Annotated in this window: 51 protein-coding genes and 1 pseudogene (2 of these 52 cut by a window edge); 32 read left to right on the top strand and 20 right to left on the bottom strand. The window is 69.3% G+C overall.

Annotation, left to right across the window (positions count from 1 at the left end):
- Positions 1-820: the 3' portion of a dual-specificity RNA methyltransferase RlmN gene (rlmN, locus tag ACZ60M_RS02920; RefSeq protein WP_465414087.1), read on the top strand. It extends 329 nt beyond the left edge of the window; only the last 820 of its 1149 coding nucleotides appear in the window; its start codon lies off the left edge, out of view; the stop codon is at positions 818-820.
- A 21-nt stretch (positions 821-841) separates the two neighbouring features.
- A pseudogene (locus tag ACZ60M_RS02925) lies at positions 842-1168 on the top strand (DivIVA domain-containing protein); the annotation flags it as partial.
- 1877 nt (positions 1169-3045) lie between these two features.
- On the opposite strand, the gene ACZ60M_RS02930 reads toward ACZ60M_RS02925, so the two are convergent.
- A complete protein-coding gene (locus ACZ60M_RS02930; protein ID WP_465414089.1) occupies positions 3046-3264 on the bottom strand; it encodes a hypothetical protein in 219 nt (72 codons plus the stop codon).
- Positions 3265-3393: 129 nt separating this feature from the next.
- Here ACZ60M_RS02930 and ACZ60M_RS02935 point away from each other — a divergent pair, with 129 nt between their 5' ends.
- Positions 3394-4950, top strand: coding sequence for a Rieske 2Fe-2S domain-containing protein (locus tag ACZ60M_RS02935; protein WP_465414091.1), 1557 nt, complete (start codon positions 3394-3396; stop codon positions 4948-4950).
- Positions 4951-5035: 85 nt separating this feature from the next.
- Here the strand turns inward: ACZ60M_RS02935 and ACZ60M_RS02940 are convergent, their stop codons facing one another.
- Positions 5036-5806, bottom strand: coding sequence for a TetR/AcrR family transcriptional regulator (locus ACZ60M_RS02940; RefSeq protein WP_465414093.1), 771 nt, complete (start codon positions 5804-5806; stop codon positions 5036-5038).
- A gap of 156 nt (positions 5807-5962) precedes the next feature.
- Between ACZ60M_RS02940 and ACZ60M_RS02945 the strand changes: the two genes are divergently transcribed.
- From ACZ60M_RS02945 to map, 10 genes are all read left to right on the top strand, one after another.
- Entirely contained in the window at positions 5963-8128 is a 2166-nt protein-coding gene (locus ACZ60M_RS02945) for an MMPL family transporter (protein ID WP_465414095.1), read from the top strand.
- A 217-nt stretch (positions 8129-8345) separates the two neighbouring features.
- Positions 8346-9347 (top strand): carbohydrate ABC transporter permease, encoded by a 1002-nt coding sequence (locus ACZ60M_RS02950; protein WP_465414097.1) that lies wholly within the window; start codon positions 8346-8348, stop codon positions 9345-9347.
- Positions 9331-10224, top strand: coding sequence for a carbohydrate ABC transporter permease (locus tag ACZ60M_RS02955; protein ID WP_465414099.1), 894 nt, complete (start codon positions 9331-9333; stop codon positions 10222-10224). The genes ACZ60M_RS02950 and ACZ60M_RS02955 overlap by 17 nt, the downstream gene beginning before the upstream one ends.
- Before the next feature lie 42 nt (positions 10225-10266).
- Complete coding sequence (locus tag ACZ60M_RS02960) at positions 10267-11574, top strand: ABC transporter substrate-binding protein (protein WP_465414101.1); 1308 nt, start codon at positions 10267-10269, stop codon at positions 11572-11574.
- Between the two features lie 187 nt (positions 11575-11761).
- Positions 11762-12607 carry a formyltetrahydrofolate deformylase gene (gene purU, locus ACZ60M_RS02965; protein WP_465414103.1) on the top strand — a complete coding sequence of 282 codons (846 nt, stop codon included), beginning with the start codon at positions 11762-11764 and terminating at the stop codon, positions 12605-12607.
- Between the two features lie 6 nt (positions 12608-12613).
- Positions 12614-13828 carry a 1-deoxy-D-xylulose-5-phosphate reductoisomerase gene (gene dxr / locus ACZ60M_RS02970; RefSeq protein ID WP_465414104.1) on the top strand — a complete coding sequence of 405 codons (1215 nt, stop codon included), beginning with the start codon at positions 12614-12616 and terminating at the stop codon, positions 13826-13828.
- A 15-nt stretch (positions 13829-13843) separates the two neighbouring features.
- Complete coding sequence (locus ACZ60M_RS02975; RefSeq protein ID WP_465414213.1) at positions 13844-15106, top strand: M50 family metallopeptidase; 1263 nt, start codon at positions 13844-13846, stop codon at positions 15104-15106.
- A 28-nt stretch (positions 15107-15134) separates the two neighbouring features.
- Positions 15135-16316, top strand: coding sequence for a flavodoxin-dependent (E)-4-hydroxy-3-methylbut-2-enyl-diphosphate synthase (gene ispG / locus ACZ60M_RS02980; protein WP_465414106.1), 1182 nt, complete (start codon positions 15135-15137; stop codon positions 16314-16316).
- Between the two features lie 227 nt (positions 16317-16543).
- The gene (locus tag ACZ60M_RS02985) at positions 16544-17074 is read left to right on the top strand and encodes a hypothetical protein (RefSeq protein ID WP_465414108.1); all 531 of its coding nucleotides are present in this window, start codon (positions 16544-16546) and stop codon (positions 17072-17074) included.
- A 404-nt stretch (positions 17075-17478) separates the two neighbouring features.
- Positions 17479-18375: a type I methionyl aminopeptidase gene (map, locus tag ACZ60M_RS02990; RefSeq protein ID WP_465414110.1), complete on the top strand. Its 897-nt coding sequence runs from the start codon at positions 17479-17481 to the stop codon at positions 18373-18375.
- A gap of 178 nt (positions 18376-18553) precedes the next feature.
- Here map and ACZ60M_RS02995 read toward each other — a convergent pair whose 3' ends face one another.
- From ACZ60M_RS02995 to ACZ60M_RS03015, 5 genes are all read right to left on the bottom strand, one after another.
- Positions 18554-21388: an FtsX-like permease family protein gene (locus ACZ60M_RS02995; protein WP_465414112.1), complete on the bottom strand. Its 2835-nt coding sequence runs from the start codon at positions 21386-21388 to the stop codon at positions 18554-18556.
- 13 nt (positions 21389-21401) lie between these two features.
- On the bottom strand, positions 21402-22124 hold the full coding sequence (locus tag ACZ60M_RS03000) for an ABC transporter ATP-binding protein (RefSeq protein WP_465414114.1): 723 nt from the start codon (positions 22122-22124) through the stop codon (positions 21402-21404).
- Between the two features lie 19 nt (positions 22125-22143).
- Entirely contained in the window at positions 22144-22737 is a 594-nt protein-coding gene (locus ACZ60M_RS03005; RefSeq protein WP_465414116.1) for a PadR family transcriptional regulator, read from the bottom strand.
- Between the two features lie 116 nt (positions 22738-22853).
- Complete coding sequence (locus tag ACZ60M_RS03010; protein ID WP_465414118.1) at positions 22854-23267, bottom strand: DUF4439 domain-containing protein; 414 nt, start codon at positions 23265-23267, stop codon at positions 22854-22856.
- Positions 23264-23659 carry a hypothetical protein gene (locus ACZ60M_RS03015; protein WP_465414120.1) on the bottom strand — a complete coding sequence of 132 codons (396 nt, stop codon included), beginning with the start codon at positions 23657-23659 and terminating at the stop codon, positions 23264-23266. The genes ACZ60M_RS03010 and ACZ60M_RS03015 overlap by 4 nt, the downstream gene beginning before the upstream one ends.
- A gap of 82 nt (positions 23660-23741) precedes the next feature.
- On the opposite strand from ACZ60M_RS03015, the gene rimP reads away from it, so the two are divergent.
- From rimP to ACZ60M_RS03040, 5 genes are all read left to right on the top strand, one after another.
- Positions 23742-24203, top strand: coding sequence for a ribosome maturation factor RimP (rimP, locus tag ACZ60M_RS03020; RefSeq protein ID WP_465414122.1), 462 nt, complete (start codon positions 23742-23744; stop codon positions 24201-24203).
- A gap of 74 nt (positions 24204-24277) precedes the next feature.
- Positions 24278-25312 carry a transcription termination factor NusA gene (gene nusA / locus ACZ60M_RS03025; protein ID WP_465414124.1) on the top strand — a complete coding sequence of 345 codons (1035 nt, stop codon included), beginning with the start codon at positions 24278-24280 and terminating at the stop codon, positions 25310-25312.
- Between the two features lies 1 nt (position 25313).
- The gene (locus ACZ60M_RS03030) at positions 25314-25661 is read left to right on the top strand and encodes a YlxR family protein (RefSeq protein WP_465414215.1); all 348 of its coding nucleotides are present in this window, start codon (positions 25314-25316) and stop codon (positions 25659-25661) included.
- Positions 25662-25741: 80 nt separating this feature from the next.
- Entirely contained in the window at positions 25742-28672 is a 2931-nt protein-coding gene (gene infB / locus ACZ60M_RS03035) for a translation initiation factor IF-2 (protein ID WP_465414126.1), read from the top strand.
- A complete protein-coding gene (locus tag ACZ60M_RS03040) occupies positions 28672-30102 on the top strand; it encodes a DUF7782 domain-containing protein (RefSeq protein ID WP_465414128.1) in 1431 nt (476 codons plus the stop codon). Before infB ends, ACZ60M_RS03040 begins: the two co-directional genes overlap by 1 nt.
- Positions 30103-30153: 51 nt before the next feature.
- Here the strand turns inward: ACZ60M_RS03040 and ACZ60M_RS03045 are convergent, their stop codons facing one another.
- The 4 genes from ACZ60M_RS03045 to ACZ60M_RS03060 form a co-directional block, all read right to left on the bottom strand.
- Complete coding sequence (locus ACZ60M_RS03045) at positions 30154-30627, bottom strand: GNAT family N-acetyltransferase (RefSeq protein ID WP_465414130.1); 474 nt, start codon at positions 30625-30627, stop codon at positions 30154-30156.
- A complete protein-coding gene (locus ACZ60M_RS03050; protein WP_465414132.1) occupies positions 30624-31271 on the bottom strand; it encodes a response regulator in 648 nt (215 codons plus the stop codon). Before ACZ60M_RS03050 ends, ACZ60M_RS03045 begins: the two co-directional genes overlap by 4 nt.
- Positions 31272-31331: 60 nt before the next feature.
- Positions 31332-32597 (bottom strand): sensor histidine kinase, encoded by a 1266-nt coding sequence (locus ACZ60M_RS03055; RefSeq protein WP_465414134.1) that lies wholly within the window; start codon positions 32595-32597, stop codon positions 31332-31334.
- 91 nt (positions 32598-32688) lie between these two features.
- Entirely contained in the window at positions 32689-33219 is a 531-nt protein-coding gene (locus ACZ60M_RS03060) for a DUF6069 family protein (protein ID WP_465414136.1), read from the bottom strand.
- A 155-nt stretch (positions 33220-33374) separates the two neighbouring features.
- Here ACZ60M_RS03060 and ACZ60M_RS03065 point away from each other — a divergent pair, with 155 nt between their 5' ends.
- The 4 genes from ACZ60M_RS03065 to truB all read left to right on the top strand — a co-directional run bounded on the left by ACZ60M_RS03065 (position 33375) and on the right by truB (position 36705).
- Positions 33375-33671, top strand: coding sequence for a DUF503 domain-containing protein (locus ACZ60M_RS03065; RefSeq protein ID WP_465414138.1), 297 nt, complete (start codon positions 33375-33377; stop codon positions 33669-33671).
- Between the two features lie 122 nt (positions 33672-33793).
- Positions 33794-34243 (top strand): 30S ribosome-binding factor RbfA, encoded by a 450-nt coding sequence (gene rbfA / locus ACZ60M_RS03070; protein WP_465414139.1) that lies wholly within the window; start codon positions 33794-33796, stop codon positions 34241-34243.
- Positions 34240-35562 carry an MATE family efflux transporter gene (locus ACZ60M_RS03075; protein WP_465414141.1) on the top strand — a complete coding sequence of 441 codons (1323 nt, stop codon included), beginning with the start codon at positions 34240-34242 and terminating at the stop codon, positions 35560-35562. The genes rbfA and ACZ60M_RS03075 overlap by 4 nt, the downstream gene beginning before the upstream one ends.
- Before the next feature lie 216 nt (positions 35563-35778).
- Positions 35779-36705: a tRNA pseudouridine(55) synthase TruB gene (gene truB, locus ACZ60M_RS03080; RefSeq protein WP_465414143.1), complete on the top strand. Its 927-nt coding sequence runs from the start codon at positions 35779-35781 to the stop codon at positions 36703-36705.
- A gap of 168 nt (positions 36706-36873) precedes the next feature.
- Here the strand turns inward: truB and ACZ60M_RS03085 are convergent, their stop codons facing one another.
- On the bottom strand, positions 36874-37758 hold the full coding sequence (locus ACZ60M_RS03085) for a helix-turn-helix domain-containing protein (RefSeq protein WP_465414145.1): 885 nt from the start codon (positions 37756-37758) through the stop codon (positions 36874-36876).
- 102 nt (positions 37759-37860) lie between these two features.
- Here ACZ60M_RS03085 and ACZ60M_RS03090 point away from each other — a divergent pair, with 102 nt between their 5' ends.
- A complete protein-coding gene (locus ACZ60M_RS03090) occupies positions 37861-38508 on the top strand; it encodes a mycothiol-dependent nitroreductase Rv2466c family protein (protein ID WP_465414147.1) in 648 nt (215 codons plus the stop codon).
- A gap of 201 nt (positions 38509-38709) precedes the next feature.
- Here ACZ60M_RS03090 and ACZ60M_RS03095 read toward each other — a convergent pair whose 3' ends face one another.
- The gene (locus ACZ60M_RS03095; protein ID WP_465414149.1) at positions 38710-39222 is read right to left on the bottom strand and encodes a DUF3145 domain-containing protein; all 513 of its coding nucleotides are present in this window, start codon (positions 39220-39222) and stop codon (positions 38710-38712) included.
- Positions 39223-39615: 393 nt separating this feature from the next.
- Between ACZ60M_RS03095 and ACZ60M_RS03100 the strand changes: the two genes are divergently transcribed.
- The gene (locus ACZ60M_RS03100; protein ID WP_465414151.1) at positions 39616-39963 is read left to right on the top strand and encodes a hypothetical protein; all 348 of its coding nucleotides are present in this window, start codon (positions 39616-39618) and stop codon (positions 39961-39963) included.
- Positions 39964-40172: 209 nt separating this feature from the next.
- Here ACZ60M_RS03100 and ACZ60M_RS03105 read toward each other — a convergent pair whose 3' ends face one another.
- The 3 genes from ACZ60M_RS03105 to ACZ60M_RS03115 all read right to left on the bottom strand — a co-directional run bounded on the left by ACZ60M_RS03105 (position 40173) and on the right by ACZ60M_RS03115 (position 46178).
- Positions 40173-42023 carry a protein kinase domain-containing protein gene (locus tag ACZ60M_RS03105; RefSeq protein WP_465414152.1) on the bottom strand — a complete coding sequence of 617 codons (1851 nt, stop codon included), beginning with the start codon at positions 42021-42023 and terminating at the stop codon, positions 40173-40175.
- A 67-nt stretch (positions 42024-42090) separates the two neighbouring features.
- Positions 42091-44685, bottom strand: coding sequence for a trehalose-phosphatase (gene otsB / locus ACZ60M_RS03110; protein WP_465414154.1), 2595 nt, complete (start codon positions 44683-44685; stop codon positions 42091-42093).
- Positions 44686-44747: 62 nt separating this feature from the next.
- Complete coding sequence (locus ACZ60M_RS03115) at positions 44748-46178, bottom strand: alpha,alpha-trehalose-phosphate synthase (UDP-forming) (RefSeq protein WP_465414156.1); 1431 nt, start codon at positions 46176-46178, stop codon at positions 44748-44750.
- 162 nt (positions 46179-46340) lie between these two features.
- On the opposite strand from ACZ60M_RS03115, the gene ettA reads away from it, so the two are divergent.
- From ettA to ACZ60M_RS03140, 5 genes are all read left to right on the top strand, one after another.
- Positions 46341-48020: an energy-dependent translational throttle protein EttA gene (ettA, locus tag ACZ60M_RS03120; RefSeq protein ID WP_465414157.1), complete on the top strand. Its 1680-nt coding sequence runs from the start codon at positions 46341-46343 to the stop codon at positions 48018-48020.
- A 2-nt stretch (positions 48021-48022) separates the two neighbouring features.
- A complete protein-coding gene (locus tag ACZ60M_RS03125; RefSeq protein ID WP_465414158.1) occupies positions 48023-48424 on the top strand; it encodes an acyl-CoA thioesterase in 402 nt (133 codons plus the stop codon).
- A 21-nt stretch (positions 48425-48445) separates the two neighbouring features.
- Complete coding sequence (locus ACZ60M_RS03130; protein WP_465414159.1) at positions 48446-49006, top strand: DUF8185 domain-containing protein; 561 nt, start codon at positions 48446-48448, stop codon at positions 49004-49006.
- A 342-nt stretch (positions 49007-49348) separates the two neighbouring features.
- Positions 49349-50146: a type III secretion system chaperone family protein gene (locus ACZ60M_RS03135; RefSeq protein WP_465414160.1), complete on the top strand. Its 798-nt coding sequence runs from the start codon at positions 49349-49351 to the stop codon at positions 50144-50146.
- Positions 50147-50282: 136 nt separating this feature from the next.
- Positions 50283-51125: a hypothetical protein gene (locus ACZ60M_RS03140; protein ID WP_465414161.1), complete on the top strand. Its 843-nt coding sequence runs from the start codon at positions 50283-50285 to the stop codon at positions 51123-51125.
- A 111-nt stretch (positions 51126-51236) separates the two neighbouring features.
- Here the strand turns inward: ACZ60M_RS03140 and ACZ60M_RS03145 are convergent, their stop codons facing one another.
- A complete protein-coding gene (locus tag ACZ60M_RS03145) occupies positions 51237-51665 on the bottom strand; it encodes a globin (protein WP_465414162.1) in 429 nt (142 codons plus the stop codon).
- 92 nt (positions 51666-51757) lie between these two features.
- Positions 51758-52795, bottom strand: coding sequence for a mechanosensitive ion channel family protein (locus ACZ60M_RS03150; protein WP_465414163.1), 1038 nt, complete (start codon positions 52793-52795; stop codon positions 51758-51760).
- 293 nt (positions 52796-53088) lie between these two features.
- Between ACZ60M_RS03150 and ACZ60M_RS03155 the strand changes: the two genes are divergently transcribed.
- The 3 genes from ACZ60M_RS03155 to ACZ60M_RS03165 all read left to right on the top strand — a co-directional run bounded on the left by ACZ60M_RS03155 (position 53089) and on the right by ACZ60M_RS03165 (position 54537).
- A complete protein-coding gene (locus ACZ60M_RS03155; protein WP_465414217.1) occupies positions 53089-53610 on the top strand; it encodes an HNH endonuclease in 522 nt (173 codons plus the stop codon).
- 245 nt (positions 53611-53855) lie between these two features.
- Positions 53856-54116, top strand: coding sequence for an aa3-type cytochrome oxidase subunit CtaJ (gene ctaJ / locus ACZ60M_RS03160; RefSeq protein ID WP_392960576.1), 261 nt, complete (start codon positions 53856-53858; stop codon positions 54114-54116).
- Positions 54103-54537, top strand: coding sequence for a DUF5130 family protein (locus tag ACZ60M_RS03165; protein ID WP_465414166.1), 435 nt, complete (start codon positions 54103-54105; stop codon positions 54535-54537). Before ctaJ ends, ACZ60M_RS03165 begins: the two co-directional genes overlap by 14 nt.
- Before the next feature lie 54 nt (positions 54538-54591).
- On the opposite strand, the gene ACZ60M_RS03170 is transcribed toward ACZ60M_RS03165, so the two are convergent.
- The gene (locus tag ACZ60M_RS03170) at positions 54592-55524 is read right to left on the bottom strand and encodes a hypothetical protein (RefSeq protein WP_465414168.1); all 933 of its coding nucleotides are present in this window, start codon (positions 55522-55524) and stop codon (positions 54592-54594) included.
- Positions 55525-55679: 155 nt separating this feature from the next.
- On the bottom strand, positions 55680-57391 hold the 3' portion of the coding sequence (gene pepN / locus ACZ60M_RS03175) for an aminopeptidase N (protein ID WP_465414170.1). The gene runs 829 nt beyond the window's last position; the window shows 1712 of its 2541 coding nt (coding positions 830-2541); the start codon falls outside the window, past its right edge; the stop codon is at positions 55680-55682.

Genomic DNA, 57391 nt, shown 5'->3' on the forward strand with positions numbered 1-57391 from the left:
CATGGCCTACCCGGACCGGGTGACCGCGTGCGTGTCCTCCCAGGCCGGGTGCGGCATGGCCTGCCCGTTCTGCGCCACCGGCCAGGGCGGCCTCGACCGCAACCTCACGACTGCCGAGATCGTCGACCAGGTCGTCGCCGCCGCGCGGATCGCCGAGGAGAACGGCCTCGGGCGGCTCTCGAACATCGTGTTCATGGGTATGGGCGAGCCGCTCGCGAACTGGGCCCGCCTCAAGAGCGCCCTGCACCTCATCACCAAGCCCGTGCCCGACGGCATCGGCATCTCGGCCCGGAACGTCACCGTCTCCACGGTCGGGCTCGTGCCCACCATCAAGAAGCTCGCGGAGGAGGGCCTGCCGGTGCGCCTGGCGGTCTCGCTCCACGCGCCCGACGACGAGCTGCGCGACGAGCTCGTCCCGATCAACACCCGCTGGAAGGTCGCCGAAGTGCTCGACGCGGCCTGGGAGTACGCTCGGGTGACGAAACGTCGTGTTTCGATCGAGTACGCGATGATCAGGGACGTCAACGACCAGCCTTGGCGGGCGGACCTCCTCGGGAAGCTCCTCGCGGGCAAACTCGTGCACGTCAACCTGATTCCATTGAACCCGACTCCGGGAAGCCGCTGGGACGCCAGTCCCAAGCCGGTCGAGGCGGAGTTCGTACGGCGGCTGCGGGCCGCGGGTGTGTCCACGACGGTGCGCGATACGCGCGGCCAAGAGATCGACGGCGCCTGCGGGCAGCTGGCCGCTTCGGTCCGGGAGGCCGGCACGCCCGGCCAAGCCGGCGCGAAGCCGCTCGGCGCCACCGGCGCCGAGGATTAGGCGGAGAAGGGTGGCTTGGTAGTGGCGAGTCATGGTGACCGGTTCCGGCGCCGGGCGTTGAGCCGGGGCTACAAGGTCGACGAGGTCGACGCGTTCCTCGACCGCGTCGAGGCGACCCTCGCCGGGGAGCCGGTGGGCAGCCCCGTCTCGGCCGACGAGGTCGACGACGTCGTCTTCAGGGTCCGCTTCGGCGGCTACGACGAGTGGCAGGTGGACGTCTACCTCGACCGGGTCGCACGCCAGCTCGCCGAACTCGAGGAGCGCGGCGTCCTCGGCACCGCCCCCGCCCCCGACTACGGGAAGGCCGAGGTCGCTTCGGCCCCCGCCCCGCCGATGCAGGCGGCACCCGGGTCGCGACGCGCCCCCGAACCCCAGGCCACGCAGGTCATCCCCGCTGCGACGCAAGCGATCCCCGCACACGAGGTGATGGCCGCCCGCGAGATGGCGCCCCCGCCTCCCGCCCCCGAACCGGTCGGCCGCGGACGCGGCGCCGCGCGCGGCCCGGCTCCCGTCCCCGACAATGAGGGCTTCGGCGACCTGCGCGGCGGTGACGACGAAGGCTTCGGCTTCCTTGCCGGTCCCCCCGGCGACGACTATGACGACCCGTTCGCGAAGCGCGGTGGCAACCAGGACTTCGGCCGCGGCGGCCAGGACTTCGGTCCCGGCCAGGGCGATTTCGGCCGCGGCGGCCAAGGCGACTTCGGTCCGCCGCCCCGCGACGACTTCAGCCAGGACTTCGGTCCCGGCCAGGGCGACTTCGGCGGCCGGGGTGCCAACGGCAGCAACGGCTTCGGCCCGCGCGGCGGCGCCCCCGAACCGGCCTTCGGCAACGAGTACGGCGCTCCCGCACCCGAACCGGCGTTCGGCAACGAGTACGGGGCCCCTCGCGGTCCCGAGCCGGTCCGCAACGACTTCGCGCCGCCCACGCAGGCGGTGCCCCGCGCCGGGATGCCGATGCACGACGGCCCGCAGGCCGGTCCGATCCCGCACGGCGCCACCGAGCAGCTGCCGCTCCAGTCCGACCCGCGCCGAGGCGGCTTCGGCCCCAACGACGTCCCGGGCGGACCGTTCGGCCAGAACGACGGCTACGGCCCCGGCGACGGCGGCGGCGGCGGTTTTGGCCAGCAGGGCGCTCCCAACGATGCGCCCGGCGGCTACGGCCAGAACGAGGGCGTCTACGGGCAGGGCCGCCGGTCCGCCCCCGACCCCGCCCCCGGGTTCGGCGCGGCCTACAACGACGACGAGTTCAGCGACACCGGGAGCCGCCGCGGCATGCCGCAGCAGCCCCCGATGCAGCAGCCGCCCATGCAGGGCGGCCACCAGGGCCCGCCGTCCGGCGCGATGCCCCGGGCCGACCGCTACGGCCAGCCCGAACCCGAGCCGATGCCGCCCGCGGCACCGACCCAGGCGATCCCGCAGAACCTCGTGAACGGCATGGGCCAGAACCCGATGGGCCGCCCCGAGCCGCAGCAGGCCGACCCGTACGGCGCCGCCCCGCGCGGCCGCGACTACGGGCAGCCGCAGGGCGGTTTCGGCCAGCCCGAGGACACCGGCTACGGCCGCCGCGCGGCCGCACCGAGCCCGCCCATGCAGCAGCAGGGCTTCGACCGCGGCCCGCAGCACGAGCCGACGGGCGGCTTCGGCGGCCCCGCCGGACCGCCTCCGGGCCCCGCCGACGGCGGATTCGTGCCGCCCGCGCCGCCGCCGGTCGACCCGAGCGGGTTCGGCCAGCAGCAGGGCGCCCCGCGCGGCGCCGCCACGCCGCCGGACTTCGGCCGCCGCAACCCGTACGAGGGCCGCGGCGCGTTCGAGGCCCCCGGCCGCCACGGCCGCGAGGAGATGACGACCGAGATGCGGGCGTCCGACTCCCCGTTCACCCCGGACGACGTGCAGCGCCTCGAGCAGATGCGCCGGGCCTTCCAGCCGCGCCGCTTCGGCTCCGGCTACGACCCCAGCCAGGTGGACCAGATGTTCGACGCGGTCTCCGCGGCGATGACCGGGCGCAACCCGGTCCCGCTTTCGGACCGCGAGCTCGACACGAGCCAGTTCTCCCTGGTCCAGGGCGGGTACTTCGAGGCCGAAGTGGACTCGGCGCTGCGCGAGGTGCGCGAGATGTTCGCCCGCCGCGGCATGATGCATTAAGACGAGCGAAAGGGGCGGGTCCGCGATGGCGGACCCGCCCCTTCGACGTTCGGTGCCGGAGCCGCACGGCTCCGGGCGGGGGCCTAGCGCAGGCCGGTCTTGCGCATCCAGGCGTCGGTGACGATGACGGCCAGGAGCACCACGACGGTGATGCCGATGAAGACGTCCTCGATCCAGCCCTGGTGGTTGCCGAACAGGTACGCCAGGTTGATGACGATGGCGACGCTCAGCGCGGTGTACAGGGCCTTGCGGCTGGTGGGCTTGCGCTGCGCGGGCGAGAGCACCTGCTCTTCTGCGGCCATGTGGCTTCCTCCGACCTATTCGTGGTTCAGGCACAGTCTCGCACGCCACAAGGACGAACGTCCCAGCCCCGCCGGAGCTGTGACTTGTAGAGTTGAGGCGTCGTCGTCCTCCTGTCCGGAAGGGTCACTGTGCGAATCACCGGTACTGGCCACGCCAGCATGTTCATCGAGACCGCCGCGGGGTCGATCCTGTGCGATCCCTGGGTGAACCCCGCCTACTTCGCCTCCTGGTTCCCCTTCCCCGACAACTCGCAGCTCGACTGGGACACGCTCGGCCAGGCCGACTACCTGTACGTCTCGCACCTGCACCGCGACCACTTCGACGAGGAGAACCTCTCGGAGCACATCAGCAAGGACACGACGGTCCTGCTGCCCGAGTACCCGACCTCCGAGCTCGAGAACGAGCTGCGGGCCCTGGGCTTCCACAAGTTCATCAAGACCGTCTCCGAGGAGATCGTGGAGCTCCCCGGCGGCGTCAAGGTCATGATCCAGGCGCTCACGAGCCCCACGGACGGCCCGATCGGCGACTCGTCGCTGTGGGTCGAGGACGCCGACGGCACCCGCATGCTCAACCAGAACGACGCGCGCCCCACGGACATGAGCGTGTTCCTGCAGCACGGCAAGATCCACGCCCACCTGCTGCAGTTCTCGGGCGCGATCTGGTTCCCGATGGTCTACGAGCTGCCCGACAACGCCAAGCGCGCCTTCGGGAAGCAGAAGCGCGAGCGCGGCTTCGACCGCTCGCTGCGCTACATCGACGACGTTATGGGCGACTGGGTCTTCCCGATCGCGGGCCCGCCCTGCTTCCTCGACGACTCGCTGTACCAGTTCAACGACGTGTTCGGCGACGAGGGCAACATCTTCCCCGACCAGATGGCCTATGTGGACTGGCTGGAGGAGCAGGGGCGCAAGCAGAACATCATCCTGCTGCCCGGTTCCGTGGCCGAGGTCAGCGCCGACGGCTCGGCTTCCGTGGTGCACCCCGTCGAGGACCTGCGGGAGTGGTTCGACAACAAGAAGCAGCACCTCGACGAGTACAAGGAGCGGATGCAGCCGCGCCTCGAAGCGGAGAAGGCCTCCTGGTCCCACCCGGAGATCGACGTCCTCGAGACCCTGCGCGAGCGCATCGAGCCGCTGATGGTCTCGGCCGAGCACATCGCCACCGGCATCGGCGGCCCCGTCCGCTTCGACCTCACCGCACCGGACTCGGACCAGGTGGTCGAATCGATCGTGTTCGACTTCCTCGAGCGCAAGATCTACCCCGACGACGGCGCGAAGGTCCGCTACCGCTTCCGCACCGAGCGGCGCCTCATCGAGCACCTGCTGCACATCCGCGAGGTCGACTGGGTCAACTCGCTGTTCCTCTCGTGCCGCTTCACGGCCGCGCGCATCGGCCAGTACAACGAGTACGTGTACGCGTTCTTCAAGTGCCTCTCCGAGGAGCGCCTGCAGTACGCCGAGGGCTGGTACGCCGAGCAGCGCCCCGACGACGAGGACATCACGGTGCAGGGCTGGCAGTTCCAGCGCCGCTGCCCGCACCTCAAGGCCGACCTGTCGGTGTTCGGCAAGGTCGAGGACGGGGTCCTGACCTGCCAGATGCACGGCTGGAAGTGGAACCTCAAGTCCGGCAAGTGCATGACGAGCGTCGGGCACGACATCCGAAGCGCTCGCGCTGAGGATGAGTGAGCAGAGCCGTTCCTGCCCTGCCGAAGGGGCCGTCTCCTAATCGATCGGAGAGGCCCGGACCGCAAGGGTCCGGGCCTTTCGCGTCTCAGCCGTCGATGCCGAAGTCGCGCATCATGGCCATGATCTGGGTCTTGTAGAACTCGTCGATGTTGTCCCGCACGGGCAGGTTCCCGAAGGCCTCCATGACGACCAGGCCGAAGACCCGCACCCAGGCCGAGGTGAACGTGAACACCCACGAGAGCGGGATCGGCTCGCCGACGATGAACCCGGCGCACTTCTCGGTGAGCTCGGCCTTGAGCTCGTCGGAGATGTCGGGCAGTTCAAGGGGCCCGGCGGCCTGGATCGCGCCGCTCTCGGTGAGGCGGTAGAACGCCGCCATCTCGCGCCCGCACAGCTGCGAGTGCTCCATGGACTTCTGGAGCACCGGGTCGGCCACCTCCAGGACCCCGTTCTCGATGCGGCCGCCGACGGACATGGCGTTGTGGTCCTCGGGGAAGGAGATCATGAGCTCGAACTCGCGGCGGTTGCCCACCGCCCAGTCGCGGAAGGCCCACACCCAGGCCTTCATCCGTTCGAGGTGGGCCTCTGGCGGCGATGCGTCCATCGCCTTGCGGGTTTCGGCGATAAGTTCGTCGTAGAGGTCGCAGCACAGCTCCATCAGGAGCGCGTCGAGGCTGTCGAAGTAGCGGTAGAGCGCTGCAGCCGTGACGCCGACGTCCCGGGCGATGGCCCGCAGGGAGATGCCGCTGGGGCCGTGCTGGAGCAGTTGGCTCCTGGCGCTCGCCTTGATCTCGGCGATCGTCTCGGCGCGCATCCGTTCGCGACGGGACGGGCTTCCCGCGGTGTTCGAAGTCACTGCTCTCCTCAGGCTACAACTTAGTTAACGGTGTTGACTCGACTATGGGCGTTTATTAAAGTGAACACCGTTAGCTAACTAATCAACGCTCACCATCCTACCGCCGGACGCCCCTCGTGCACCAGCGGTCAATGCCTCACCTTTTTGGAGAAGCACATGTACTCCCTGCTAGGCAGAGCGGTCATCAAGGCCCGCTGGTTCGTAGTCGCCGGGATCGCGGCCGTGTTCGCGATCGGCGCGACCTGGGGTCTCGGCGTGTTCGACGAGTTCACCGACGGAGGATACGTCTCCCAGGACTCCCGGTCCGTCACCGACGCCGAGGCGATCGAGGAGGAGTTCGGCTCCACCGGCGCCGACGTGGTGGTCCTGTACGAGTCCGACGCGCTCACCGTGGACGACCCGGCCTTCGCCGAAGCCGTCCAGGGAGCCGTCGCCGACATCGACGCGATCGCCGAGGTCGAGAGCGTCACCTCCTACTACGACACGCAGCTGCCCGCGTTCGTCTCCGAGGACGGGCACGCGACCTACGCGGCCGTCTCGCTCGCGGGCGCCTCCGACGAGGCGCTGGCCGAGGTCTACGAGACGATCGAGGACGATCTGCGGGACGCGGGGGACACCGGCGACCTCACGGTCTCGCTCGGCGGCGGAGCCGCGATCTTCGCCGACCTCAACGAGCAGGTGCAGCACGACCTGGAGATCGCCGAGATGATCTCGATGCCGCTCCTGCTGCTCATCATGATCGTGGTCTTCGGCGCCCTCGTGGCCGCCTCGCTGCCGCTGCTCATCGGCGGCATGTCGATCCTCGGCGGCTTCGCGATCACCCGCGTCATCACCGAGTTCACCGACGTCTCGGTCTTCGCGGCCAACGTCATCACCATCATCGGCCTCGGCATGTCGATCGACTACTCGCTCTTCGTCCTGCGCCGGTTCCGTGAAGAGCTCGCCGCCGGGCGCGACAAGCGCAGCGCCGTCCTGAACACCGTCGCGACCGCCGGGCGCACCGTCATGGTCTCGGGCGTCATCATCGTCCTGTCGATGGGCGGCCTGCTCCTGGTCGAGGTGCCGTTCCTGCACGGCATCGCGTACGGCGTCATGTCGGCCGTCGGCGTCGCGATGCTCTCGGCGCTGGTGGCCCTGCCCGCGCTCCTGTACCTGCTCGGCCACCGCGTCGACAACGGCCGGCTGCCTTGGCGCAAGCACAAGGAGCCCAAGACCGACACCGGGTTCTGGCACGGCCTCGCGGCCGGCGTGATGCGCCGCCCGGTGCTGGTGCTGCTGCCGGTCCTGGCGTTCATGGCGCTGCTCGCCAGCCCGATCCTGGGCGTCCAGTTCGGCGGCGTCGACGAGCGCGACATGCCGAAGGACGCCGAGTCCCGCGTCGTCACCGAGACGATCGCCGCCGACTTCCCGGGCGGGGACGAGGAACGGTTCCAGGTCATGGTCACCGGTGGCCAAGAAGCGGCCGCCGAAGCCACTGAGGCACTGCTGGACCTCGACAACGTCGACGACGTCGTGCCCGCCGCCCAGCCGACCTCCGACGCGTTCCTGTTCGACGTCCTCTACGACCTCGACCCGTTCAGCGCCGATGCCCGCGCCCTCATCGAGGACGCCCGCGCCATCGACGTGGAGGGCGCCGACCTGTACGTGACCGGCGGCGCCTCCGACCGGGTCGACATGCTCGACGCGATCGGCGACGGCCTGCCCTACATGCTCGGGTACATCGTCATCGTCACCATGATCGTGCTCTTCCTGGCCTTCGGCTCGATCGTGCTGCCGGTCAAGGCCGTCCTGATGAACGCCGTGTCGCTCGGTGCGGCCCTGGGCATCGTGGTGTGGATCTTCCAGGAGGGCCACCTGTCCGGCCCGTTGGGCTTCACGCCCTCGGGCTTCATCGACCCGTCGAACCTGCTGCTCATGATCGCGCTGCTCTTCGCCCTCGCCACCGACTACGAGGTCTTCCTGCTCTCGCGGGTGCGCGAGGAGTGGGACAAGGGCGCGGACAACCGCACGGCGGTGCTGCGCGGCATGCAGTCCACCGGCTCGATCATCACCGCCGCGGCGCTGATCCTCATCGTGGTGGTGGGCGCGTTCGCCTTCAGCGGCATCACGTTCATGAAGATGATCGGCCTGGGCATGGCGATCGCGATCTTCCTGGACGCGACCGTGGTGCGGATGCTGCTCGTGCCCGCCACGATGCGCCTGCTGGGCCGCGCCAACTGGTGGGTCCCGGGTCCGCTCGGCAAGCTGTACTCCAAGTACGGCATCAAGGAGAGCGACGACTCGGTTGCCCCCGTTGAGAAGCGGCCGCACGCGCACGTCTGATTCCGAACCATCCACTAGGGAACCCACGGCCCGTCCGGCTTTCGCCGGGCGGGCCGACTTCTGTTGCAGGAGTTGCGAAAGTACTTTACGGGAACGTTCCCACTCCGCGGCCTGAAAGATATCCAGGAATTTAAGTTGAAGCATTGACAAGAGGCAAGCGGTTGCATAGCCTGATGTGATCTAGGAGCCAACCCCCTCCGAAAGGTCCCAAAACCTTATGACCGACAACGATGTCGCTGTGGTGCGCCCGAAGCAGCGCAGCTCGGGAGCACCCCCCGGGCCCGCCGTTTCCGCACCCCCGCCGAGCCCCGAACGGGCCCGCCGGAGGACCGGCACGTCCATCCGCTCCCGCGAGCGGTGGGCCGCGCTGGGATTCCTCTCGCCCTGGCTGATCGGCCTCCTGGCCATCACCATCGGGCCCATGATCGCCTCGTTCTACCTCTCGTTCACCGACTACAGCCTCGGCTACGGCGAATGGGTCGGCGGTGAGAACTACGCGCGCATGCTCGACGACCCGCGCCTGGCCAACGCCATCAAGGTCACCGCCGTCTACACCTTCGTGTCGGTGCCCCTCCAGCTCGCCGCCGCGCTCCTCCTCGCGATCGTCCTCGACCGCGGCCTTCGCGGCATGGCGTTCTACCGCTCGATCTTCTACCTGCCCTCGCTGCTCGGCGGCTCCGTCGCCATCGCGATCATGTGGCGCCAGGTCTTCGGCACCGAAGGCCTCGTCAACCAGGTCCTCGCCATCTTCGGCATCCAGGGCGAAGGCTGGGTCTCCCACCCCGACTACGCCCTCGGCACCCTGATCATCCTGCACGTGTGGACCTTCGGCTCACCGATGATCATCTTCCTCGCGGGCCTGCGGCAGATCCCGACCATGTACTACGAGGCCGCCAAGATCGACGGCGCCGGCGTCCTGCAGCGGTTCAAGAGCGTCACCCTGCCGCTCCTGACCCCCATCATCTTCTTCAACCTCATCCTGCAGATCATCAACTCGTTCCAGTCCTTCACGCAGGCGTTCATCATCTCCAGCGGCAAGGGCGGCCCGGCCGACTCCACGATGTTCCTCACGCTGTACCTCTACGACCAGGGCTTCACCCAGTTCGACATGGGGTACGCCTCGGCCATCGCCTGGCTCCTGCTGGCCATCATCGCGATCTTCACCGCGCTCAACTTCCTGATGTCGAAATTCTGGGTGTTCTATGGCGACAATGACTGAGACTCCGACCCCCGCGCCGCCCCGGCCGCGCGCCAAGCAGGGCACCGCCACCGTCGGGCTCAAGCGCTTCGTCTTCCACCTGGTGCTCATCGCCGCCTCGATGGTCATGATCTACCCGCTGCTGTGGATGCTCTCGGCCAGCCTCAAGCCGCTCGACGAGATCTTCGCCGACCCCGGTCTGATACCCACGACCTGGGAGTGGGGCAACTACGCCGAGGGCTGGACCACCCTGTCGAGTCCGTTCGAGAAGTACATCTGGAACTCCACGCTCATCGTCGCCGGATCGATCCTCGGCAACCTGGTGTCCTGCTCCATGGCCGCCTACGCCTTCGCGCGGCTGCGGTTCCCCATGCGCGGCATGCTCTTCGCGATCATGCTCGGCACCATCATGCTGCCGATCCACGTGGTGATCATCCCGCAGTACATCCTGTTCAACAACCTCGGCTGGGTCGACACCTTCTGGCCCCTCATCGTGCCGAAGCTCCTGGCGACCGACGCGTTCTTCGTCTTCCTCATGGTCCAGTTCATCCGCGGCCTCCCCAAGGAACTCGACGAGGCCGCCGCGATCGACGGCTGCGGCTACTGGGGCACCTACTTCCGCGTCATCATGCCCCTGTGCATGCCCGCGCTGGCCACCACCGCGATCTTCACGTTCATCTGGACCTGGAACGACTTCTACTCGCAGCTGATCTACCTGAACGACCCCGACCTCCACACCGTGCCGCTCGCTCTGCGGATGTTCATGGACTCGACGGGCACCACCAACTGGGGTGCGCTCTTCGCGATGTCTATTGTGGCTCTTGGCCCGATCTTCGGGTTCTTCCTCGCCGGCCAGCGCTACCTCGTCCGGGGTATCGCCACCACCGGCATCAAGTAAACCGGCAACCAACCCTCACAAAGTCCTGAAAGGACACTGACGATGAAGTCAACCAACCCCTCGGGCGTGTCTCGGAGAACGCTCGCCAAGGCCGGGATCTTCGGCGCCGCCACCGCACCCCTCCTCGCGGCCTGCGGCAACGGCGGCGGCGGAGCCGAAAAGGGCGACGGCGAACTGGACTTCTGGTGGTGGGGCTCCGACCCCCGCCACGAGTACACCCAGAAGATCGTCGACGCCTTCCTCGCCAAGAACGACGGCATCACGATCAAGCCCAGCCCCAACGAGTTCGACTCCTACTGGGACGCCCTCAACGTCGCGGTCTCGGGCAACAACGCGCCGGACGTCCTCCAGCAGGACGAGCGCTACCTGCGCGATTACGCCGACAAGAACGCCCTCCTGGCGATCGAGGACCTCGACATCGACACGTCGAAGATCGACGCGGGGACGCTCGCCACCGGCCAGTTCGACGGCAAGACCTACGGCATCCCCACCGGCGTCAACGCGCTGGCGCTCCTCGTCAACCCGGCCCTCGTCGCGGAGGCGGGCGTCGCCATGCCCGACGACAAGACGTGGACCTGGGCCGACTTCATGCAGTTCACCACCGACATCTCCGCGTCGGGCAAGGCGATCGGCAACTCGGCCATCACGTTCCCGAACGAGTCGCTGTTCAACGTCTTCGCCCGCCAGCGCGGCGAGTCGCTCTACACCGACGACGGCAAGCTCGGCTTCACCGAGCCGACCATGAACGCCTGGTGGCAGATGGTCCTCGACATGCGCGACTCCGGGGCCATCCCGGACGCCAGCTCGATCGTCGAGTCGTTCGCGGCGGGCCAGGACCAGGCCCCGCTCGCGACCGGCGCCGGCGCCACCGAGTTCTACTGGACGAACCAGATCGGCGCGCTCCAGAAGGTGCTTGGCTCCGACCTGGTGCTGCTGCGCGTCCCCGGCGAGTCCGAGGGCACCCAGCCGGGCCTGTACCTGAAGTCGGCCATGTACTGGTCGGTCTCGCGCACGGTCTCCGACAAGGCGGCCGCGAGCAAGCTCGTGGACTTCCTGCTCAACAGCGACGAGTCGCTCGACCTCATGCTCGGCGACCGGGGCCTGCCCTCGAACACCGCGCAGCGCGAGCGCATCCTGCCGATGCTCCCGCCGGACCAGAAGCTCGGCGCCGACTACATCGCCGCGCTCACCCCGGACCTGGGCGAGGGCCCGGTCGTGCCGCCGATCGGCTCGGGCACCGCCGCCGACATCATGGTCGGCGTGTTCGAGACGCTGATCTTCGACGACACCTCGGTGGAGGACTCCACCAAGGCGTTCATGGAGCAGCTGAGCGCGGAAATCGGCGCCTAGAGTGAGTTGACAGTCACTCTGAGCGAGTTACAATAAAGGTCGAAGGGCGAACCCGCAAGAGTCCGCCCTTCCTCCTTGCCCGGAGTCTCCCGCGGAGCGGCCGGGGCGAAAAGCGACACCCTGTGACAACCCGTCCGTGACGGAAGTCGATTGTCGCCCGCCCCGACCGCTCCGTATCATTGGTAGGATGACCAGCCAGTTCGTGCTCACGCTCTCGTGCCCCGACCGCCTCGGCATCGTGTACGCCGTCTCGGGTTTCCTCACCCGCCGCGACGCCAACATCGAGGACTCCCAGCAGTTCTCCGAGCACGCGTCGGGACGCTTCTTCATGCGCGTCGAGTTCAACACCGCGTCGCAGCGCGACGAGCTGGCCGTGGGCTTCGCCGACATCGCCCGCGAGTTCGACATGGACTGGCAGCTCCACGACCGCGCCGTCAAGCGCCGCGTCCTCATCATGGCCTCCAAGCAGGGCCACTGCCTCAACGACCTGCTCTACCGCTTCCGCATCGGCGCCCTCCACGGCGAAGCGGCCGCCGTCGTCTCCAACCACCCCGACTGGGCCGACCTCGCCGCCTCCTCGGGCGTGCCCTTCCACTACCTGCCCGTAGGCCCCGCGGGCAAGGCCGCGCAGGAGCAGCAGATCCTCGACCTCATCGAGGAAGAGCGCATCGACACCGTCGTGCTCGCCCGCTACATGCAGATCCTCTCCTCCGACTTCTGCGCGAAGCTCCCGGGCAAGATCCTCAACATCCACCACTCGTTCCTGCCGAGCTTCAAGGGCGCCAAGCCCTACCACCAGGCCCACGCCCGCGGCGTCAAGCTCATCGGCGCGACCTGCCACTACGTCACCGCCGACCTCGACGAAGGCCCCATCATCGACCAGGAGGTCGCCCGCGTCGACCACGCCCACAGCCCCGACGAGCTGGTGGCCGCCGGACGCGACCTCGAATCGACCTGCCTCGCCCGCGGCCTGGCCGCCCACCTGGACGACCGCGTCATCATCAACGGCACCAAGACCGTCGTATTCCGGTAGCGCATAATGGCGCGCGTGACTGACCAACGCGAGATCGTGCTCCTGGGGTCCACGGGCTCCATCGGCACGCAGGCCATCGACATCGTCCGCGCCAACCGCGACCGCTTCCGCGTCGTCGGCATCGGCGCCGGCGGCGCCAACCCGGCCCTCCTGGCAGAGCAGGCCATCGAACTGGAAGTCGACGTCGTCGCGGTCGCCGACGCCACCGCGCTCGAAGCCGTCCAACTGCGCCTGTTCGCGGCCGCGACCAAGCAGGGCTGGACTTCGGGCGACGCCCGCATGCCGAAGCTCATCGCGGGCCGCGGCGCCATGACCGAACTCGCCACCTGGCCCTGCGACACCGTCCTGAACGGCATCAACGGCTCCATCGGGCTCGAACCGACCCTCGCCGCGCTCAAAGCGGGACGCCAAGTGGCCCTTGCCAACAAGGAGTCCCTCGTCGCGGGCGGCCCGCTCGTGCAGGAGGTCGCCAAGCCCGGCCAGCTCGTACCGGTCGACTCCGAGCATTCCGCGCTGGCCCAGTGCCTGCGCTCGGGTTCGATGGAGCGCGTCGCGAAGCTCGTGCTCACCGCCTCCGGCGGCCCGTTCCGCGGCAGGACCCGCGCCGAGCTCGCCGAGGTCACCGTCGACCAGGCGCTCGCGCACCCGACCTGGGCCATGGGCCCGGTCGTCACGATCAACTCCGCGACCATGGTCAACAAGGCCCTCGAAGTGATCGAGGCGCACGAGCTCTTCGGCGTCCCCTACGACGACATCCAGGTGGTCGTGCACCCGCAGTCGGTGATCCACTCGATGGTCGAGTTCACCGACGGCTCGACGATCGCCCAGGCCTCCCCGCCCGACATGCGCCTGCCGATCGGCCACGCGCTCGCCTGGCCCGACCGCCTGCCCGGTGCCGCGAAGCCCGTCGACTGGAGCAAGGCCGCCGACTGGCACTTCGAGCCGCTCGACGAGACGGCCTTCCCGGCCGTCGGCCTCGCCAAGGACGCCGGCCGCGCCGGCGGCCTCATGCCCGCTGTCTACAACGCCGCCAACGAGGAAGCCGTCTCGGCCTTCCGCGACGGGCGGCTCCCGTTCCTCGGCATCGTCGACACCGTCGAAGCCGTCCTCGCCGCCGCACCGAAGTTCGAGCGACCTTCCAGTGTCGCAGACGTACTCGAAGCGGAGAAGTGGGCGCGCGCGTGCGCCCGACGGCTAGTGTTGGACGCGTCCGAGCGTTAGAAGGAGACCGACTTGCTGGCCTACATCACCGGGATCGTCCTGTTCGCGTTGGCGATCCTCATCTCCGTGAGCCTGCACGAATTCGGCCACATGCTCACCGCCAAGGGCTTCGGCATGAAGGTCACCCGCTACTTCGTGGGCTTCGGCCCCACCCTGTGGTCGTTCCGCAAGGGCGAGACGGAGTACGGCGTCAAGGGCATCCCGCTCGGCGGCTTCGTCAAGATCGTCGGGATGACCCCGCTCGAAGAGGACGAGGAAGAACTCGACGAGGCGGACAAGAAGCGGGTCTTCTGGCGAAAGCCCCTGTGGCAGCGCACGATCGTGCTCGCCGCCGGTTCGGTCACGCACTTCATCATCGGCTTCGTGGCCCTCTGGATTCTGGTCTCCTTCGCCGGCGTCGTGGCCAACCCGGCCTACGCCGAGCAGGTCACCGCCTCCGAGGAGAACGCCCGCGTCTCGGTCGCCCCGTGCGTCGAGGCGACCGACAGCGCCGCCCCCGCCGGGGACTGCGCCGAAGGCCAGATCGAGGGCCCGGCCTACGCCGCCGGGATCGAGGACGGCGACGAGATCACCTCCGTCAACGGCACCGCCGTCACCGACTGGGAGTCGCTGGTCGCCACGGTCACTGAGCTGACCCCGGACGAGCCGGTCGCAGTCACCGTGGACAGCGACGGCACCGAGAGGACCGTCGAGGTCACCCCGTACGCCGCCACCGCCGAGACTGAAGACGGCAAGACCACCACGGTCGCTCGCCTCGGCGTCTTCGTGTACACCGACCCGGCGATCGCGCCGACTGTCGCTGTCGGCCCCATCGACGGCATCGGCGAGACCCTGACCACCACCGGCGACATGTTCAAGGAGACGTTCATCGCCTTGGGCCAGCTGCCCTCGAAGATCCCGCCGCTGTGGGACGCGATCATGGGCGAAGAGCGCAGCGCCGACTCGCCCGTCTCGGTCGTGGGCGCCTCGCGCCTGGGCGGCGAGATGGTCCAGTACGACCAGTGGGCGATGTTCTTCATGCTCCTGGTGGTCCTCAACTACTTCATCGGCATCTTCAACCTGCTGCCGCTCCTGCCGATGGACGGCGGGCACATCGCCATCGCCTGGTTCGAGAAGGCCCGCTCGTGGGTCGCGGCAAAGCGAGGAAAGGTCGATCCGGGGCGTGTCGACTACATGAAACTCATGCCGCTGACCTACGCTGTGATCGTCCTCCTGGGCGGCTTCATGCTGCTGACGATCACGGCTGACATCGTCAACCCGATCACTATCTTCAACTAACCCGCGAATCAAGGTGGAAACTAGCCACATGACCGCAGTGAACCTCGGTATCCCCACCAAGCGCCACGACCACGACATCGAGCCGCTCGCCCCGCGCCGCAAGACGCGCCAGCTCAACGTCGGCGGCGTGCTCGTGGGCGGCGGCGCGCCCATCAGCGTCCAGTCGATGACCACCACCCGGACCTCGGACATCGGCGCGACGCTGCAGCAGATCGCCGAGCTCACCGCCACCGGCTGCAACATCGTGCGCGTCGCGTGTCCCACCCAGGACGACGCCGACGCGCTCAAGATCATCGCGAAGCAGTCGCAGATCCCGGTCATCGCCGACATCCACTTCCAGCCGAAGTACGTGTTCGCCGCGATCGACGCCGGGTGCGCCGCCGTGCGCGTCAACCCCGGCAACATCAAGCAGTTCGACGACCGCGTCGGGGAGATCGCCAAGGCCGCCAAGGACGCCGGGACGCCGATCCGCATCGGCGTGAACGCCGGTTCGCTCGACAAGCGCCTGCTCAAGAAGTACGGCAAGGCCACCCCGGAAGCGCTGGTCGAGTCCGCGCTGTGGGAGGCCTCGCTGTTCGAGGAGCACGACTTCCGCGACATCAAGATCTCGGTCAAGCACAACGACCCGGTCGTCATGATCAAGGCCTACCGACTCCTGTCGCAGCAGTGCGAGTACCCGCTGCACCTGGGCGTCACCGAGGCCGGGCCCGCCTTCCAGGGCACGATCAAGTCGGCCGCCGCGTTCGGCGCGCTGCTCGCCGAGGGCATCGGCGACACCATCCGCGTCTCCCTCTCGGCTCCTCCCGTGGAGGAGGTCAAGGTCGGCAACCAGATCCTGGAGTCGATGGGCCTGAAGGAACGCGGCCTGGAGATCGTCTCGTGTCCGTCGTGCGGCCGCGCCCAGGTGGACGTGTACACGCTCGCTGAGCAGGTCACGGCCGGACTCGAGGGCCTGCCCGTGCCGCTGCGCGTGGCCGTGATGGGCTGCGTCGTGAACGGCCCCGGCGAGGCCCGCGAAGCCGACCTCGGTGTGGCCAGCGGTAACGGCAAGGGCCAGATCTTCGTCAAGGGCGAGGTCATCCGCACCGTGCCGGAGTCGCAGATCGTGGAGACGCTCATCGAAGAGGCCATCAAGCTGGCCGAGGCCATGGGCGCCGACCTTCCCGACGAGCTCAAAGACCTCGCCGGTCCGGTCGTCTCGGTCCACTAGCGGAACTGTCGGATCGCTGACTCCGCGGTCGGCGATCCTTCTCTACGCTGGTGTATAGCGCCTGCTGAGGCCGTCCTCGAATCCGACATTGCGCTCATCTTGTGCGAAATTCCACAAAGATGACTCCAGGGGATTCCGCCGAAGCGCCGTCCGGTGCCGCGCATAATGACTTCCGTGCGTGTCATACGCAGCCCGCAGGCTGCGTCCGCGAAAGGGGAGCGACCGGCATGGGGAAGTTCGAGCGACAGATTTCCGAGGGCGTCACCAAGTACTACTGGTACCCCGGCGAGAAGATCGACTGGATCAGGGGCGCTCTGACCGTCCTCGGCGGCGGCCTCCTGTTCTTCCTGATCTACGTGGTCACCAAGAACAGCCTCCTCGCCGCGGTCATCGCGGGCACCGCCGTCCAAGCGGTCGTCGGCGCCTACCTGGGCCGCCGCGACGCCGCGGGCCTCTCGGAGTTCCACGACCCCGCGACCGAGCGCCGCGAAGCGGTCGTCGACGGCACCCGCGCCGCCTGGCGCGGCACGCTGCAGGGCCTGCTGTGCGCCGGTTCGGCGATGCTCGTGCTCAACATGCCGCACTCGGGGTTCCTCGCCGACTGGGTGCTGCCGTTCGTCCCCTCGATCATCGGCGCGCTCGCCCACTCGGGCGGGATGCTCTGGGAGCGGCTGGCCCAAGAGGTCAGCACCGCCGACATGGAAGCGGCCGCCGAGGCCGACGTGGAGGAGCCCACCAAGGAGCTCGAAGCCGCGTAACCGCTTTGCCAAGGCCCGCAGCCGGATCGGCTGCGGGCTTTCGCGCGCGCGGGGGAGGGGCGTGGTGAGCCGACGCGGGGCGACTGCACGCCGCCCGGGTTGGACAGGCGGGGCGCTCGACCACCGGAGGTGTCGTACACCGCGCGCCCGGCCGGAGCCGGGCCGCGGAACTCCGGAGGGAGCCGCGCCCCGCGCCGGCTCGGTAGGAAAAGCCTCGCGGGGTCCCGGACAGTCCCGCTCCGAACTGGTCGGACACGGGCGCGCCGGTGCTCCCAGAATGCTGCCTGGCGCCCGCGAACGCAAGAGGTTTTCGCACGCGGCGGGCCGATTTCTGGGCGTCGTCTCCGTAACGGACCACTACCGTGGCGCCCGGCCGCGCCCGCCGCCCAAGTTAGGCTTGGCGGATGGAAACCCGTCCCGCGCTGCGCCCAGGCAGGCAGAGTCCCCGCAGGAGCGTCCCCGACGCCATCGAACGCCCCGAGTACGTCGGCAAGCCCGCGCCCTCCCCGTTCACCGGTTCGGAAGTGAAGGACGCCGAGACGGTCGAGCGGATGCGCGTCGCCGGGCGCATCGCCGCCGACGCCCTCGAGACCGTAGGCAAGGCCGTCGCGCCCGGCATCACCACCGACGAGCTCGACCGGATCGTCCACGAGTACCTGTGCGACCTCGGCGCCTACCCTTCGACGCTCGGCTACCGCGAGTACCCGAAGTCCTGCTGCACCTCGCTGAACGAGGTCATCTGCCACGGCATCCCCGACTCCACGGTGGTGCAGGACGGCGACATCGTCAACATCGACATCACCGCGTTCATCGGCGGCGTGCACGGCGACTGCAACGCCACCTTCCTCGCGGGGGACGTCTCGCAGGAGGCCCGCGACCTCGTCGAGCGCACCTGGACGGCTACGTGGCGCGGCATCAAGGCCGTCAAGCCCGGCCGCCAGCTCAACGTCGTCGGCAAGGTCATCGAGGCCTACGCCAACCGCTTCGGCTACGGCGTGGTCCGCCAGTTCACCGGCCACGGCATCGGCACCGCGTTCCACTCCGGACTCTATGTGCCGCACTACGACAACCCCGACCTCGACGTCGAGATCGAGGCCGGCATGACCTTCACGATCGAGCCGATGATCAACCTCGGCACCGCCGCGCACGAGATGTGGGACGACGGCTGGACCGCCGTCACCCGCGACCGCAAGTGGACCGCCCAGTTCGAGCACACGCTGCTCGTCACCGACGACGGCTTCGAGATCCTCACGATGCCCACCAGCGGCATCCCGGCGGGCACCCCCGAGCACAAACGCTGAGTGGCAGCAGGTTTCTACCCTGAGCGGGGCGGCGCCGGTCAGTGAGATGCCGATGTCTCCGAGGGGTTGAGCCGGTGCCGCCTCCGACAGACAACCCAAGGGCCCCAGTCTTGGCGAAGCTTGCGAGCCATAAATTGGCGCAGGATTCGCTCTGGGGCCCTTCGGTTTCCTTGGAGTGTTACGTCAAGCGCCGCTCGCTGGGCAGCCTCGCCTTCGTGAAGACGAGCGCCCCGACCGCGGCGAGGACCGGCACGGCCACCAGCATGATCGCGAAGCTCACCCACGGCAGCTCCCACCCGTACAGGGTCTGGAACGGGTACTGGTTCGTCAGCGGCCGGTTGAGCGCCGCGCGGATGAGCGCGTACCCGATCAGACCCGCGAACGTGCCCATGATCGTGCCGAACATGGCGATCATGACCGTCTGCCACATCGCGAACCGCTTGCGCAGGCCCGGTTCGGCACCGACCGCCCCGAGTGTCGTCATGTCCTTCTTCTGCTCGGCGATGATGAGCCCGGTGGACACCGCCGTCGACCCGAGGGTGATCAGCGCGCACAGCCCGGCCACGACCAGCAGCATGTAGAGCGTGCCCCGGTCCGAGTAGTCGGCCACGTCGAAGTCGGCCGAGACCGCGTCGTCCGCCAGCTCGACGCGCATGTCGGCCGCGATCGTCTCGCGCAGCGGCCCGTCGATCGGGGTGGACGTCTGGATCAGGTAGCGCTGGCTCCAGGTCGACATGGTCTCCATGCCCGCCAGCTCGGCCGCGGCCGGACTGAACAGGACCCTGGTGTAGCCCAAGGCGTCCTTGTCGACCGCCATGGCGGGAATTTCGACCTCGAAGGTCAGGGGCTCCTTCTCGGGACCCTCCTCGACCATCTCGGTGAGCTGCAGCTCGAACACGACGGTGCCCGCATCGGTCACCGCCCACGGGTCCGAGACGAGGACGCCGCCGTCCTCCAGGACCGCCACGGCCTTGTCGAGTTCAGCGCCTTCGAGCCCGGTGTAGGTCGCGACGACCGCGGGATCGGTGGTCGAAGGTACGTCGTACAGGCCGTATCCGTAGGCGGCCCAGACCTCGTCGCAACGCGGGTCTTCACGGGCCTCTTCCACGGCCGCCGCGATCTGCTCCTCGGTCGGGGCCTCCGCCTCGGGCGCGAGCTCCCAGTAGGAGCAGACGTTCTCGTCGGGCCGGACCATCTGGACGTAGCAGTAGGAATCGGCGTCCGCCGGGAGCTCGTCCGGCCGACCGCAGTCCGCGGACTCGCCCACGGTCTGCACCGGGATCAGTTCGAGGTCGTCCAGGTGCGGCTCCAGCCGCTCCCGGGCCTCCGCAAGCCCGGTGTCCCACGCGGGCTCCGAGAGCGGCTCCCCGGTCTCGGGGTCGAAGTCGTCGCTCTGGTTGTAGAGGACCAGCGACGCAGTGCCTTCGGGCAGCACCCGCTCCTGGTCGTGCTCCTGGCGCACGTTGTCGGCGGCGACGGTCAGTGTGAACGCCATGCCGCCTGCGACGACGCCGAGGACGGCGGCGATCGCGGGGGCGGCCGAGCCGCGGTTGCGGCCCGCTTCGCGCAGCGCCATGCGCGGCGCGAGCGGCATCCACCGGCCGAGCCTCGCAGTGAGCGACAGCAGCGCAGGAGTGCAGGCCACCAAACCGAGTTGCAGCAGGACGATCGCGCCCGCCATGAGCGGCATGTTCCAGATCGAGATGCCCGCGAAGCCCGCGACGAGCCCGCCCGCCACCATGACCAGGCCGATGATGAGCCAGATCTTCGAGCTCTTGCGGCCCGGCGTGCGACCCATGAGGGCCGCGACCACGTTGATGCGCGAGGCGCTGATCGCGGCGGCGAGCGCCGAGAGCAGACCGGTGCCGACCGCGGCGAGCACGAGCACGCCCTGGAGCCACGGCAGCACCTGCAGGCCCGGGGTGCGGTACCCGACCAGCTGCTCCAGCAGCGGCCTCCCGACCGCGACCAGCCCGATGCCGAGGGCGGCGGCGGCGAACGCCGCGAGGAGCCCGAACAGGATGCCGCCCGCGAGCACGACCCTGCGGATCTGGGCGGGCGTCGCGCCGTTGGCGCTCATGAGCGCGAACTCGCGGGTGCGCCGCTTCGCGCTGATCGCGAACGCGGGCCCCGCCAGCAGGACGACCTCCATAATCACCGTCACCACGATGAGCGCGTAGATCGTGAACGTGAACTCGTCCATCGGGTCCGAGTAGGACGTGCCGTCAGGGGTCGTCGGCGGCACGTCGAACAGCGAGGAGGCCCAGACCGTCAGCCCGACCTCGTTGAGCCGCAGCGCGTCCTCGTGCGTGATCTCCTCAGGCGTGTCGACCAGCCAGCCCATGGTCGAGTCGGGGAAGAACGAGGCGACCGCGAACTTGTCGTTGATGCCCCAGGGAACCTCGATGATCCCGCTGACCTCGTGCTCCTCACCGGACAGACCGGCGACGAACGTGACCGTGTCGCCCACGCCCACATCCAGGTACGAGGCCGCGTCCTCGCTGAGGACCACCTCGTCGCGGATCGGCGCGCCCCCGTCGAGGTACGTGAACCCGGCGGCCTCGTAGTTCGGGTCCGTCAGGTCGTAGCCCAGGACGTCGATCTCGCCGATCCCGTTCGGGGTCTCGACCTCCGCCTGCTCCTCGCCGCCGTTCCAGAAGCCGTACGGGGTGATCCGGGAGCCGACGGGGAGGGCGTTCAGCACCTCCATGCCAGTGAGCCCGGTGGGCTCCTTGCCGTTGTCCCAGTCCGTGTCCCACCACGGGTACTGGTCGGTCCAGGTGTTCTGGACCAGCGGCTGGCCCGGATACGCCTCCTCGATGTACGCGTCGTTCCCGCCCACGTACTGGTCGAATCGCTCCTCGTCGCTCAGCGTCACCGTGTCGAACGCGCTGGCGCCGATGGCGACGCCCAGAAGCGGCAGGCCCAGGAGCGTGATCGACAGGGCCGACCGTCCCTTGTAGCGCCAGGCCTCGCGGCGCGCGATCCTGAAAGCGAGTCGTTGGCTCGCCACCAGTCGCCGCACGCTACGAACCCGCGCCTTCGAGCAGGCTGTCCGCCCCGGCCAGCGGCGCGGAGGAATCCACGATCCGCCCGTCCCGCAGGAACACCACCCGGTCGGCCCAGCCTGCGTGGCGGGCGTCGTGGGTGACGAGGAGTCCGGCGGCTCCGGCGTCGCAGCGGCGGCGCAGGAGTTTGAGGACTTCTTCGCCGGTGTGTGAGTCGAGGGCGCCGGTGGGTTCGTCGGCGAGGACGAGGCGCCGTTCGCCGATCAACGCGCGGGCGATAGCGACGCGCTGCGCTTGGCCGCCGGAGATCTCGTCGGGGAACCGGTCGGCCTGCTTGGTGTCGAGGCCGACCTCTTCGAGCGCGGCGAGCGCGAGCTTGCGGGCTTTGCCGGCGGAGAGGCCGTCGAGTTCGAGCGGCAGGGCGGCGTTCTCGGCGGCGGTGAGGCTGGGGACGAGGTTGTAGTCCTGGAAGACGTACCCGACGCTGCGGCGCCGGAGTGCGGCGAGTTTCTTCTTGTTGAGCGAGGCGAGGACGGTGCCTTCGACGAGGACTTCGCCTGATGTGGGGGCGTCGAGGCCTCCGGCGAGGTTGAGCAGGGTCGACTTGCCGGACCCGGAGGGGCCCATGATGGCGACGAGTTCACCGGCATTGATGTGGAGCTCGGCGTCGACGAGGGCGTGGACGAGGTTCTCGCCGGTGCCGTGGGTACGGCTCACGCCTTTCAAGTGCAGAACGGTCATGGGGGTACCGCGTTCTCTCTCAGATGGTTCGGGAACGGTCGAATTCAGGGTTCGCGTCGGCCGAGTCCGGCTCGCCGACTGCGAAAGGGAACGGCACGGGCAGCTCCGCGCGGGCCACGACGGCCTCGGTGTGGTCGAGCCAGCGGATCTCCGCCTCGGCCCGGAAGATCATCGACTCCAGCACCAGCTTCCAGGCCAGCTCCGCGTCGTCCTCGGCCGACTTGAGCCGCGTGTACTCCTGCAGCAGCCGCAGTGTCGCGGTCCGCTGCCGCTGGATGACGTCGGCGACGTCCACGCCCGGCGTGGTCACCGCCAGTGCCAGCTTGATCGTGAGCTCGTCGCGGGGCCGGTCGGCGGCCTGCACCGGGGACGCGAACCAGCCCGCCAGGTGGCGGCGGCCGGTGTCGGTGATCCGGTACGGGCGCTGGCCGGACTCGTTCTCCGGGAGGGCTTCGACGAGCGCGTCGCGTTCGAGCCGGTTGAGGGTGGTGTAGACCTGTCCGATGTTGAGCGGCCAGGTGTTCCCCGTGGCGCTCTCGAACGCGGCCCGCAGTTGGTAGCCGTAAGCGGGTCCCCGTTCGAGCAGCGCGAGGAGGCTGTGCTTGACACTCATGTGCACCTCGTATCGCTACTAGACCTCTCCACGTGGAGAGATACCGAGTATGGCATAGCTGGTATGCAGCTAGGGGATACGGGGTATGGAATTTTCGGCGAGTTCGGGTGAACGGGCTACTCGGGGCGGCCCGGCCAGGGGTCGGCGGCGGACTGGCCGACCGCGAGGCGCCAGCGCGCCAGCGTCACCGCGGCGTCGCCGTACATGCGCAGGCAGAGCTCGCGCTCGTGCGGCTCGGTCGTGACGACGCCCGCGCGCCAGGTGGTGGCGACGTTGGTCTCGATGGCGAGCAGTACCTCCTGCGCGGCGGCCGCGTCGGCGATCGGCTCGATGTCGTAGCCCGCCAGGGACGGGGCCGCTTCGAGGCCGTGCTCGTCGTAGAAGTCGAGCAGCGCGTCGCGACGGGAGCGGTGCTCGGCCTCGAGTTCCTCGGCGATCCAGCGCGGGTCGCCGTCGAGGTGGACGGTGGCGGCGCTGTAGGCGTAGATGGCCGCGTACTCGGCGGCGAGTCCGGTGTCGACGACGGTCATGCGAGCACCGCCGCGTGGGCGGCGCGGCAGGCCGCGATCTCCCCGAGCACTACGGCGTAGTCCGAGTCGGTGCTGAGGCAGGCCGCGCCGGCCTCTTCGCTTGCGGCCGTTTCGGCTTCGGCGAGCGCGGCGGTGTCGGCGGGGAGCTCCCCGATTGCTTCTGCGACCGTATTGGGCTTCAGGAGTCGCTCCAATGTGGCGGCGTGGGTGCGGTGGTCCTCGGCGAACTCGCCGAAGCCCAGGTCGTCGTTGGCCGCGGCGAGCGTGCGCGCGGTGCGGAGCGCGGCGGTGAGGTCCGCGTCTGAGGTGGTGATGTGCGCCGTCTCCCGGGTGCATCCGGCGGCCGTGATTACGGCCGCCCCGACCAGGAGTCCGCGTCGGGTCGTGAACACACACCCAGTTTCCCAGGCTGCCTTTCCATTCTGTCTCCGGGCGGTTAATCTCGGCCGAACAGGCTACGGAGGGGAAGTGCGCATGGGTGCTGAGCGGCAAGCAGAGGTCGAGGCGATCCTGGCTCCGGCCGTCGCGAAGGTCGGGTTCGATCTCGAAGGGCTGCAGGTGACCAAGGCCGGTCGGCGGCTGCTCGTCCGGGTCCTGGTCGACAAGGACGGCGGGATCAGTCTGGACGATGTGGCGGTTGTCTCGAAAGCCTGCTCGAAGGCCCTGGACGAGTCGGACTCCACGGGCGGACCCTTCGCGGACAGCGCATATACCCTGGAAGTGTCCTCGCCGGGCGTGGACCGTCCGCTGACCGAGCCGCGGCACTGGCGGCGTAATATTGGGCGCTTGGTAGCCGTGCACATCGGGGAGGAGCCCTTCACTGGGCGCGTCACGGCCGCCAGCGAGCGGGGGATTGAACTAGAAGCCGACGGCGTGCGCCGCTCGGCTACCTATGCCGAGCTGGGGCCCGGCAAGGTGCAGATCGAGCTGAGATGAGCGTCTGCTCGAAGACGCGGCTCGCACGCCTTGAACGGCCGCGGTGAGGACAACTCAAGACTTAAGGAGAACGGGTGCATATCGACCTGGCCGCGCTGCGGTCGCTGGAACGCGAGCGCGACATCCCTTTCGAGACCATCCTCGGCGCTATCGAATCGGCGCTGCTGACCGCCTACAAGCACACCCCCGGGGCCGATGAGCGCGCGCGAGTAGTGGTGAACCGCGACAGCGGTATCGCCAATGTCCTTGTGCCGGTGCTGAACGAAGAGGAAGAGGTCGTCTCCGAGCGCGACGACACCCCCGAGGGTTTCGGCCGCATCGCCGCCCAGACCGCGAAGCAGGTCATCCTGCAGCGGCTGCGCGAGGCCGCCGACGAGGTCAACTACGGCGAGTACTCCGGCAAGGAGGGCGACATCGTCACCGGTGTCGTCCAGGCCCACGGCGAGCGCAACGAGCGCGGCATCGTCACTGTCGACCTCGGCAAGATCGAGGCCACCCTGCCCCTCAACGAGCAGGTCCCCGGTGAGAACTACGACCACGGCAAGCGCATCCGCGCCATCGTCATCCAGGTGAACCGCACCGCCCGCGGCCCCCAGATCACGCTGTCCCGCACCCACCCCGCCCTGGTGAAGAAGCTGTTCGCGTTCGAGGTCCCCGAGATCGACGAGGGCGCCGTGGAGATCCCGGCGATCGCACGTGAGGCCGGTCACCGTTCCAAGATCGCGGTGCGCGCCACAACGAAGGACGTCAACGCGAAGGGCGCGTGCATCGGCCCGATGGGCTCGCGCGTGCGCGCCGTCATGAGCGAACTCGGCGGCGAGAAGATCGACATCGTCGACTGGGACGCCGACCCCGCACGGTTCGTCGCGAACGCCCTCTCCCCGGCGAAGACCCTGTCGGTGCGGGTGGTGGACGAGGCCACGCGGTCCACTGAGGTGATCGTCCCGGACTATCAGCTTTCGCTCGCGATCGGCCGCGAAGGCCAGAACGCCCGGCTCGCCGCGCGCCTCACGGGGTGGCGGATCGACATCAAGTCCGACGCTCATGTCTCCGGCGGAGCGAAGGAGGAGACCGGCCCGGCCGGTGGCGGTCGGCGGTCCGGGAGGTAGACTGATTAGCGGATCGCAACGTGACGCAGCGGTAGTCCGCACTTGTGTGGGGTGCCGCAGACGCGCATCGGCCGCCGAGCTGCTGCGAGTCGTCGTTCAACGCTCTGAGGGTTCCCCGAACCGTTTGGTTCCGGACCCGCAGCGCCGCCTCAGCGGCCGCGGAGCCCATGTGCACCACGACCTGAACTGCCTTGAACAGGCAGTTCGCAAGCGTGCGTTCGCCCGAGCCCTCAGAATCGAGGGAGCGGTAGACGTTGGAGCGGTGCGAGCCCATGTCGAGTCGGAGTCGGCCGAGAGGCCGACTCCCGCACACGAAGCAGGTAGAGACCGAATGAAGACCACGCGATGAAGTTCTGCGAATGAACGCGTTGCTAGTCGGTAGATAAGGTCGGCGGGCGCTGCCCGTACGACCTCGAATTGAGGAGTGCAGTGGCAGCAAAGCCCCGCGTACATGAACTTGCCAAGGAACTGGGCACGACGAGCAAGGAACTGCTCGCCCGCCTCGGGGACATGGGCGAGTTCGTGAAGTCAGCGTCGAGCACGGTCGAGGCGCCTGTGGCGCGTCGACTGCGGCAGGAATACGACGCCGCACAGGGCGCCCCGGCCGCTGGGGCCGGGAAGACGGAATCCCCAGCGCCCGAGCCCGCCAAGGCGGCGGCCCCCAAGGGCCCGCGCCCGGCGGCGCCGAGCCCGTCCAAGATCATGCAGGCCAAGGTCGAGGCCAAGGACGCCAAGTCCGAGGCGAAGGCCGAAGCCGAAGCGAAGAAGGCCGTGAAGAAGGCCGCCCCGAAGCCGGGCGCGGCCGCACCTGGCCCGAAGCCCGGCCCCAAGCCCGCTCCGGTCCCGGCTCCGGCCGCCCAGCCCACGAGCGCCCGCGACATCGAGGTGGCCGCGGAGCAGAAGCGCGCCGAGGAACTGGTCAAGCGCCAGCAGGAGCAGGCAGAGGCCGCCAAGCGCGCCGCCGCCGCTCCGAAGCCCGGCCCCAAGCCCGCTCCGGCCGCCCGTCCGGGCGCCCCGAAGCCGGGCCCCAAGAACCCGTTCGGTGTCGGCGGCGCGAGCGCCAAGCCGCGCCCCGCTGCCGCTGACGGCGGTGCGGAGCGTCCGGGCGGTCCCCGTCCGAGCCCGCGCATGATGCCTCCGCGCCCGAACCCGGGCATGATGCCCGGTCGTCCCGCAGGCGGCGGTCGTGACGGCGGTCCCCGCGGGGCCCGCGGCGGCGGTCGCGGCGGACCCGGCGGCGGCGCAGGTCGCCCCGGTGGCGGCGGCGGTCGTCCCGGTGGGGGCGGCGGCAACTACCGCGGCACGTTCGGCGGTGCCGGCGGCGGCGGTGGCGCAGCAGGCGGTGCAGGCGGCGGTTCCGGTCCTTCGACCGGTGCACCCGCGCCTTACCGCGGCGGCGGCGGTCGCGCAGGCGGCGGCGGCAAGGCCCGCGGCGGCGGTGCGGCCGGTGCGTTCGGTCGCGGCGGCCCCCGCGGCAAGTCCCGCAAGTCGCGTCGTCAGCGGCGCCAGGAGTTCGACAACCTCGCAGCGCCGAGGATGCAGTCGGGCGCTCCGCGCGGCAACGGCGAGACCATTCGCCTCGCTCGCGGCGCGTCGCTCTCCGACTTCGCCGACAAGATCGGCACCCTGCCGGGCACCCTCGTCCAGGAGCTGTTCTCCTTGGGCGAGATGGTGACCGCGACGCAGTCCGTGTCCGAGGAGACCTTCGAGCTCCTCGGCGCCCACCTCGACTGGGACATCAAGATCGTGTCCCCCGAGGAAGAGGACCGCGAGCTGCTCGCGCAGTTCGGCATCGACCTCGACGAGGAGGACAAGGACACCTTCGTCGCGCGTCCCCCGGTCGTCACGGTCATGGGCCACGTCGACCACGGTAAGACGAAGCTGCTGGACGCGATCCGCAGCTCCAACGTGGTCGCGGGCGAAGCGGGCGGCATCACCCAGCACATCGGCGCGTACCAGGTGCACGTCGAGCACGAGGGCGAAGACCGCGCGATCACCTTCATCGACACCCCGGGCCACGAGGCGTTCACCGCCATGCGTGCCCGAGGCGCGAACGTCACTGACATCGTGGTGCTCGTGGTCGCGGCCGACGACGGCGTCATGCCGCAGACGGTCGAGGCCCTGAACCACGCGAGTGCCGCGGGCGCTCCGGTCGTGGTGGCGGTCAACAAGACCGACCTCCCCGACGCGAACCCGGGCAAGGTCCGCCAGCAGCTGACCGAGTACGGCCTGGTCGCCGAGGAGTACGGCGGGCAGACCATGTTCGTCGACGTGGCCGCCAAGCCGCGCATCGGTATCGCGGAACTGCTCGAAGCGGTCCTGCTGACCGCCGACGCGTCCCTCGAACTCGAGGCGTCGGAGGCCGGCAACGGGCAGGGCATCGCGATCGAAGCGCACCTCGACAAGGGCCGCGGCCCGGTCGCGACCGTCCTGGTCCAGAAGGGCACGCTGCGGGTCGGCGACTCGATCGTCGCCGGCGGCGCGCACGGCCGCGTCCGGGCGATGCACGACGCCGACGGCAACCGCGTCACTGAGGCGACCCCGTCGTTCCCGGTGCAGGTGCAGGGCCTCGCGTCCGTCCCGATGGCGGGCGACGTGTTCCTCGCCGCCGACGACGACCGCACGGTCCGCCAGATCGCCGAGCAGCGTCAGGCCCGCCGCCGCGCCGCTCAGCAGGCGTCCCGCGTCTCGCGCACCACGCTCGAGAACCTCATGGACAAGATCGCCGAAGGCGAGCGCACCACGCTCTCCCTCATCATCAAGGGCGACGGCGCCGGTTCGGTCGAGGCCCTCGAAGAGGCCCTGGTCGCGCTGGAGATCCCCGAGGAAGTGCACCTGCAGGTCATCCACCGCGGCGTCGGCCCGATCACCGAATCGGACGTCAACCTCGCGGCGGCCGGCGACGGCGAGTCCGCGACGATCATCGCGTTCAACGTCCGAGCCGAGGGTCGCGTCCGCGACATGGCCGAGCGCGAAGGCGTGGACGTCCGGTACTACACGGTCATCTACCAGGCGATCGAGGAGATCGAGACCGCGCTCAAGGGCATGCTGAAGCCCGAGTACGAGGAAGCGGCGCTCGGTTCGGCCGAGATCCGCGAGGTCTTCCGCTCCTCGAAGCTCGGCAACATCGCCGGTGCGCTGGTCACGAGCGGTTCGATCAAGCGCAACGCGAAGGTGCGCCTCATGCGCGACGGCGCGGTCGTCATCGAGACGACCATCTCGTCGCTGCGCCGGTTCAAGGACGACGCGACCGAGGTCCGCGAGGGCTTCGAGTGCGGCTTCACCTTGAAGAACTACAACAACATCGAAGAGGGCGACATCATCGAAGCCTTCGAGATGCGCGAGAAGCCGCGCGCTTAGTGCGTCTGCTCGACAGCGAAGCCGCAGCGCGGCTCGGCGAGGCCTTTCGGGGCTTCCGCCGGGCCGCGCTGTCGGCCGTCTACGGTCAGGCCGCGATGACCGCGGCCGACCGCGGCGACTACCGCGCGCTCCTGGGGCAGTGCGGCGACGATTCGCTCGGGGTGTTGACCCGCCTGTTCGTGATCGGCGTGCCGGTTCCGGCTGAGGAGGTCGCGGAAGCGTTGGCCCCCTTTGGTTTCGACGAGGCCCGCGAATGCGGCCTCGTGTGGGGGAACTCGGAGTACCTGGCGGGCTGGGGCGCCCAGTTCGACGGCGAGCGCCTGCTGTTCTCGGACCAGCTCCCGAACACCACGGGAGGCCGCACCCGCGAGCATGTGCTCGGCATCGGCGGCGCCTCGAAGCTCCTCATGGACGCGACCCTCCGCGGGCCGGTCGGCAGCGCCCTGGATCTCGGCACCGGCTGCGGCGTCCAGGCCCTCGCCTTGGCCGAGCATGCGTCGAGCGTGACGGCGACCGACCTGAGCGACCGCGCGGTGGCCTTCGCGGAGTTGAACGCTGTCGTGAACGGCGTGAACCCCGAACTGCTGCAAGGCGATCTGCTCGCCCCCGTGGTGGGCCGCCGCTTCGACCTCGTGGTCGCGAACCCGCCGTTCGTGATCGCCACGCCCGGTTCGGGCTGGACCTACCGCGACGGCGGCCGGGAGGCCGACGGCATCGCCGCCGAGCTCGCGGCGGCCTCAGCGGACCTGCTCAACCCTGGCGGCACCATGCAGTTCCTCGCGAACTGGCTGCACATCGAAGGCGAAGACTGGGCCGAGCGGGTGGCGGGCTGGTTCCCTGACGAAGGCGTCCAGGTCTGGGCCGTGGAACGCGAGAAGCTCGACCCGCTCGACTACGTGCGCACCTGGCAGCGCGACTCCGGCGAGGACCACGACGCCGACCAAGCCGCCGCATGGCTCGACTGGTTCGAGTCCGAACACGTTGCGGGCGTGGGCTTCGGCTTCATCAACGTCCGCCGCATCGAAGGCCCGACCACCGTGGTCTGCGAGGAGGCCCGCCACTCGGTCGAGACGCCGTGGCGCGACCGCGTCGAGGACTGGTTCGCGGTGCGCGCCAGAGACCTCGAACCCGAGACCCTGTGGCAGGCGAAGCTCCGCGTCGCCGAAGGCGTCGTCCTCCAGCAGACCGCGGCCGCAGGCGAAGAGGGCTGGGACGTCGACCGCCAGTGGCTCCAGCAGGCGGACGGCATGCGCTACGCCGAGGAACTGGACCCGCTCGTCGTGCAGTTCATGGGCGCGTGCAACGGCGAAGCCGAAGTGCGCCTCCAGGTCCAGCTCCTCGCCGACACGTACGGGGCAGAACCGGCGATGCTCTACGCCCAGCTCTACCCCGTGATCCGCGGCCTCATCGAACGCGGCTTCCTGCGCTAGCCGACCATGGCCGCGGTCAGTGACTGAACGGTCGTTGTCATCGGCTTCGAACTATTCGCGTTCCAGGAGTTCGGTCGGGACCCGGTAGCCGTGGCGGTGGTACAAGTCCGCTGACCGTTCCGAGGGCCAGACGATGAGCGTGTCCACGGCCATCGGTGCGCGTGCGTATTCGTTGACGGCTGCGAGCAGCGCCGACCCGATGCCGTGTCCTCGGTACTCCGGGAGCACGTAGAAGTTCGTGAGGTAGCCGACCGGCGCCGAGGGGCCGTCTGGTGAGGGCACCTTCTCGACGTGCTGCAGGTACAGGTTCCCGACGATGACGCCGGGGTTCTCCGCGACCGTGGCGAAGTGGATGAGCCAGTCGCTTCCGGCGATCCTCGAACGCAGCCAGGTCTCGCAGCGGTTCAGGAAGTCGTACTCGGACACCGTCGAAGGGCCGCTGGCCTCCTCGCGCTTGTGCATCCAGCGGAGCCGGGCGAGATCGGCGGCGTCGTCGGGCATGGCGACGTGTATGAGTGGGGTCATGAGCGCAGGTAGGCCAGGACCGCTTTGACGCGGCGGTGGTGGTCGCCGTCCTCGCTGCTCAGTGTGAGCTTGGTGAAGATGTTGCGGATGTGCTTCTCGACCGCGCCGTCGGAGATGAAGAGCTTCTTGCCGATCGCCTTGTTGGAGTGCCCTTCGGCCATGAGGCCCAGGACCTCCTTCTCGCGGGGGGTGAGGGTCGCGACCGGGTCGTTCTTCCTGCGGCGCACCATGAGCTGCGAGACGACCTCGGGGTCGAAGACCGTGCCGCCGCCCGCGACGCGCTTCAGGGAGTCCATGAAGTCGTCCACGTCGATCACGCGGTCCTTCAGCAGGTAGCCGACCGCGCCCCGGGCGTCGGCGAGGAGGTCGTCCGCGTAGGAGACCTCCACGTACTGGCTGAGGATGAGGATCGGCGCGCCCGGCACGAGCTCGCGGGCGCGGGTCGCTGCCCGCAGCCCCTCGTCGGTGAAGGACGGCGGCATCCGCACGTCCACCACCGACACGTCGGGCCGGTGCTCGGCGACGGCCTCCACGAGGGCGTCGCCGTCGCCGACCTCGGCGACCACTTCGCAGCCGAACTCCTCCAGGAGCCTGACCAGCCCTGAGCGGATGAGCACTGCGTCATCGGCCACCACTACCCGCACCCGTCACCCCACCCTCCGGCGCCTACGGCGCCTCTCCCCGAACACGAGTAAACACTGTTCCTACGCACTAGGAACCTCCACGACGATCACTGTCGGACCGCCGTCGGGGGAGTCGATGGTCCACTGGCCCTCGACGGCTTTGACCCGGTCGGTGAGGCCCGAGAGCCCGTGCCCCTTCGAGACGTGCGCGCCCCCGATCCCGTTGTCGCCGACCGAGAGGACCAGCCTATCCCCCCAGTCCTCGACCGACACGGTCGCTTTCGTCGCCTGCGAGTGCTTCGCGATATTCGTCAGGCACTCGGCCGTGACGAAGTAGACGGTGCTCTCGACGCTGGCCTTGTAGCGGCCGTTGAGGTCCGTGTCCAGCTCGACCGGCACGAGCGACCGCGCCGCGAGGGCCGCGAGCGCCGCGTCCAGGCCCCGGTCGGTGAGGATCGGCGGCGCGATGCCCCTCGAGAGCGAGCGGAGCTCGTCGATGGTCTCCCGGGTCTGCGCGATCGCGGCCTCCAGTGTCGCCTGCGCCGCTTCGGGATTGGTCGCGAGCTGGCGTTTGACGCGGGCCAGTTCCATGCCCAGGCCCACCAGCCGCTGCTGCGGGCCGTCGTGGATGTCGCGCTCGATCCGGCGCAGCGCGTCGGCCTCGGCGGAGGTCGCGGCGTTGCGGGCCTCGTCGAGCTGGTCGATCCGCTCGTGCAGGCCGCTGATCGAGGTGAGCATCCCCTTGCCGACGTACGCCTGGGCGAGCGCCAGGCCGCGGAGCACGGGCACCAGCGTCAGCGCCATGATGACGCCGCCGATCATCGCGAGGATCGACCGCGCGAGATACGAGTCGCCCCAGCCGAGCCACACCGTCGCGTAGTGGAGGCCGTCGTCGCTGTCGCCGCCCGTGGCGGCCTCGATGATCCACGTGTACGCCGGGTACAGCAGGGTCGCGGCGGTCACCGTCCACCACGAGACCGTCACCGCGAAGCCCACGATCGAGATGGGCAGCACCGCGACCGCCCACAGCACGTTCAGCCAGGACTGCCCGTCGGTGAGCGCGATCAGGAAGCGCCGCAGCGCCGAAGCGTCCTCGGGGGCGCGCTTGTACCGGGGGCGGGGCAGTTCGCGCCGGAGCACGGCCGGGAGCATCGAGCGGCCCGCGGCGGCCATGCCGCGCATCGCGAAGAGGGTGGCGGCGGCGATGGGCACGCCGATCCAGATGACGGCGGTGCCGACGCCGAGCAGGGTGCCGACCAAGCCGATGATGAAGGCGGGCAAGGCGATGAAGAACATCGACAAGAGGTAGCCGGTGTCGATGCCCAGTTGTCGCAGGGTTGTACGCATGCGTCAACACTAGAAAGGCCGGGTCGCCACCGCGACCCGGCCGTCCTGTGTCTTCCTGGTAGGGACAGCCCTACCTCAACGCCAGTGCTGGCTAAACGACACCCGCCCCAGGTTGGCGCGGCTCGCGCGTGGCGATCCCGGCCACCGAGTTGAGCAGGCTCAGGATGCAGATCCCGATCACGAAGTTCAGCCCGGCCGTCGCGATCTGCGAGTCCAGGTCGGCGACGACAGTGAACGGGATGAGCACGCCCACCGCGATGACCAGCAGCATGATCCACACGAAGAAGCTCATGGGCCTCGGCATGAGCAGCAGCAGCATGTGCACGACCCCGGTGGCGAGGATCGCGACGCCGAACGCGCCGAACGCGTACGTCGTCGTGGTCGCGTCGCCGTACGCGCCCGCGTCCGAGGGCGAGAGGATGTTGATGCCGAAGACCCCGCGTACCAGCAGGATGCCCACCAGCGCCACGAGCGCGGCGACCACGGCCGTGCCGAACCCGCCCGCCCACAGCTTCGCGGCGTCGACCGACGGGCGCTGCGGTTCGGGCTGCGACGGCGCCGCCGCCGGGTACCGCCTCGTCGGGTCCTGGTTCCCTGCCCAGCCGCCTTGGGGTGCCGACATGGTGCCTCCTTCTCGGCGAAGCCCGCGAACCGCCCGAAACGGCCCGCTCCTGGGGCCCATGGTGGCAGTAACCCGTGACGGAGGTCGCGAAACCGGTGTTTTCGGGCAGCTGAAAAGATCTTGGGGATGTCGGTGGCGGCGCGTAATGTAGAGCGGTGTTCACCGGATGCGCAGAATTCGACCTCCTCCTCCCGCCGGACTCCCGCTCACTGAAGGCCAAGCGCTCCTACGTGCGCCCGATCGTCGCCTCGCTGCGGAAGTACGAGGTGGCGGTGGCCGAGGTCAGCGACCAGGACGTCCACGGCCGCACCACCATCGGCGTCGCCGCCGTGGCGGGCGAGAACCGGCACGTCCAGGAGCTCCTGGACGCCTGCGAGCACCACGTCGCCGGGCGCCCCGAAGTGGAGCTCCTGAGCGTACGGCGGCGCGTCTTCGGCCCAGAAGACGAATAGCGAGACCAGTAGCGGTCCGCCTCAGGCGGCGGGCGGCAGAGCGGCCTCGGCGAAGCTCGCGAGCCGTAAATGAGTAAGGCGCGTTCGAGAAGAGACGCGCATAAGCGGAAGGCAGGAGTGCGATGGTAGACGCGGCGAAGCGGGCCCAGGTTTCCAAGCGGGTCATGGAGCTGACCGCCCAGGCGGTGCGCAAGCTCAAGGACCCCCGGGTCGGCATGGTCACCATCACCGACGCGCGGGTCACCCCCGACCTGCGCGAAGCGACGGTCTTCTACACCGTCCTCGGCGACGAAGAGCAGGTCAAGGCCTCCGCGGCCGGTCTGGAGCGCGCCACCGGGCACCTCCGCACCACCGTCGGACGTGCCCTCGGGATGCGTCACACGCCGTCCCTCGCCTTCATCGCCGACACCGTCCCGGACCAGGCGAACCGCATCGAGGCGCTCCTCGCGCAGGCCGCCGCGGCCGACGCCGAGGTCCACAAGATCGCCGAAGGCGCCTCCTACGCGGGCGAAGAGAACCCGTACATAGTCAAGGACGAAGAAGAGGAGGACTCGGAAGAGTCCACCCGGTGACCCCCGGGCAGGACGCCGCGCCGCGCCCGGCCTCGTACGGGCGCATCGCGTCCCTCGCGGTCCCCGCCCTGGTCGTGCTCGCCGCCGAGCCGATCTACCTCCTGATCGACACGGCCGTCGTCGGCCACCTCGGCGCGGTGCCGCTCGGCGGCCTCGCCCTCGGCGGCGTCATCATGGGCCTCGCGCCGTTCATCGGCGCGGTCCTCGCCTACGGCACCACCGCCCGGGCCTCCCGCCGCTACGGCGCCGGGGACCGGCCCGGCGCGGTCGCCGAAGGCGTCCAAGGCACCTGGCTCGCGCTCGCCGCCGGGCTCGTCATGATCGTCGCCTTCCAGTTCCTCGCGGGCCCGGTCGCCGGGCTCATGGGCGACGACCCCGCCGTGGAGGCCGCGGCCGCCGAATGGCTGCGCGTCGCCGTCCTCGGCGCGCCGTTCCTGCTCGCGGCCGGAGCCGGGCAGGGCTGGATGCGCGCGGTGCAGGACACCAAGCGCCCCATGTGGTTCGTGACGGCCTCGTTCCTGCTCTCTGCGGTGCTCGCGCCGATCCTCGTCTACCCCGTCGGGCTCGGCCTCGTCGGCTCGGCCTGGGCCAACGCCGTGGCGCAGGCCGTCTCGGGCGTCCTGTTCCTCCTCGCGCTGCGCCGCGAACGCGTCCCGCTGCGCGTCGACTGGCCGCTCATGTCGAAGCAGCTCGTCGCCAACGGCGACCTCATCATCCGCGGCATCGCGTTCCAGGTCAGCTCCTTCTCGGCCACCGCCGTGGCCGCGCGCGTCGGCACCGCCGCGCTCGGTGCCCACCAGATCGGCATGCAGCTGTGGTTCTTCGCGGCGCTCGCCCTCGACGCGGTCGCGATCGCCGCGCAGGCGCTCATCGGCGCCGACCTCGGCGCGGGCAGACCTGCGGCCGCGCGCGCCACCGCGAAGCGGCTGACGATCGTCGGCCTCGGCTACGGCACGGTCTTCCTCCTGGTCGTGCTCGCGTCGCTGCCGGTCCTGCCCGACCTGTTCACCGCCTCGGCCGACGTCCACGACCAGCTCGGCTTCATCTGGCCGTGGCTCGTGCTGCTCCTGCCGGTCGCGGGCGTGGTCTTCGCGCTCGACGGCGTGCTCATCGGCGCAGGCGACCTGCGGTTCATGCGGAACATGACCGTCATCTCGATCGCGAGCGGCCTGCCGTTCACGTGGCTCACGCTCGCGTTCGGGTGGGGCCTCACCGGCATCTGGGGCGGCATCGCGGTGTTCATGCTCGTGCGCCTCGGCATGATCCTGTGGCGCCTGCGCTCGGGCGACTGGGCGGTCACCGGCGCCGAGCGCGTCTGATAATTCTCATCCCACTATGTGAATAGTGCGATCAATTTTGCCTGAACCTTCGTTAAGGTGTCGAGGATGAAGACTCATTCATCGACTCGACGGAAGCGCCGCACCCGTCCCGATAATTGGGACGAGGAGAAGGCGGAGGCACTGCGCGCCCTTCAGGAATCGCTCGACCGGCACCAGTAGCCGCCCGGGCGGCAGGCGCGGTTAGCCTTGACGACCGTGACCACAAAGCCGCCCAGATCCGCGAAACCCGAGCCGCTGCCGGGCCTCATCGTCGTCGACAAGCCGCAGGGGATCACCTCGCACGGCGTCGTGTCCCGCATGCGCCGCATCTGCGGCACCCGCAAAGTCGGCCACGGCGGCACGCTCGACCCGATGGCCACAGGCGTTCTCATCGTCGCGGTCGGCAAGGCCACCAAGCTGCTGACATATGTGTCGGGCCTCGACAAGTCCTACGCCGCGACGATCCGGCTCGGCCAAGCCACGGTCACCGACGACGCCGAAGGCGACGTGACCGCGACCGTTGACGCCGCTGCCGTGACCGACCCGGCGATCCGCGACGGGCTCGCGGCCATGACCGGCGAGATCGACCAGGTGCCGAGCGCGGTGAGCGCGGTGAAGATCGACGGCCAGCGCGCGTACAAGCTCGTGCGCGACGGCGAGACGGTCGAGCTGAAGGCCCGGCGCGTCACCATCGCCTCCATCACGGTCGAGGCCATCCGCCGCGAGGGCGGGTTCGTCGACGTGGACGTTGACGTGTCGTGCTCTTCGGGCACCTACATCCGCGCGATCGCGCGCGACCTCGGCGCCGCGCTCGGCGTCGGCGGGCACTTGACTGCCTTGCGGCGCACCAGGATCGGCGGCTTCGGGCTCGACACAGCCGCGACGCTGGAAGCGCTGGCGGAACGCTCGGAGGCGGGCGAGCCGCTGGGCATGCTCGCGATGGGCGAGGCGGCGGCGCGGCTCATGCCGACGCGTACGGCGACCGAGGCGGAGGCCAAGGCGCTGTCGTACGGCAAGCCGCTCGACGCGGTCGGCATCGAGGGCCGGTACGCGGTCCTCAACGAGGCCGGCGACCTGCTGGCGGTCATGACAGAGCAGGACGGCAAGGCCAAGCCCGAAACGGTCTTCGCCGCCGCGAGCTAGGGAGCGCTGGGTGGCCTCGGAGCGCCGCTGCTGCGGCGGCTGCGCGGCCGCCGCGCTGGGCGCGGCGGCTATAGGGCATGCCCCTTCCCACCCGCATCCACCTCCGACCACCTGGGATAAATAAGACGACTCTCCCATACGGGTCCGACACTTCGGTGTTTTCGCAGCTCAGTAGCCTTGTGTCTGGGATCGGAAGGCGATCGGGGTGGTGCCGGTTCGTTGGGCGAAGAACTTGTTGAAGTTGGTGGCGCTGCTGAAGCCGAGGCGTTCGCCGATGCGGGCCGCCGGGGTCGGGGAGCAGGCGAGCATGCGCTTGGCCTCGAGGATGACCCGGCGGTCGATGAACTCCTTGGCGGGCACTCCGACCGCCGCGAGCGTGGCCCGCGACAGGGTCCTGGGGGAGTAGGCGAGGGCTTCGGCGTAGTCGCTGAGGCGCCGGGAGTTCGCGAAGTCGCGTTCGACCGCGTCGCGGAACGCCAGGTACACCTCGCTCGGCTCCGGTCCTGCTTGCGGCGCAGGGAGACTCGCGACTCGGAGCACCAGGACGGCGAGGAGGTGCCGGAGCACCTGCAGCCGCGTGTCCAGCGGCAGCCGGTCGGCCGAGTGCTCCCACTGCAGCTGCGTGGTCGCCGCGCGCAGGAGCGCGTGGTCCTCGCTCGTGGGGACGCGCACCGCCGGGGCGTGTGGGTCGTCGACGCACACGCCGATCGACGTGTCGGGGTCCAGGAACCCGGTCGCGAAGCGGATGACGGTGCCTTCGGCCTGGTCGAGGCCGCTCCACTGCTGCACCTGGCCCGGCCGCGCCCACAGCCACTGGCTCGGGGCGAGCGGGTGGTCGGTGAAGTCGACGGCGTGGCTCATCGCGCCCGAGGTCAGGGTGATCAGGCAGTGCCGGTCGGACCTGAAGGGCCGCGCGAGAGCGGGAGCGTCGCCGCTCGCGCGCAGCCGCGCGAGCGTGAGGATCTCGATCAGGGGCTCGTCGCTTCGGGACGGCTCCAGGGCAGGCGCGAAGAGGCGGCCCGTTATGTCATCTTGTCGCGTATTCACCAGCATCGACGGCAAGTTTATCCCTTTTATCGTGGTTCCACGTTGTGTCTCGATCATAGGGCCGAGCCGCCTAGGAAACTTGTTTAAATTTGAAGTAGTGTAGTCGCCATGGCTGAAACCAAGACCGTCGACTTCTGGTTCGACCCCGCCTGCCCGTGGGCGTGGATGACCTCCCGCTGGATCATCGAGGCCGCGAAGCTCCGTCCGATCAACATCCGCTGGAACGTGATGAGCCTCTTCGTGCTCAACGAGCCGAAGCTGGACGAGATCCCCGAGTACTACAAGGAGATGCTGCCCAAGACCCTCCCGGCCGTTCGCGTCGCGACCGCCGTGGCGCAGCAGTACGACAACGAGACCCTGGGCCGCTTCTACACCGCCCTCGGCAACCGCATCCACCTCGGCGGCGAGAAGGACGCTGAGGTCTACATCCCCGCCGCGCTCGAGGCCGCGGGCCTGCCGGTCGAGCTGGCCGACGCCGGCAAGTCGGAGGAGTGGGACGAGGCGCTGAAGGCCTCGCACCAGCGCGGTATCGGCCTCGTCGGGACCGACGTCGGCACCCCGGTGGTCGCCGTCGAGAACGACGAGGGCGAGCAGGTCGGCCTCTTCGGTCCCGTGGTCACCCCCGCCCCGCAGGGCGAGGCCGCCGCGAAGCTGTGGGACGGCGTCTACGCCGTGGCCACCACCCCGGGCTTCTACGAGCTCAAGCGCTCGCGCACCAACGGCCCGAACTTCGACAACCTCACCGCCGACATCTAGGCGGCACGGCAAAGCGACAGCGGAACGCCCGCAACGCATATCGCGTTGCGGGCGTTCGCGTGAGCTCCGTCCCCCGAGGTCGGGTGTGTCCGAACTCGGTCGCCCCCGAATCAATGATCCTGTGTGGGTACGACAGTGCCGGACCCTAACGAAGCGTTCGGGCCCCGCGCGATTGTCGCGCGGGGCCCGAACGCCTACGTGTTAGCCGACCTGGGAGAGCCAGGACTGCTCGGTGCCGCCTGCTGCCTGGCGGTAGGGGCGCAGTTCGCGGTCCCATTCCAGGCCGAGCAGCTGGTCGAGCCCGCTGCGGAGTGCCTCGACGCTGGTGGTGGTCGCCAGCAGCGCCCGGATGCGGTCCTCGGCGATCATGATCTCGCCGCCGGCGCTCATCGCGGCACGGTAGATGCCGCGGCCGGGGACGTGCATGATCCGCTCGCCGTCGACGCCCGCGCTCGGATCCTCGGTGATCTCGAAGCGCAGCATCGGCCACTGGGCGAGGGCCTTCGCGAACTCGGCGCCCATGCCGGCGTAGCCGGTCCAGGCCCGCTCGGCCCGCATGGTGGAGCGCTCGGCCTGCTGCGGGGTCCAGCCCAGCTTCACGCCCTGGCTCGCGCTCGAGCCGGAGCGCTCCAGGACACGGCCGATCGCCCACTCGACATGCGGGCAGACCGCAGACGGGCTGGAGTGGATGTAGATCACGCCGCGTGTCTGCATCGCGCACCTCCTTGGGAATCGGCGTCTCTGAGTACTGGCTCACTCCTTGTGGTCATTTCGCTACGACTTGAAGTCGTGCATCGAGCATCGGTCGGGATGAGAGTGGGATGAACTCGAACCCGGCGCGCTATTCCGCTCAGTTACATACTGACAGCTTCGAAAGCATCGCGCTAGGCTTAAACCGCTCCGGGGGCTCACTTTTTCGATCATTCGATGCGTCACACCCGGTACGTGTGCTAGTTGCCGCACCCCGCACCTGAGCTACACTTGCGCATGACCGGCGTCTGTCGGTTTTCTTTTGTGGTCCAACCCAGGTTCAGCGCCCGCGATTCGGGCTGCTCTCCCTGTGTCAGGCCGAAGATTCGTCTTACACGACATGGTGAGGAGACCGGCGTGGCAGCCAACACTTCCAAGACAGCACGCGCGTCCGTCAAGGCCGGCCAGGCCAAGGGCGGCGCGGGACTCAACGTCCTCGGCGAGTTCAAGTACCTGATCCCGCTCAACAACGGGAAGCACGTGTACCTGCGCAACCTCGTCGACGGCAAGACCCTGCACCTCGCCACCGGCTCTGAGGCGTTCACCGAGGCCGTCAAGGCCCTCGCCGCCGCCGGTCACGGCGCGAAGATCAAGGCCGAGATCGAGGGTCTGGCCGCCAAGCTCCCCGCGGAGCAGGGCTGGGACACCACCCTCAAGACCCTCGAAGAGGCGGACGTGTTCGCCGCCGAGGCCGTCGCCGCCTAGGTTTCGCACCCGCGACGTTCGCGCTCCATGCCCGCCAGGGCGTGGGGCGCTTTTCGTTTTCCCGGTTTCGCAGCCCCCGGAATTGCTCGATCGCCTGTTCGAGATTGCGTATGCAGGAATTGCATTCGGATTAATTGCGGGCTTGCCGAATAAGCCCCTTGAAGCGGTACGCCTCACCCGATCGGACGATCCCCAATGGGGCGACCGTCTCAGTCGGCCAGATCGGCGGTGCAGACCGGTTCGGACATCGGGACGTCGTCGATGCTCCGCAGCAGGCCCACAGTGAAGCAGTAGTCCTCGCTGGGGATCAGGCCCGCCGCGGTGAACTCGGTGGCCGTGGTGCCGTCGGGGTTGAGCGGCTCGGCCTTCTCGTCGCCGACGCGCTGCGCGAAGACGATGTACCGCAGGTTCTCCGCGTCGGCGGCGGCAGTCCAGGTCAGGGACACCTCGCCGTCGGCCCACCCCTCGATGGCGAGCTCCTGCGCGGCCTCGCCCCCGGTGTTCGCCTGGTTCATGTCCTCAGCGCCCTGATTGGGCGTGAGAATCCACAGCCACACCGTCATGATCCCGCCGAGCAGCACAGTGATCGCAAGCCCGAGGTACACGTACGACTTGAGGCTCCGCTCGTCCTTCTGGCGCGGCTGGACCTGCTTGGGCGCCTTGTACGCCTTGGTCTTCCGCTGCTTCGTGCCGTCGCGGCCGATGACGGGCGGCGCGAACACCTGCTCCTGCGGGGCCGCCTGCGGCGACTGCTGCACGGCCTGCGGGCTCCACGGCATCGGCGGCGGCTGCATGCTCACCGGCGCCTGCGGTGGCGCCGAATACGGTGCGATGTTCGGCGCGTGCTGTTGCGGCGCACCGGAGAACGGCTGGGCGCTCATGGGCGCACCGGAGAAGGGCTGCGCGCTCATCGGGGCTCCCGAGAACGGCGCTGCGGATACTGGACCGGCCACGGCGGAGCTTGCGGAGCCGTAAATTTGCTCAGGGTGTGCCCCGTCGAGCTGGGCGTACCTCGGGTCGATCGCGTGGCCGAGCTCGCCGCCGTACCCGCCGGTGCGGCCCCCGGTCATGCCGCCGCCGAGGGTGCCGCCCCGTTCGGGCTGCGGCACCGGGTGCACGGGTGCGAAGGGGTCCAACGGGACCCGCGTTCCGCGCGAGGCGACCTCGGGCCGGTACACCGTCTCTTCGTTGCTGACGTCGCCGATCACGGCGGGCGCGGCGGCCTTGCCGACCCCGCCGCCGTACATGCCGCGCTGGAGTTCTTCCGCGAACGCCTGGCCCGAGGCCGGACGCTTTGCCGGGTCGCGGGAGAGTCCCCGCACGAGCAGGCTCTCCAGCCACTCCGGCACGTCCTCGCGCGGGAGCTTCGGCGGCGGCGCGTCGGAGGTGACGCGCTGGCGGTGCGTGTCGGGGTCGGTCCCGCCCTCGGGGTTCGCGAACGGCGCGAACCCGGCGAGGAGGTGCCACATGCTCGACGCGAGGCTGAAGAGGTCGCTCGAGGAGGTCTGGGCTTGGCGCAGCAGCGCCTCAGGGGAGGCGTGCAGCGGCGTGAGCTTGTCGATAGCGGCCGTCGCGGCCAGCGAAGCGGGCGTGCGGGCGATGCCGAAGTCCGCCAGCGCGGGCCCGTACTGGCCGCGCAGGATGTTCTGGGGCTTGACGTCCCGGTGCAGGATGTCGGCGTTGTGCGCCGCCTGGAGGGCCTGCCCGATCTTGACGCCGACGTCGATCACGTCGTCGACGGGCAAGGGCCCGTTGGCTTTCAGGATCGCCGAGTACGAGCCGCCTTCGCAGTACTCCATCACGATGTACGGCTGCCCGGCGTCGGTGTGGCCGGTGTCGATGATCGAGACGATGTGCGGGTGGTTCGAGACCGCGACGGTGGCCTCGAGTTCCTTCTCGACCGAGTCCGCGGTGGTCATGTCGTCGTCGACGAGCAGGACCTTGACGGCTACCGTGCGGTCGAGCCGCTCCTGGACGGCGGTGTAGACGAACGCGGTCGACCCGTGGGCGACCATCGCGAAGTCGCGGTAGCCGGGGATGGCCGGAGTGGGGGAGCTCAAGGCGAGGGCTTCCTGTCAGGAGACGTGTTGTCGTCCTGAACAGAGTAGCCCTCGCCTTGAGGGTGCCTCAGATGCGTCCGCTTTGGCCGTTCAGCAGGTTCGCGACCCGGATGAGGCCCAGGTGCGAGTACGCCTGCGGGTGGTTGCCCAGGCCGCGCTCGGCGATCGGGTCCCACTGCTCGGGCAGCAGCCCGGTCGGGCCCGCGCACGCGAGGATCTGCTCGAACAGCTCCTCGGCGTCGGTCTGGCGGCCCACCTGCAGGTACGCCTCGGCGAGCCACGCGGCGCAGATGATGAACCCGCCCTCGGTGCCCGGCAGGCCGTCGTCGCGGTGGTAGCGGTAGACCGTGGGGCCCGAGCGCAGCCCGGCCTCGATCTTGAGCACGGTCTTGAGGTAGCGCGGGTCGTCCGCCGCGAGCAGCCCCGAGAGGCCCACCCAGAGCGAGGCGGCGTCGAGGTCGTCGTGGCCGTACGCGGCCGTGTAGGCCCCGGCGTCGTCGTTCCAGCCCAGTTCGAGGACGTTCTTGGCGATCTGGTCGCGCAGTTCGACCCAGTCCGGGCCGGACTCCATGCCGAACTGGTCGGCGACCTTCAGCGCCCGGTCCACCGTGACCCAGCACATGACCTTCGAGTAGACGTGGTGCCGGGGGGCCTGGCGGGCCTCCCAGATGCCGTGGTCGGGCTCGTGCCAGCGCTTCGCGACGGCCTCGACCATGCTGCCCATGACCTGCTGCTCGAAGTCGGAGAGGTGCCCGCGGCGTTGCGCGACGGCCTCGATGAGCATCGCGACGGGACCGAACACGTCCAGCTGGACCTGGTTCGACGCGGCGTTGTTGATGCGCACCGGCCGCGCCCCGGCGTAACCGGGGAGCGTGTCGATGATCGCCTCGGGGCTCGGGGCCATGCCCTCGATGTCGTACAGCGGGGCCAGCCGCTCGGGGTGGCCCGCGGTGCGTTCGAGGATCCCTGCGACCCAGGCGAAGTACGCCTCGGCCTCTTGGAGCGAGCCGAGGTCGACGAGTGCGTTCGCGGTCATCGCGGCGTCGCGGATCCAGCAGAACCGGTAGTCCCAGTTGCGGACGCCGCCCAGCTCCTCGGGGAGCGAGGTGGTACCGGCGGCGAGGATCGCACCGGTCGGCTGGTAGCAGAGCGCCTTGAGCGCCAGCGCCGAGCGCGACACCATCTCGGTCTCGACGCGCGGGAGCTTCAGCGAGTCCGACCAGTTGCGCCAACCGGCTTCGGTGGTGCGGCGGCGGACGTTGACGGCGGGCTTCCACTCGTCGAGGCTCGCCGATCCGGCGCGCATCTCGAGCACGAGGCTCCCGCCGACGGCGGCGAGGTCGACGACGGCGGTGGCGAGCGAGTGCTGGCCGTCGTACTCGACCTGCCAGTCCACGCCCGGCGAGCGCAGGCTGATGGGCTCGCGGCCGCCGAGGACCCGCAGGCCGTCGTCGCCGACGGGCTGGAGCTGCACGGGCAGCTGCCCGAACTCAGGTCGCGGAGCGAACGTGATCTTGACGGGGACCTCGCCGTGGATCTCGCGCACGAGCACGGTGGCGTTGAGGTCGCCTCGGCGGCGCGGCGTGGAGTCGAGCCAGTCGGTGACCGACAGGCCCGGCCAGCGGGTCTCAACGGTCATCGTCCCGGACACGTACCGCTGGCCGAGGGGGATGCCGGCGTTGACGGGCTGGACGGTGAAGTGCCCGGCGTGCTCGCCGCCGAGGAGGTCGGCGAAGACCGAGCCGGAGTCGGGCTTCGGGTGGCACATCCAGGTCACGCGGCCCTCGGGGGTGAGGAGGGCGTGGTTGGCGCCGTCGGCGAGCATCGTGTGCCGCTCGATCAGCTGGGCCGATTCGCCCTGGAGCCAGGCGCGCCGGGTGTCGACGAGGCGGGCGAGGAGCTTCGCGACGTCTTCGGGGTCGGAGATGCGGAACGCGGCGCGGGTGGGGCCGGGGCCGACGCGGACGCCGACGTCAGGACCATGAAGGTGCGCAAACGCATTCTCGTCGGTCACGTCGTCACCGAGGAAGAGGACCGCGGAGGCCCCCAGCTGGTGGCGGAGCTTGTCGAGCGCGTCGCCCTTGTGGGTGGTGACCACGGACAGGTCGATGACGGCCTTGCCCTCGGTGGTTTGCACGCCGTCCCAAGTGGACGGACCCTCGCGGACGTCCTCGACCGCCCGCATCGCGTCCATGTCGGACGCTTCGCGGACGTGCAGCGCGCACCCGGCCGGCTTGGGCTCGACCCGGGCGCCCTCGTAGCGTTCGGCGATCGCCGACAGCTCGGCGACGAGCTTGTCGCGCAACCGCTGGTCCTCGCTGGAGAGCGCCCGGGTGAAACCGACGTCGAACTCGGACCCGTGGGACCCGACCAGATGGATCTCGGAAGGCAGGCGGGAGAGCGCCGCCAGGTCGCGCAAAGCGCGGCCCGAGATGACCGCGACCTTCGTCTGCGGCAGGTTCGCCAGCGTCCGCAGGGCCGAGACCGACTCCGGGAGCGGCATGGCCTGCGAGGGATCGGTGACGATCGGCGCGAGCGTGCCGTCGTAGTCGCACGCGATCAGCAGTTGCGGAACGCGGGCGAGCAGTGTGAGGGCCGAGCGCAGCTCCTCGGAGGAGCTGAAGTCCTCCGGCGCGGGGCCCTCAGGGCGTGGTGCGGTCATCGTGGCGTATCTCTCCAACACCGTCGTTGCGGAAAATCTGGCCTGCCGCCCGACGCCGGGTATCAGACTTCGGCTGTCGGGCTGCCCGGATTGTACGCCGCGCTGCGCTCCGGAACTCCTAGCGCTGTGAGGAAACTGCGCGCCCAGCGATTCACATCGTGCTTGCGCAGATACCGCCTCATCGCGCGCATCCGTTTCATCTTATCGTCGAGAGGCGCATTTGCAGCTGTCACAAATCCGTCTTTCAAATCGGTCAAATCATGCGGATTCACCAGGAACGCCTGCCGCAGATCGCCTGCGGCGCCAGCGAACTCGCTCAAGACGAGTGCGCCGCGGTTGTCGACGCGGCTCGCCACGTACTCCTTCGCGACCAGGTTCATGCCGTCGCGCAGCGGGGTCACCGCCATGATGTCGGCTGCCTGGTACAGCGCGGCGAGCTCGTACCGGTCGAAGCTCTGGTGCAGGTAGTGCACCGCCGGGAGCCCGACCTGCCCGTACTCGCCGTTGATGCGCCCGACCTGGCGCTCCACGCGTTCGCGCAGCTTCATGTACTGGTCGACGCGCTCGCGGCTCGGGGTGGCGACCTGCACCATCACCGCGTTCGGCACCCGCAGCCGCCCGTCTTCCAAGAGCTCCCTGAAAGCCTTGAGCCGCTGTTCGATGCCCTTGGTGTAGTCGAGCCGGTCCACGCCGAGGATGATCGTCTCCGGCTCGCCAAGCTCGGCGCGGATCTCCTTGGCGCGCTGGCGGACCCGTTCGGTGCCCGCGACCTCTTCGTTGTGGGCGGTGTCGATCGAGATGGGGAAGGCGTCGGCGCGCACGAGCCGGTCGTCGACGTTGACGTAGTGGCCGCGCGGCCGGTAGCCCAGGAGGTGCCTCGTGAGCGCCAGGAAGTTCTGCGCCGCGAGGGGCCGCTGGAAGCCGACGAGGTCGGCGCCCAGGAGGCCCTTGAGGATCTCCATGCGGTGCGGGAGCTGCATGAACAGCTCCACGGGCGGGAACGGGATGTGCAGGAAGAACCCGATCCGCAGGTCGGGGCGGCGCTCGCGGAGCATGCCCGGGACGAGCTGGAGCTGGTAGTCCTGGACCCACACGACGGCCCCGGGGGCGGCCTCTTGGGCGCAGACGTCCGCGAAGCGCTCGTTGACCTCGTAGTAGGACTTCCACCAGGAGCGGCGGAAGACGCGCGGTTCGACCGCGTCGTGGTAGAGCGGCCACAGCGAGGCGTTCGAGAACCCCTCGTAGTAGCGCAGGACCTCGTTCTCGCTCAACGGGACCGGCATGAGGGTCACGCCGTCGGCCTCGAAGGCGTCAGGGGCTTCGCCGGCGATGCCGGCCCAGCCGATCCACGTGCCGCGGTTGGCTTGGAGAACGGGTTCGAGGGCGGTGACGAGGCCGCCAGGGGATCGGCGCCAGGTTCGGTTTCCCTCTGAGTCGACTACAGCGTCGACGGGGAGGCGGTTGGCGACGACAATGAAGGATGCGTTGCTCAATTCGTATTTCCTCCTTTTCGCAAGCCTACCGGTGCGCGTGACTGAGCGGTCGCGGTGACGCAGACGGGTCCGGCGACGGCCCGATTGGCGGTTCGCCCCCGGGGCTTGACATCATTGACTTCGGTCAGTTCAGTACGGCTCGTCCCAAAGCGAAGGATCAGCGTGGCGCAGTTCATCTACACCTTGGAAAAGGCGCGTAAGGCGCATGGTGACAAGGTCGTCCTCGACGACGTCACCCTGTACTTCAACCCGGGTGCGAAGATCGGCGTGGTCGGCCCCAACGGCGCCGGTAAGTCCAGCCTCCTGCGCATCATGGCGGGTCAGGACCAGGTCTCCAACGGCGAGGCGAAGCTCGCCAACGGCGCCACGGTGGGCATGCTGGCGCAGGAGCCGCCGCTGAACGAAGAGAAGACCGTGATGGGCAACGTCATGGAGGCCGTCGCGGACATCCAGGGCAAGCTCGACCGGTTCAACGAGGTCGCCATGGAGATGGCCACCGACTACACCGACGAGCTCATGACCGAGATGGGCCGCCTCCAGGAGGAGCTCGACGCCGCCAACGCCTGGGAGCTCGACTCGAAGATCGAGCAGGCCATGGACGCGCTGCGCTGCCCGCCCGGCGACTGGCCCGTCACCAACCTCTCCGGCGGCGAGCGCCGCCGCGTGGCGCTGTGCAAGCTGCTGCTCGAAGCGCCCGACCTGCTGCTCCTCGACGAGCCCACCAACCACCTGGACGCCGAGTCCGTGCTCTGGCTGGAGCGCCACCTCGCCTCCTACGCCGGCGCCGTCATCGCCATCACCCACGACCGGTACTTCCTGGACAACGTCGCCGAGTGGATCCTCGAGCTCGACCGCGGCCGCACCTACCCCTACGAGGGCAACTACTCCACGTACCTGGAGAAGAAGGCCGAGCGCATGAAGGTGGAGGGCCGCAAGGACTCCAAGCTCCAGAAGCGCCTCAAGGACGAGCTCGAGTGGGTCCGCTCCAACGCCAAGGGCCGCCAGACCAAGTCCAAGGCCCGCCTCGGCCGCTACGAGGAGATGGCCGCCGAAGCCGAGAAGACCCGCAAGCTCGACTTCGAGGAGATCCAGATCCCGCCGGGCCCGCGCCTGGGCTCCACCGTCATCGAGGTCAAGGAGCTCGTCAAGGGCTTCGACGGCGAAACGCTCATCAACGGGCTGGACTTCAACCTGCCGCGCAACGGCATCATCGGCATCATCGGCCCCAACGGCGTCGGCAAGACCACCCTGTTCAAGACCATCGTCGGCCTCGAGGAGCCCGACTCCGGCATCGTGAACATCGGCGGCACGGTCGACATCTCCTATGTGGACCAGAACCGGTCGGGCCTCGACGGCGACAAGTCCGTGTGGCAGGTCGTCTCCGACGGCCTCGACTACCTCATGGTCGGCAAGGTCGAGATGCCTTCGCGCGCTTACATCGCCGCGTTCGGCTTCAAGGGCCCGGACCAGCAGAAGCCCACCAAGGTCCTCTCGGGCGGCGAGCGCAACCGCCTGAACCTGGCGCTCACCCTCAAGCAGGGCGGCAACGTCCTCCTGCTCGACGAGCCCACCAACGACCTCGACGTCGAGACGCTCTCCAGCCTGGAGAACGCGCTCCTGGAGTTCCCCGGCTGCGCCGTCGTGATCTCCCACGACCGGGCCTTCCTCGACAAGGTCGCCACCCACATCCTCGCCTGGGAGGGCGAGGGCGAGGACGGCCTGCCGAAGTGGTTCTGGTTCGAGGGCAACTTCGACTCGTACGAGAAGAACAAGGCCGAGCGCCTCGGCCCCGAGGCCCTGAACCCGCACCGGGTCACCCACCGGAAGCTCACCCGGGACTAGGCATGGCGCGCTTCAAGACCGACGTCCCGCTGCGCTGGTCGGACATGGACGCCTTCGGGCACGTGAACAACAACCAGTTCATGGTCCTGCTCGAAGAGGCCCGGGTCGCGATGATGTTCTCCGCCGCCGCGGAATCCGGCATCCCCGGGTTCCGCGAAGGCGTCGTCGTCGCGCGCCACGAGGTCGACTTCCTGCTGCCGGTGACCGTGCCGGCCCAGACCCGCGTCGAGCTCTGGGTCGAGCGGATCGGGAACTCCTCGTTCTCGTTCGCCTACGAGCTCACCGCGAACGACAAGCTCGCGCTGCGCGCCAAGACCGTGATGGTGCCCTTCGACATCGTCTCCCAGCGGCCTCGGCGCATCACCGCCGAGGAGCGGGCGTACCTCGAGCAGTGGACCGACTAGACCGCAGATGCTGATCCTTCTATGAACCAGGCGACTACCGCCGGGGACGACGCGGCCTTCGCCGCGCGCGCCGCCAGGCTCGACCCCGACACGCTCGTGCTGGCGCAGGGCGGCCGCTTGTGGGCCGCCCTGCCCTTCGGGGTCCTCGCCGTCCGCGAGGCCGCGACGACCCTTCCTGAGGGCCTGTACCGCGCCGGGGACCTCGCCGCCGGTTCACCGGTGGAGCGGCCCGCCGCCGAGTGGCGCGGGCGCCTCCCGAAGCAGCCGTGGGCCACGGTTGAATCCGTTCCGGCCGCCGATATCGCCGACATCGACCGCAAGGCCGCGCAGGCGCTGCGGGAGCGGCGCGGCCAGGGCATCGGCGACCGGCGCCTGCGCGACGCCATGCTCGACCACGTCACCCTCCGCGTCGAGCACGACGGCCGGATCTACCCGGTCGAGTTCCGGCTCGTCGCCGGGGTGTGCCGGATGGGCTTCCTCGGCGCGGACCCCGTGCGGGTCCTCAAGGCGGGCCGCCGCATCGGCCTCGCCGCCACCTACGGCACCGTCTGGGACAGGGACCGCGGCCTCCCGATGCTGTGACCGATTCGGAACACTGGGTAACCGTCGCTCCGATCGGTGACGGATACCCGACGTCCGGAGGATGGGATTGCCCTTCCCGTTCTGATACATATGAAACCGGTGACAGTACCCCGTTCGCGCCTGCGAACAAACGCTCGACGGTTCATACTTTTAGTCAGGATTAGTTGACGGTTGTGCCATGTCGGTCCCGAGCCCTAGTCTGCTCACTGGATCACGACGTAACTTGGCTATGCCCCGCGAAGCACAACCAATCACATCCAATGGTTCAGCTCAGCATGAATGCCAACGTATTACCCAACACTGCCAGTGATTCGCATTTTGGGTGGGAAGGCGGACAACACCATGGCATGGTGGCGCAGCAGAAAACGCGACGCACAGCAAGAGTCGATCGCCGAGGCGGTCGCCGAGGCCGACAGCGAGCTCGGCGGAGCCGCAGAGCGCGCCCAGGCGCGCGGCAGCCAGCCGAGCGCGGTCCCGAACCCGCGCGCCGAGAGGCACGAGGACACCGAGCTCGACACCGAGGAGCTCGAAGTCGACCTCGAGTTCGCCTCCCGAGAGCTGCGTCACGAGCTCACCGCGGAACAGCTCCTGCTCGGCCCCGAGCACGAGCAGATCTCCGAGGTCGACCGCTGGCACCTCATCAAGCGCGACCTCGAGGAGATCGACCCGGACTTCATCACCGACCTGGAGCAGATCGCCGCCGACGCGGTCGCCCAGGAGACCGATGAGGCCGCGCCGCTCGACTCGGACCGCATCATCGCGTCCCTGAAGAACCTCGACATCCGCTACCTCGTCGACGAGAACGGCGGCATCGTGGCCCTCTGGGAGCGCCACATCGTCCAGGTCCGCGCCGAGGGCCCCGACGCCGATATCCTGGTGCTGCGCGCCCGCGCGTACCAGACCGTCCCGCGCGAGTGGGCCGAGCGCGGCTACGCGGCCATGAACGAGTGGAACCGCACCCGCCGCTTCCTCAAGGCCTACCTCGGCGAGCCGACCGACTCGGGCGCGCTCCCGGTCTTCGGCGAGATCCAGGTCCCCGTGCGCCCCGGTATCACCACCGCGCTGCTTGAAGAGCTCATCGACTGCGGCACTGCGATCTCGGGCACGTTCGTCGAGTGGCTCGAAGGCGAGCTGTTGTAGACCCTGCCGGTCTGACCGTTGTGCACCGCCCCGGGCTCCGAAAGGACCCCGGGGCGTTCGCTTTGAGCAGGTGCGATTCGCTTTGGGCCGGTACGATCATGAGGAACCCCCACCTCCAAATTGGATAGGAGACCCCATGACTCCCGAACCCCAACCCCAGCCCCCCGAGCCCACAGGCGCCACTTCCGGCCCCGAACCCCAAGCGCCGCAAGCGGCCCCGCCCCAGCCGCCCGCGCAGCCCTCCGTCTTCACCGGCGAGGCCGACGCCACCGTCAAGGTCGTCCCCGGCGGCGCCCCGCAGCCCGCCGCAGCGCCCCAGGCCGCCGCCGCCAGCGACGACTTCCTCACGGAGGCACAGGCACCCGTCCCCGCCGCCGGTGCCCCGGTGCCGCCCGCCCCGGCGAGCGCCATGCCGCAGGCGAACCTCTCGTCACCGACGACCGCGATGCCGCAGACGACGCTCCCCTCGCCGGTCCCGCCGCCCGCCCCGGGCTACTCGATGACCCCGCCGCCGATGGGCCCGCCCACCGGCATGCAAGGCGTGGTGCCCGCCGGTCCGCCTCCCGGCATGCCGACCGGGCCGATCCCGATGCCGATGGCCCCCCGCAAGCCCCGCAACAAGGCCGCGATCGCCTTCGCGGTCATCGCGGCCGTGCTCGCGGCGGTCGCGGTCACTTTCGGCATCCTCTTCTCGGAGAAGACGAACGAGTTCGACGACCAGGCCGAGCAGCTCGAAGCCGTCGAGACCGAACGCGACACGCTCGAAGACGAGATCGTCGCCCTCCAGTTGGAGCGCGACACCCTCCAGGCGGACGCCGACGCCCGCCAGGCCTGCTCCGACGCGCTCGACGCCTTCATCGCCGACGACTACCCGGGCACGGTCGACAGCTTCGAGGACTTCGCCAGCGCCGAGTACCTGGACTGGGCCACGGCCCACGACGAGCTCTTCCGCGAGGTCGAGCGCCAGTGCCTCGCCTGACCTGAGGACAGACGAAGAACGGAGCGGCGGGGAAACCCGCCGCTCCGTTCTCACGTTCAGTTCTCTTGGCCCGTAACGGGACCTACTCGTTGCGCATGCTGCGCGCAAGCTTCATTCGTTCCTCATGAAGTCTGCCGCGCGCTCCATGTACTCCCACATGACCTGGTCGTACTCGGGCGGCAGCGCCACCTCGTCCATCGCGGCGCGCATGCACTTCAGCCACGCGTCGCGCTCGCGCACGCCGATCGTGAACGGGTTGTGGCGCATCCGCAGGCGCGGGTGGCCCCGCTCCTCGGAGTACGTGTGCGGCCCGCCCCAGTACTGCTCCAGGAACATCTGCAGCCGCCGCGCGGCCGGGGCCAGGTCTTCCTCGGGGTACATCGGCCGCATGACCGGGTCCTCGGCCACGTGCGCGTAGAACGCGCTCGTCAGGCGCTCGAAGGTCGCCTCGCCGCCCACAGCCTCGTAGAAGGACTGCGTGGGCGCAGGCTGTCCGGTCGGCGTCAAAGCCACTACGGCTCGCGGGCTGTCACTAGGCATCTCCCAATCGTGCCAAGGGCGGGACCGGCTGTGAAGCCGATCCGGCACGCGTCACACCGAATGGGCTCTATATCACCTCGAAAGCGCGGTACTTACGGTGTGGTCCCGGCCGCGCCCGCCGCACCGGCGGCCCCGCCGTTCGCGACCGTGCGCGGCACGTAGATCCGCCCGCTCGACGCGATGTCGATGATCCCGGCCGCCCGCAGCGCCTCGGTGACGCGCAGCCGCAGCTCGCGGCCCGCCGCCCACTGCTGGTCGGAGGTGGTCCGCACGCCCAGGCGCACCTTGATCTCGTCGATGGTGATGGCGATCGGGCCGAGGTACTCGGGTGCCTTGAGGATGTGGGTGCTCCACTCGTCCTCCTCGACGAACTCCTCGGCGACCTGCGTGATGATCTCCCCGGCGCGGTCGATGTCGACCGTGGGCGGCAGCGGTGTGTCCACGACCACGTACGCCCAGCTCTGGCTGGAGTTGCCGACGCGCAGGATCTGGCCGTTGCGGACGTACCACAGTGTCCCGTCGAGCGACCGCAGCGTGGTCACGCGCAGGCCCATGTCGACCACGGTGCCCTGGGCGTCGCCGACGTCGACGTTGTCGCCCACGCCGTACTGGTCCTCGATGAGGATGAAGATCCCGGCCAGGTAGTCCTGCACGAGGTTCTGGGCGCCGAAGCCGATCGCGATGCCCGCGATGCCCGCGCTGGCGAGTATCGGCGCGAGGTTCACGTTGAAGGCGCTGAGCACGAGCATGAACGCCACGGTGAAGATGACGATCCCTGCGACGTGCTGGAGCACGCCCGTGAGGGTCTCGGCCCGCTTGTCGCTGCGGTCGCCGAGGAGCTCGTCGCGGCGGGCGTTGCCCGAGCCGAGCTTGTCGGCGAGCTCGGCGATCGACTGCGGGCCCTTGAGCGAGGTGACCTGCTTGATGATGCGGCCGATGGCGCGGTTGACCAGCCAGCGCAGGAAGAACGCGACCAAGATGATGAGCAGGACCTGCCCGATCTTGTCGATGACCGCGCCGCCGTCCACGGCGAAGTTCCTGTTCTCGGTGATGCTGTACAGCACCGAGCACGAGTTGAAGCCCGGGTCGCAGGGAGAGGTCTCCTCGGCGGTGGCGGCTAGCAGTTCCACGTTCGTCCTTCTCAAGGTCATCTAGGCGCGGTCGCAGTGTTCACGCCTCGCGGGCACCCTTACCGACGTCCGTCCGATCCGGTGTCGTCCCGGGCCCGCACAGACGATATTCGCGTGTCATTGAAGATCCCACGGAACCAGGGTGCAATTTTCTGAGATTTAGGTCAAACTTGTGGGGACCGATGGCTTGGAGGTACGTCACCGTGATAGGTCCTCGACATAGGAGCGCGCTCGACAGCGGCGACCCTTCCCCAGGGGTGCTCCCGAATCTCTTCACGCACAACGCGGCCACGCTGGGCTCCGCCCTCGTCCTGAACCAGAGTTACGAGCCGCTGTGCGTGATACCAGTCAGGCGGGCGGCGGTGCTGCTGCTCACCCGGAAGGCCGAAACCGTCACTCCTGGTGACGGTTTTCTGCGCTCTGAATCCATGCACATCCCCGTCCCTTCGGTGGTCCGGCTCAACCGCTACGTGCCGATCCCCAGGCAGGTCGGGCAGAGCCCGTCGCGGCGCGGCGTGTTCGCCCGGGACGACTGGCGGTGCGTGTACTGCAACGCGTCGGCCGAGACCATCGACCACGTGGTGCCCCGCTCGAAGGGCGGGACCCACACGTGGGACAACGTCGTGGCGGCGTGCGCCCCCTGCAACCACCGCAAGAGCGACAAGACCCTGGCCGAGCTCGGCTGGCGCCTGCCCCGGGTGCCCCGGCCGCCTTCGGGCTGGCAGCTGCGCGGCTTCCGCGGCCAGCGCCGTCCCGACCCGGCGTGGGAGGCCTGGCTGCCCCGCCACGGGAAGGAGCGCGCCCGGCTCTCGTAAAAGGGTGCTCGACACCATCGGACGAACGGGGCCCGTCGACGGTCATGCGACTGTCGGCGGGCCCCGTTCGTGCGTTTGCGTTGCCGCACCAACGCTTTCGGGCGCTGTGCGACCGGGTGCACGGAGTTACCACCTGCGGCGATGTGAGGGGCGTAATTGGATTAGTCTGAGGGGCATGGTGACGGCGTGCGCTTGCCGGATCGCGAGTCCGCCGGGTCACCTGTAACGAAAGCTAGGGGAGCAACATGAATTTCCAGGACTGGCTGATACTTTTCGGCGCCCCGATCCTGGTCGTGGTCGCGGTCTTCGCCCTGATCTTCCTTCGGCACCCGAGGCCGCAGTCCCGCTACCGCACGGGCGAGCCCTACAACTTCAAACCGGTGTGGTTCGTCGCCCGCAATGGCGCGGTGGCAGGCGAGTCCGGCTTGGCCGAACTCGAGTCCGGCGCCCACGGCGCCGAGACCGTCGCCAGTGGACCCAAGGGAGGCTCGCATGGCAAGTGGTAACCAGGTGGCGATCGTCGAGGGCGTCGACAAGAGCCCCGAAGACGTCAAGCCCGCCATCCTCGAAGGCCCGTTCGACACCCGCGAGCTGCTGCACATCGACGAGGCCCTCTCCGTGGCCGAGCGCGACGGCGGCGGCATGCACTACAGCGTCTACGTCGGGCCCCTGCACGACCCGGTCCGTGGCGCGGCCGAGGCCCTGCACGACAGGCTCGCCGACCCGGACCGCTCGATCCTCATTGCCGTCTCGCCCGAGCAGCGGCAGCTGGAGATCGTGACGGGCAAGCTCGCCCAGGAGAAGGTCCCGGACCGCTCCGCCGCCCTCGTGGTCTTCTCCATGGAGGCCGCGTTCGGCGCCGGGCAGCTCGCCGGGGGCATCATCACCGGCCTGCGCATGCTCGCGGAGACCGCCTCGAGCCGCTAGACCCACGCAGCATTGCGGCCCGGAAGCTCCTGCTTCCGGGCCGCTTTCATGTCTTTACTTCTTCTTGCCCGCGTCTTCCGGGAACTGGTGTTTGAGCAGGTCATCGGCCTCGGTGAGCTCGAGTTTCCCGATGAACTCGACCCATGAGAGCGAGTCGGCGACGGTCTCGCGGATCGACAGGATCGTCGTCCCGGGGATGCGCATCGTCAGCGTCGCGGGGGAGCCGATGTGCTTCTGGGCCAGGACCGCCTCGGTCGGCTGGCCGTTGAGGCCCTTCGCGAGCTCGAACACCGCCGACTCGTTCTCCTTGGCCTTCGGCACCCACTCCATGTCGCGCTTGAGTATCAGGGCCGCGCCGACGGTCTTGCCGCCGGACTCGCCGCTGTAGGTCAGCACGATCCGGTTCGCGTCCCCGCGCGCGCTCGACAGGCTCCACGCCGCGTCGGTGACGTCCACGAGCTGCCCCTGGAAGCGCCGCACCGAGTTGCGGGCCTGCTTCGCCTGCCGCCGGTCGGCCAGCGGCTTCGCGACGACCCGGCACACCACGACGAGCGCGGCGAGGACGAGCACGCCGATGCCCACGGCCGCCACCTCGTGGAGCCCCGCGTCGATGGACCAGATGATCGACATCGGCACGAGCACGCCCGAGGCGAGGCCGAGGAGCGGTTTCAGCCAGAACGGCCCGCTCCCGGTCGGCACGCGCAGCGGCGCCATCAGCCCGATCACGGCCGCCACGACCAGCGCGATGCCGACGAGCTCGGGCGCGGGCACGTCGTACCGGCGCAGCCAGTCGACGGCCCACCAGGCCAGGAAGCCCGAACCGATGAGCACGGTCGGGATGAGCAGTACGACGGCGAACATCAGCTGCTGCGGCTGCGGCCGGGTGCGCGAGGCGAGCACAGGCCCGAGCAGCAGGAGCGGCAGGACGATCCCGAACAACGCGACCAGGGTGGCGCTCAGGACGGCCACCGGCAAAAGCGCGGACAAGACGTCTCTCCTCTAGTTTGAGCAGGCGCAGGATCGCCCGGGAGGCACAAGGGGTGGAACACGGCGAGCTTATCAACGGCGCGAGAAGCGCTCGGGGCTCCGGGACCTCCGCTGTGCGCGGCGGCCCCGGAGCCCCGATGAGACCCGTTCCGGTGTTAAGCGGACTTGTCCAGTTCCCGGCCCTTCAGGGCGCGGGCGATGTCGGCCCGGCCCTCGGCGACGCCGCGCTTGACCGGCGCGGGCCGGTCCTCCGCGAGCCAGCCGTCGAGCACTTCGAGCGTCTCGGTCTCGATCAGGTTCGACGGGAACGCGAGCTTGGAGAACTCGACGGCCTGCTGCGCGCCCAGCTTCTCCCACAGCTCCGGCACCGCGTCCAGGTACGGGCGCAGGTACGGGCGCACGAGGTCGGCCTGGTCGAGCGGCGCGAACCCGAGCATCGAGGACCGGCGGACCCAGTTCTCGGAGTTCGGGTCGGTGATCCGCTCCCAGGCGCGCTGCTTCGCCTCCGCGTCCGGGACGACCGCGCGGGCGATGATCGCCAGGCGCTGGCCGTCGGCGGTCGAGTCGCGGTCGAGCTCGGTGTCGATGGCGTCCTCGGGGACGGCCCCGTTGCCGACGAGCCCGGTGAGCAGGGCCCACCGCAGGTCGGCGTCGACGGCCAGGCCCTCGGGGACCCCGTTGCCTTCGAGCCACGCGGCGATGCGGGCCAGGTCGGCCTCGGACCGAGACGCGGACGCGTAGGCCTTCGCCCACGAGCGCTGCGGGTCCGAGCCCGGCGCGGCGGCCTCCATCGCGGCCTTCGCGGCCTGCGCCCAGGACTCGCGCAGCTCGGCGCGGTGCGCCGGGTCGGCGTAGGCGAGCGCCCCGGCGACCTGCCGCTGCGCGACGGTGACGATGTTGATGTCGCCCTCGGTGGTCAGGCTCTTGACACCGAGCTGCACGAACTGCGTCGCGGTCAGTTCGGCGTCGCGCAGCATGTCCCACGCGGCGGCCCAGATGAGCGCGCGGGCGAGCGAGTCCTCGAGCGCCGAGGTGTGCTCGACGGCCGTGGCCAGGCTCCGCTCGTCCAGGCGCAGCTTCGCGTACGTCAGGTCGTCGTCGTTGAGCAGCAGCAGATCCGGCTGCTTCACGCCCGCGAGCTCGGCGATCTCGGTGGCTTCGCCCGTGACGTCGACTTCGATCCGGTCGCGGCGCTTGAGCACGCCGTCCTCGAGGTCGTACAGGCCGATCGCGATGCGGTGCGTGCGGTGCGTCGGGTGCTCGGCCGGGACCTCCTGCAGCACAGTGACCTTGGTGTAGTTGCCGTCCGCGTCCACGGCCACATCCGGGCGCAGGGTCGAGACGCCCGCGGTGCGCAGCCACGTGTCCGCGAAGTCCTTCAGCGGCTTGCCGCTCGCGGCCTCCAGCTCGCCGAGCAGGTCCGAGAAGACCGCGTTCCCGAACTGGTGCTTCTCGAAGTACGCGCGCAGGCCCGCCAGGAACGGGTCGATGCCGACGTAGGCGACGAGCTGCTTGAGGATCGAGGCGCCCTTGGAGTAGGTGATGCCGTCGAAGTTGGCCTGGATCTCCTCGGTGTCACCGGCGGCGGTGTAGACCGGGTGCGTGGTCGGCTGCTGGTCGGCGCCGTAGCCCCAGTTCTTGCGCGCCGACAGGAACGTCGTCCACGCGCCGTCGAACCGGGTGGCCTCGACGTTCGCCCAGTGGGAGGCCCACTCCGCGAAGGACTCGTTGAGCCACAGGTCGTCCCACCAGCGCATCGTCACCAGGTCGCCGAACCACATGTGCGCCATCTCGTGCAGGATCACGTTCGCGCGCTGCTCCAGCTCGAAGTCGGTGACCTGCGAGCGGAACAGGAACGAGGCCTCGG

Source organism: Glycomyces sp. NPDC050141, from assembly GCF_055586545.1.

Excerpts from the sequence above, each read along its gene's own strand:
- otsB (WP_465414154.1), bottom strand. The coding sequence starts at position 44,685 with ATGACCGCACCACGCCCTGAGGGCCCCGCGCCGGAGGACTTCAGCTCC.
- ACZ60M_RS03000 (WP_465414114.1), bottom strand. The coding sequence starts at position 22,124 with ATGACCGTTCTGCACTTGAAAGGCGTGAGCCGTACCCACGGCACCGGC.
- ACZ60M_RS02960 (WP_465414101.1), top strand. The coding sequence starts at position 10,267 with ATGAAGTCAACCAACCCCTCGGGCGTGTCTCGGAGAACGCTCGCCAAG.
- ctaJ (WP_392960576.1), top strand. The coding sequence starts at position 53,856 with ATGAATTTCCAGGACTGGCTGATACTTTTCGGCGCCCCGATCCTGGTC.
- ACZ60M_RS03085 (WP_465414145.1), bottom strand. The coding sequence starts at position 37,758 with ATGCTGGTGAATACGCGACAAGATGACATAACGGGCCGCCTCTTCGCG.
- ACZ60M_RS03165 (WP_465414166.1), top strand. The coding sequence starts at position 54,103 with ATGGCAAGTGGTAACCAGGTGGCGATCGTCGAGGGCGTCGACAAGAGC.
- ACZ60M_RS03145 (WP_465414162.1), bottom strand. The coding sequence starts at position 51,665 with ATGCCTAGTGACAGCCCGCGAGCCGTAGTGGCTTTGACGCCGACCGGA.
- ACZ60M_RS03140 (WP_465414161.1), top strand. The coding sequence starts at position 50,283 with ATGACTCCCGAACCCCAACCCCAGCCCCCCGAGCCCACAGGCGCCACT.
- ACZ60M_RS02950 (WP_465414097.1), top strand. The coding sequence starts at position 8,346 with ATGACCGACAACGATGTCGCTGTGGTGCGCCCGAAGCAGCGCAGCTCG.
- ACZ60M_RS03060 (WP_465414136.1), bottom strand. The coding sequence starts at position 33,219 with ATGTCGGCACCCCAAGGCGGCTGGGCAGGGAACCAGGACCCGACGAGG.
- ACZ60M_RS03125 (WP_465414158.1), top strand. The coding sequence starts at position 48,023 with ATGGCGCGCTTCAAGACCGACGTCCCGCTGCGCTGGTCGGACATGGAC.
- ACZ60M_RS02985 (WP_465414108.1), top strand. The coding sequence starts at position 16,544 with ATGGGGAAGTTCGAGCGACAGATTTCCGAGGGCGTCACCAAGTACTAC.
- purU (WP_465414103.1), top strand. The coding sequence starts at position 11,762 with ATGACCAGCCAGTTCGTGCTCACGCTCTCGTGCCCCGACCGCCTCGGC.
- rimP (WP_465414122.1), top strand. The coding sequence starts at position 23,742 with ATGGGTGCTGAGCGGCAAGCAGAGGTCGAGGCGATCCTGGCTCCGGCC.
- ACZ60M_RS03135 (WP_465414160.1), top strand. The coding sequence starts at position 49,349 with ATGGCATGGTGGCGCAGCAGAAAACGCGACGCACAGCAAGAGTCGATC.
- ACZ60M_RS03055 (WP_465414134.1), bottom strand. The coding sequence starts at position 32,597 with ATGCGTACAACCCTGCGACAACTGGGCATCGACACCGGCTACCTCTTG.
- ACZ60M_RS03130 (WP_465414159.1), top strand. The coding sequence starts at position 48,446 with ATGAACCAGGCGACTACCGCCGGGGACGACGCGGCCTTCGCCGCGCGC.
- rbfA (WP_465414139.1), top strand. The coding sequence starts at position 33,794 with ATGGTAGACGCGGCGAAGCGGGCCCAGGTTTCCAAGCGGGTCATGGAG.
- ACZ60M_RS02930 (WP_465414089.1), bottom strand. The coding sequence starts at position 3,264 with ATGGCCGCAGAAGAGCAGGTGCTCTCGCCCGCGCAGCGCAAGCCCACC.
- ACZ60M_RS03005 (WP_465414116.1), bottom strand. The coding sequence starts at position 22,737 with ATGAGTGTCAAGCACAGCCTCCTCGCGCTGCTCGAACGGGGACCCGCT.
- ACZ60M_RS03045 (WP_465414130.1), bottom strand. The coding sequence starts at position 30,627 with ATGACCCCACTCATACACGTCGCCATGCCCGACGACGCCGCCGATCTC.
- ACZ60M_RS03095 (WP_465414149.1), bottom strand. The coding sequence starts at position 39,222 with ATGCAGACACGCGGCGTGATCTACATCCACTCCAGCCCGTCTGCGGTC.
- ACZ60M_RS03090 (WP_465414147.1), top strand. The coding sequence starts at position 37,861 with ATGGCTGAAACCAAGACCGTCGACTTCTGGTTCGACCCCGCCTGCCCG.
- dxr (WP_465414104.1), top strand. The coding sequence starts at position 12,614 with ATGGCGCGCGTGACTGACCAACGCGAGATCGTGCTCCTGGGGTCCACG.
- ACZ60M_RS02945 (WP_465414095.1), top strand. The coding sequence starts at position 5,963 with ATGTACTCCCTGCTAGGCAGAGCGGTCATCAAGGCCCGCTGGTTCGTA.
- ispG (WP_465414106.1), top strand. The coding sequence starts at position 15,135 with ATGACCGCAGTGAACCTCGGTATCCCCACCAAGCGCCACGACCACGAC.
- ACZ60M_RS02955 (WP_465414099.1), top strand. The coding sequence starts at position 9,331 with ATGGCGACAATGACTGAGACTCCGACCCCCGCGCCGCCCCGGCCGCGC.
- map (WP_465414110.1), top strand. The coding sequence starts at position 17,479 with ATGGAAACCCGTCCCGCGCTGCGCCCAGGCAGGCAGAGTCCCCGCAGG.
- ACZ60M_RS03010 (WP_465414118.1), bottom strand. The coding sequence starts at position 23,267 with ATGACCGTCGTCGACACCGGACTCGCCGCCGAGTACGCGGCCATCTAC.